The sequence below is a fragment of the Intestinimonas timonensis genome, assembly GCF_900626145.1.
Lineage (GTDB): Bacteria > Bacillota > Clostridia > Oscillospirales > Oscillospiraceae > Intestinimonas > Intestinimonas aquisgranensis.
Map to the genome: position 1 here is coordinate 882475 of NZ_LR130816.1, position 55659 is coordinate 938133.

Below are 55659 nucleotides of genomic sequence, written 5' to 3' on the forward strand. Positions count from 1 at the left end.
CCTGCTCGGTGACCTCCGACCGCAGGTGGGGCCGGTCGGGGTCGAAGGGGGCGAGGTCGGCATAGCCCACCCTGGGCCGCCGGAGGAGGTCGGCCAGCCTTGCCCCGTCCCGGGCGGGGGACTCCCCCCGCTGGGTGAGTATATCGTTGAGCATGGGGGAGGGGGCCACCCCCGTGCTCATGAGCCGCTTGACCTCCTTGTCCACGGCGGCGTACTTCTCCAGCACCCGCCGGTAGCGCTCGTCGGAGACCAGGCCGATCTCGTGACCCACCGGGCACAGCCGCCGGTCGGCGTTGTCCTGGCGGCAGAGGAGCCGGTACTCCGTCCGGGAGGTCATCATACGGTAGGGCTCGTTGGTGCCCTTGGTCACCAGGTCGTCGATGAGCACGCCGATATAGCCCTGGTCCCGGGTGAGCACCATGGGGGGGCGGCCCAGCAGCTTCAATGCGGCGTTCACCCCCGCCACGAAGCCCTGGACGGCGGCCTCCTCATACCCCGAGGAGCCATTGAACTGCCCCGCCCCGTAGAGCCCCGGCACCTTGATGTGCTCCAGGGTGGGGTAGAGCTCGGTGGGGTCGCAGCAGTCGTACTCGATGGCGTAGGCGCACCGGGTCATCTCGGCCTCCTCCAGGCCGGGGATGGTGTGGAGCATCTCCACCTGGACCTCCTCGGGGAGGGAGGAGGAGAAGCCCTGGATGTAAAGCTCCTCCGTGTCCAGCCCCATGGGCTCGATGAAGAGCTGGTGCCGGGGCTTGTCGGCGAACCGGACCACCTTGTCCTCGATGGAGGGGCAGTACCGGGGTCCCACCCCCTCGATGACCCCGGAGAAGAGGGGGGAGCGGTCCAGATTCCGGCGGATGACGTCGTGGGTGGCCTCATTGGTATAGGTGAGGTAGCACACTGCCCGGTTTTCCGGCGGGGTCTGGGTCTCAAAGGAGAAGGGGACCACCGTCTCGTCGCCGGGCTGGAGCTCCATTTTGGAAAAGTCCACGCTGCGGCGGTTCACCCGGGGGGGCGTCCCCGTCTTGAACCGGCGCAGGCTCACCCCCAGGCTTTGGAGGCTCTGGGTGAGGGGGAGGGCGGCGGAGAGGCCGTCGGGGCCGGAGTCCCGGGTGACCTCCCCCACGATGGTACGGCCTCCCAGGTAGGTGCCGGTACACACCACGGCTGCCCGCACAGTATAGACGGCGCCGGTGGCCGTTTTGACGCCGGAGACAGCGCCTTTTTCATCGGTGATGACCTCCACCACCTCGGCCTGCTTCACCCACAGGTTCTCCTGAAGCTCCAGGGTGTGCTTCATGATCTTCTGGTACTCCCGGCGGTCGGCCTGGGCCCGGAGGGACCACACGGCGGGACCCTTTCCCTTGTTGAGGACCCGGTACTGGATGCAGGCCTTGTCGGCCGCCCGGGCCATCTCGCCGCCCAGGGCGTCCAGCTCCCGGACCAGGTGGCCCTTGCCGGTGCCGCCGATGGCCGGATTGCAGGGCATGTTGCCCACCGCGTCCAGGTTCACCGTGAAGCACAGGGTCCTCAGCCCCAGCCGGGCGGCGGCCAGAGCCGCCTCGATGCCCGCGTGGCCGGCGCCGATGACCGCAATGTCATATTCTCCCGCGAAATAGTCCATGGATGGGTCGGAGCTCCTTTTTGTGGGGATTGGGGGGTGGACCCGGTCGGTCTCTTCTAATGGATACCCCTCTGGGGTAGCGGTGTGTAGGGGCGGCCTTTGGTCGCCCGCTCTGCCTGGTTCCACTACGGCGGGCGGCCACAGACCGCCCCTACGGAAAACGGCGCAAAAGGGACGCAGCGTCCTCAGTCGTGCTCGATATAGTAGGGCTTCATGAGGCTGGGCTGCTCGGTGGAGTCCTTCACCGCCCCGCTCTTCATGGGCATCATGGGCCGTCCGCCCCGGGGTCCGTGGCCCCGGTCATGGCGGCGCTTGGACTGGGCTTTCGGCGCGGGGGCCGCCTTGGGCGGCTGGGCCTCCCGGACCTTCCGCTCCGCCTGGCTCTGGGGAGCGGCGTGCTCCCCACCCTTCTTTTTCTTCTTCCGGCGGCGGGAGCGGCTCTGGCCCTCCTCCGCCTTCACCGGCTCCGGCTTCACCGGAGCCTTGCAGGGGGCCAGCAGCCGGGCGGTGGCGTCCATGATGTGGTCGGAGGACAGGGGGTCGGGCCGGTAGAAGTCGTGGTACTCCTCCCGCTCGGGACCGGCGCTCCGCTCGGGCAGCACCGTGTCCAGCACGCCGGGGCCCTCCGCCTTCTTCCAGCGGGGCTCCCGCTTCTTCTTGGGGGCGGGGGTAGGCGCAGGGGCGGGCGCGGCGGTCTTGGCCGCCTGAGCGGCCGCCTTCTGCCGCTTCTTCTCCTCGGCCGCCGCCTTGTTGGCGGCGTCCCGGGCACGGCGGCGCTCCTTGGCGGCGGCACGGGCCTCGGCGTCTTCGGCGTTCACCGTGCGGCCCTTGGCGTCCTTGGCCACCTCAAAGACCTGCATGGGCCAGGGGTGGCCCCCCAGCACCGGGATGGAGCGGCCAATGAGCTTTTCAATGCCCTTTAAATACTCCTTCTCGGCGAAATCGCAGAAGGAGACGGCGGTGCCGCCGTGGCCCGCCCGGCCGGTACGGCCAATGCGGTGGACGTAGGTCTCGGGCACCTCCGGCAGGTTGTAGTTAAAGACATGGGAGAGCTCCTCGATGTCGATGCCCCGGGCGGCGATGTCGGTGGCCACCAGGCACTTCACCCGCCCGGCCTTGAAGTCGGAGAGGGCCTGCTGCCGGGCGGTCTGGGACTTGTTGCCGTGGATGGCGGCGGCGGAGATGCCCGCCTTGTTGAGGTCGGCGGCCACCTTGTTGGCGCCGTGCTTGGTGCGGGTAAAGACCAGGGCGTTTTTCACTCCCAGCTCCTCCACCAGGTAGGCCAGGAGCTTGGACTTGTTGCCCTTGTCCACGAAGCACACCTTCTGGTCGATGACCTCCACCGGGGAGGACGCCGGGTCCACCTCCACCTTGGCGGGGTCGTGGAGGAGGGCGTCCACCAACTCCATGACCTCGGGGGGCATGGTGGCCGAGAAGAAGAGGGTCTGTTTCTTCTCAGGGAGCAGCTTCAGGACCCGGCGCACGTCGTGGATGAAGCCCATGTCCAGCATGCGGTCGGCCTCGTCCAGGACGAAGATCTCCACCCGGCTCAGGTCCAGCAGGCCCTGGCCCTGGAGGTCCAGCAGGCGGCCGGGGGTGGCCACCAGGATATCCACGCCCTTTTTCAGCTTCTCCACCTGGGGCTTCTGCCCCACGCCGCCGAAGATGACGGCGGAGCGCAGGGGCAGGTTGCGGCCATAGGCGGCAAAGGACTCCTGGATCTGGAGGGCCAGCTCCCGGGTGGGGGTGAGGATGAGAGAGCGGATATACCGGGGCCCCACCACCACGTCGGCGTTGAGCCGCTGGAGGATGGGGGTGGCGAAGGCGCAGGTCTTGCCCGTGCCGGTCTGGGCGCAGCCCAGCACGTCCCGGCCCTTCAGGGCGGGGGGGATGGCCTGGCGCTGGATGGGGGTGGGCTGGTCGTAGCCCTGGGCGGCAAGGGCCTTCAGAATGGGGGAGATGAGCCCTAATTCCTTAAAATCCATATGGTTGTCGTTCCTTCTCTTCGATTTTTGTTCCAAAATGCGGGGAAAGGCGCCCTTATTTGAGGGCGTGCAGCACCTGCTCCACCGTCTCCTCCAGGGTCTGCCGGTCCACCGCCACGGTGAGGTCGGCGTACTTCTGGTAAAGAGGAGAGCGGTAGTCATAGATGTGGGCCAGGGTCTCACCCGGCGCCATGGCGATGCCCCGGGTGCTGATGTTGTGGAGCCTGCGCTCCAGCTCCTCAAGCGGCAGCTGCAAATAGACGATACGGCCCAGGTCCTTCAGGTGCTCCATGGCCCCGTCCCGGCACACCACGCTCCCCCCCGTGGCGATCACCGTACGGTCACAGTCCACCGAGCCGATGGCGGCGGCCTCCCGGTCCAGGAAGGCCTCCACCCCCAGCTCGTCCACCAGGTCCTGGAGGAGACGCCCCTCCCGCTCCTGGATGACCAGGTCCGTATCCAAAAACGCGTAGCCCAGGGTCTTGGCCAGGAGCACGCCCACGGTGCTCTTGCCCGCCCCGGGCATGCCGATGAGTATGATATTGTTCATGTCCTACCTCTCTAGTCTCTCAGAAAAGTCAAAACCATATCAGGCTATTATAGCAAAAAAATGCCGCCGTGGCAACCATCGTCCACGGCGGCAGGGGGTCTTTTTCCGTTTTATGTTCAGTTCTTGGCGATCTCAATGGCCACGGGAGGGGTCTTTTCGTTGTCTAGGGTGCCGGTGTACACCACGGTCACATTGTCGCCCTCGGCGATGCCGTCCACATTCAGATCCTTGGCGAAGTCGAATATGTGGTACTCGTCGTCCACCAGCAGGGTGAGGAAGTCCCCGATCTTGTTGACCACACCGGAGATCACGTGCTCCTCCTCGTTGGTGGCGGCGGTCTCGGCGGGAGCGGTCTCGTCCACGGGGGCAGTCTCATCCATGGGGGTGGTGTCGGTCACAGGGGTGGTGGTCTCCACCGGAGCGGTGGTGGCGGGGGCGGGGCTCTCCTTGGCGGTCTTACCTCAGGCGGCCAGGCTCAGCGCCATGACACCCACCAACAGAACAGCAGCAGTACGTTTCATAATTTTGTTTCCTCATTAGATCGGTCCGTTGGTTGGAACGGGAGAGGGGGGCTCTCCCGTGTGAAGGAAACGATACCACAACTTTTTTAAGAAAAAAGTAGCCGAATTCTTACGTTCTTCTTGCGTCTCCTGGTACTTTCCAGGGTTGGAAAATTTTTTGGAGGAACCTGAATGGATGGGCCTGTCCCCGTCGTATTAGAGTCAGAAGGGCAAAGCGCCCACCCGGAAAAGGAGGTCTTTGATATGAAAAAGGCATTGGCAGGACTGTTGATTTTTGGTATGGTAGGTGCAGCGATGGTGGTGCCCGCCGCGGCGGCGGGCCATCACGGCGGCGGCCACGGCGGCTGTCACCGGACGTGGACGGCCACCCAGACCGCCGTCTGCCCCTGGTCAGGGGAGGACTGCCCCTGGGGCGGCGACTGTGACGGCTGGTGCGTCAACGGCGGCGTCTGCGACGGCACCGGCTGGGCCCGGCACCACGGCTGACATTGAGGGCAATGGGGTGAGGAGATGCGAAGCGAGGAGGAGGTGGTCCGGGCCATGGACACCTACGCCGACCTGGTGCGGCGGCTGTGCCTGGTCCGGCTGAAGAGCCGGGAGGACACCGAGGACATCTTCCAGACCGTCTTTCTCAAATACCTTCAGCATACCAAGCCCTTCGCAAATGCCGAGCACGAGAAGGCCTGGTTCATCCAGGTCACCCTGAACGCCTGCCGGGACCTGCTGCGGTTCTGGGCCAGACGGCCTACCGTCCCCCTGGAGGCGCTCGCCGCCCAGGCCGCGCCGGAGCCGGAGGACCGGTCGGTGCTGGAGGCGGTGCTCTCCCTGCCGGAGAAGTACCGGGACGCGGTGTACCTCCACTACTACGAGGGCTACTCCGCCCCCGAGATCGGGGATCTGCTGGGCAAGAACACCAATACCGTCTACACCCTCCTCACCAGGGCCCGTGCCCTGCTGCGGGAGAAGCTGGGAGGTGAGGAGGATGGATGAGCGCATCCGGCGGGCCTTTGACGCCGTCCGGGCCGACGAGGACCTGAAGCAAAAGACCCTGGACGCCCTGGAGCGGCGGCAGACCCGGTCCACCCCCCGGCGGCGGCCTCTGGCCGTGGCCTTTGCCGCCCTGGCCCTGGTGGTGCTCACCACTGCCGGGGGACTGGCCTATACCACCCCCGCCGCCGCCGTCAGCGTGGACGCCGACGCCTCGGTGGAGCTGGCCGTCAACGCCTTCGGTCGGGTGGTGGGGGTGCGGTGCTATGACGACGACGCCCAGGCCGTGGTGGACGCCACCCCCGTCCTCCACCACGCCTGGACCCAGGCCGCCGCCGCCCTCTCCGATGCCCTCTCCGGCACCGACGGGGCCACCGTCACCGTCTCCGCCGACAGCGGCCACTGTGAGCGGCTCCTCTCCGACGGCGGGGCGGCCGGGCTCACCTGCTACGCCCTGGACCCGGAGACCGCCCAGGCCGCCCGGGATGCCGGGCTCTCCCTGGGCAAGTACCGGGCTTACCTGGCCCTCTCCGCCCTGGACCCCACCGTCACCCAGGATGAGGCCGGGGAGATGACCATGGGGGAGATCCAGCAGTGCATCGACGCCTGTGAGGGCCACGGCTCCGGCCAGGGCCAGCAGGGGAGCGGTCAGGGCAATGGACAGGGCAGCGGCCAGACCCAGACCGCCGGGGAGACCACCTCCGCCGGTCAGGGCGAGGGCGGCCACCACGGCCAGGGCCATGGCCACGGCTACGGACACGAGTAGGGCGTAACCAGCGCCCCAGTATCACTTGATTTTGTGGGGCGCGACGACCCCGGCGCGCCCCACAACAATGAACATCCTGACGGAGGCGCAAACCACACTTTAAGTCCCCCCTCATCCGGCGGCTAACGCCGCCACCTTCCCCCAGGGGAAGGCTTTCGGGCGGATGCTATCCGCCCCTACCCTAATCCCAGCGGCGTAGTTTGGTGCGCCCCACAATAAAAGGACAAAAACCGCCCCGCGTGCTGCCTGACGGCAGGGCGCGGGGCGGTCTGCTGTTTATTGCTTTTTGTAAGGGTTCTGGCTGAGCTCGGCGGCCCGGGCGCTGAGGAGCCGGGGGAACCGCCAGAAGAAGAGACTGCCGGTGACGATGGCCGCCAGGATGTCGGCGGAGGGCTCGGCCAGGAAAACGGCCAGCACCTTGTTCTCCAGGAAGTGGGGCAGGATGAAGATGAGGGGGATGAGCAGGATGATCTTCCGCAGCAGGGCCAGGAAGAGGGAGATCTTGGCCTGACCCAGGGCCACGAAGGTCTGCTGGCAGGAATTCTGGATGCCCAGCATGAACATGCCGGCGGCGTACACCCGCAGGGTCCACACGGCGATCTCCACCAGCTCCGGCTTGTCGTTGAACATGGCCACGAACATGCCGGGGAAGAGTTCGATGGCCAGACAGGAGAGGGTACTGAAGGTGAGGGCGCAGATGAAGAGGAGGCGGAATGCCTTCTTCACCCGGTCCAGGTTGCCGGCGCCGTAGTTATAGCCCACGATGGGCTGGGCGCCCTGGGAGAGGCCCTGGAAGAGGAGGTAGAACACCTGCATGATGGAGGAGCAGATGGTCATGGCTCCCACCGCCGGGTCGCCGCCGTAGGCCTTCAGGGAGGAGTTGAAGGCGATGTTCACCAGGCTCTCGGTGGACTGCATGATGAAGGGGGAGACGCCCAGGGCCAGCACCGGGGTCAAGACCTTCCAGTCCAGCCGGGCGAAGCGGCGCTGGAGCCGCAGCTTGGTGCGCTTGCCCAGCAGGAAGCACACCACCCACACCGCGGACACTGCCTGGGCGGTGATGGTGGCCAGGGCAGCGCCGCTCACCCCCATGCCGAAGCCGAATATGAACACCGGGTCCAGCACGATGTTGATGACGGCGCCGATAAGCACCGTGGCCATGCCCACGGTGGAGAAGCCCTGGGCGGTGATGAAGAAGTTGAGGCCCAGAGAGAGCTCCACGAAGATGGTGCCCCAGAGGTAGATGGTGAGGTAGTCCAGGGCGTAGCCGATGGTGTTCTCCGTGGCGCCGAAGAGGAGGAGCATGGGCTCCTTCACCATCTGGAGCACCACGGTGAAGACCACCGACAGGATGACCAGCAATGTGGCGCAGCTGCCCAGGATGCGGTTTGCCCCCTCCGGGTCGCCGGAACCCATCCGCACCACCGCCCGGGAGCCGCCTCCCATACCCACCAGGGCCGAGAGGGCGGAGACGAACATGATGACCGGGAAGCAGACGCCCAGGCCGGTGAGGGCCAGGTCGCCTACCCCCTCGATGTGGCCGATGTACATCCGGTCCACAATGTTGTAGAGGGCGTTGACCAGCTGGGCCGTCACCGTGGGCACTGCCAGCCGCAGCAGCAGCTTCCCTACCGGGTCCCGGCCCAGATCATTTTCCCGTTTTTCCTTGCGCACCGCGCAGCAGCTCCTTTCCGTGTCTCCCGGCCCCGCCGGGTCAGTTGGGTTCCTCGTTCTCCAAAAAGTAGGTGGCCTCCATGTCGGCCACGCTCAGGGCGAAGGCCAGAGGGTACTGCTGAAACGCCTGGCCCACCAGGCGCTTGTCCTCCTCCCCGGAAAAGCCCATGTGCCACCGGATGGCCATGGCCTCCTCCCGCCTGAGCTTCATGAAGCCGGAGATGATGTACACCGACTTCTCCCCGTGGCCGTAGGGCAGCTTATCCTCATAATAAAAGGTGGGCACCGACTGCCACTTGCCGTCGGGCCCCTTCACGTTCCGGGTGCCCTGGCGGTAACAGCCGATCTTGCACAGGTCGTGGAGCAGCGCCGCCACCGCCACGCTCTCGGCGGGCACCTCCACCCCGTAGAGCTCCTGCACCCGCTCCCGGGCCAGGTACTCCGTGAGACAGTGGTAGACGTTGACGCTGTGGTCGCACAGTCCCCCCTCATAGGCCCCGTGGTACCGGGCCGAGGCGGGGGAGGTGAAGAAGTCCGACTTGTTTTCCAGATAGTCCAGCAGGGCGTCGGCCCCCTCCCGGTGGATGTTGGCGGTATAGATCTCAATAAATTCTTCCTTGGCGGACATAAAATACCTCCTGAAAGCCTTAAACCAGGCCTGAAATCGTCTGGGCAGCCACGGCAAAGAGGGGCAGGGTGATGACCGAGAGCAGGGTGGTGAGGGTGACCAGCTGGGCGGCGGTGGCGGTGTCCCGGCCGAAGCGCTGGGCGAACATGCCGGTGGCTCCGGCGGTGGGCACCGCGCACAAAATGACGCAGGCGCAGTAGGACATGGCGGGCAGGTGGAGGGGCATGAGCAGCACCAGGGGGATGAGGGGGGCGATGAGCAGCCGCACCGCTGCCGCGCTGTAGAGCTTCCGGCTGGTGAAGCTCACCTTCAGGTCGGCGCCCGCCATCTGGGCGCCGATGACCACCATGGCCAGGGGGGTGTTCAGGTCGGCCATGAAGCTCACGGCGTTGTTCACCATGGAGGGGAGCCGCAGCCCGGAGAAGAAGAGGAAGCCGCCGATGACGGCGCCCACGGTGGCGGGATTCACCAGGATGGCCCGGGGACCCACCTTGCCCCCCATGGTCTTGGCCCCCTGGGTCCACAGCAGGAAGTTGAAGGACACGGCGGAGACCACCCCGAAGAGCATGGCGTCCTGGCCCAGGATGGCGTGGACTAGGGGGATGCCCATGAAGCCGTTGTTACCATAGGTCATGCCGAAGCGGAGGGGGGCCTTCCGGTCGGGCCCCTCGTTTCGGAAGCACATCTGGGCCACCGCCATCCCCAGAAGGGTGGAGGCGGCGTACACCACAAAAAAGACCCCCAGGGTCTCCACCATGCCGGGCACACGGTCCACCTCAAAGGCGTTGATCATCAGGCAGGGGGTGACCACGTAGAGCACCAGGGTGGACATCTGGGAGACGCCGTCGGTGTGGAGCTTGCCCAGCTGGGCCATGACGAAGCCCACGCCCATAAGTAAAAACAGGGTGACCACCTGACTGGCCACCACGAAAAAATTCCCAATAAACTCCATTTCTTCCGGTCCCCCGCCCTCGTTTTCATACAGAGTTTATTATAACCGACCCATTCCCCCCTGTAAAGGGCGGTGAGGTTGACAAAATCCCAAAAACGGGCATATACTGATTCTTACCTTTAATGGAAACCACACGAGAGAGGACGGCATATATGACCCCTGAACAGATGCGGCGCAGCGGCTACCTGCGCATCTTCACCTCCTACTACAGGCCACACCTGGCCATCTTCCTCCTGGACATGGCCTGCGCCCTGGGCATCTGCCTGGTGGACCTGATGTTCCCCACCGTCACCCGCCAGGTGCTGGAGACCACCCTCCCCCAGGGCCTCTACCGCACCTTCTTCCTGGTGATGGCCGCCCTGGTGGCGGCCTACCTCCTCAAGGCCCTCTTCACCTATATCGTCACCTACTGGGGACACCTGCTGGGTGTGCGCATCGAGGCCGACATCCGCTCCGACCTCTTTTCCCACATGCAGGACCTGTCCTTCTCCTTCTACGACAAGAACCGCACCGGCCAGCTCATGAGCCGGGTCACCGGCGACCTCTTCGAGATCACGGAGCTGGCCCACCACGGCCCCGAGGACCTCTTCATCTCCACCGTCACCCTGCTGGGCGCCTTCTGCATCATGCTCACCATCCGCTGGGAGCTGGCCCTCATCGTCTTTGCCGTGGTGCCCCTCTTCCTCATCTTCACCATCTTCCAGCGCCGGCGCATGAGCCAGGCCTCCCTGGAGGTGAAGAAGAAGCTGGCCGGCATCAACGGCGAGCTGGAGTCATCCCTCTCCGGCATGCGCACCGCCAAGGCCTTCGCCAACGAAAACGCCGAGATCACCAAGTTTGAAAGCTCCAACGACCAGTTCCGCAGCGCCAAGCGGGGCTACTACCAGGCCATGGCCACCTACCACTCCGGCATGGAGCTGGCCATGGGCATCATGCCCGTGCTGGTCATCGCCGCCGGCGGCTACTTCCTCATGAAGGGGAGCATGGATTACATCGACATCCTCACCTTCTCTCTCTACGTCACCACCTTCATTACCCCCATCCGCAAGCTCTCCGCCTTCGTGGAGCAGTTCATGCAGGGCATGGCCGGCTTCAAGCGCTTCGTGGAGCTCATGCGCCTGGAGCCGGAGATCACCGACGCCCCCGACGCCCAGAGCGTGGAGCACGTCGACGGCGACATCCAGGTGGACGACGTCACCTTCCGCTACGAGAGCGATGGCGAGGACGTCCTCTCCCACGTCTCCCTCCACGTCAAACCCGGGGAGACGGTGGCGGTGGTGGGCCCCTCCGGCGGCGGCAAGTCCACCCTCTGCCAGCTCATCCCCCGGTTCTACGACGTGACGGAGGGGCGCATCACCATCGACGGCCAGGACGTCCGGGACCTGAAGCAGCACGACCTGCGCTCTCACATCGGCATCGTGCAGCAGGACGTCTTCCTCTTCGCCGGCACCATCTACGACAACATCGCCTACGGCCGCCCCGGCGCCACCGCCGAGGAGGTGGCGGAGGCCGCCAAAAAGGCGGAGATCTACGACGACATCATGGAGATGCCCGACGGCTTCCAGACCTACGTGGGGGAGCGGGGCGTCATGCTCTCCGGTGGCCAGAAACAGCGGGTGAGCATCGCCCGCATCTTCCTCAAGGACCCGGCCATCCTCATTCTGGACGAGGCCACCTCCGCCCTGGACTCCGTCACCGAGCACAAGATCCAGTCCGCCTTCGACGAGCTGGCCAAGGGCCGCACCACCCTCATCATCGCCCACCGGCTCTCCACCATCCGCTCCGCCGGGCGCATCATCGTCATCGACGACAACCACATTGCCGAGGAGGGCACCCACCAGGAGCTCATGGACAAAAACGGCGAGTACGCCTCCCTCTGGCGGGCACAGCAGTCGGTTTCGTCGTAACGTCAAACCTTCCCCCTTGCAGGGGGAAGGTGCTCCAGTGCGCACACTGGGGCGGATGAGGGTGGGCCGGTAAAACGGATTTCCCCTTCGTTCTATCTAACGTCCCCTCATCCGTCTGGCCTTCGGCCATCCACCTTCCCCCCTGAGGGGGGAAGGTTTTGGGGTGCACCGCTTTTGCGTGGGGCGCGACGACTCGGCGCGCCCCAGTACCGCCTTTCAAGTTCATCATTCTGAGGCGAAGCGGTCGAATCTGTCTCCCCCGTCTCCAGACGCCCCCAGTTCTATACTCAATGTTATTTCCAATCAAAATATTACCTTTTTGACAGCAAAGGAGCATCCTCATGGCAGAAGAAAAGACCAACGTCATGCGCGTTTTGGATCAGAAGAAGATCCCCTACACCACCCACAGCTACCCCCACAACGAGGGGGAGGCGGTGGACGGGGCCACAGTGGCCTCCATCCTGGGCCGGGACCCCGGTGAGGTCTACAAGACCCTGGTGACCCGGGGCGCCTCCAAGGCCAACTACGTCTTTGTGGTGCCCGTCCTCTCCGAGCTGGACCTCAAGAAAGCGGCCAAGACCGTGGGGGAGAAGTCCATCGAGATGATCCACGTCAAGGAGCTCACCCCCCTTACCGGCTATGTCCGGGGCGGCTGTTCCCCCATCGGCATGAAGAAGCGGCTCAAAACCGTCATCGACGCCTCCGCCCAGGACCACGCCGCCATTCTGGTGAGCGCCGGCAAAATCGGCTATCAGGTGGAACTCTCTCCCGACGCCCTGGTGGGGCTCATCGGCGGCCGCTATGCCGACGTGGTGAAGGCCGATGAATAAGACGGAGCTCCTCACCAAGCTCGCCGCCGACGCCGACGAACGGCTGGTGCTGGCCCGGGTGATGGACAAGCTGGAGTTCACCCAAAACCGCTCCGTCCCCGCCCACACCTTCTTCCTCACCCTGGCCCAGCAGGAGGCGGCGGAGCGGCTCATCGCCGCCTGCGGCCACCCGGCCCACCTCTTCTGGGGCGGCTGGGAGAAGGCCGAGCGGAAGCTGGTGGCCTTCCTGCCCGACTGGATGGAGCCGGAGGACTTCACGGATTCCGAGGACGCACCCATCACCGCCCTCACCCTCACCCCCTCCGGGGAGGAAAAACTGACCCATCGGGACTACCTGGGGGCCATTCTGGGCCTGGGCCTCACCCGGGAGAAGATCGGCGACCTGCTGGTGGGGGAGGGGGTCTGTCAGGTCCTCCTCCTGCGGGAGGTGGAGCACGTGCTCCTCACCCAATTAGACCAGGTGGGACGGGCCAGGGTGAAGGTGACGGCCTGCCCCCTCTCGGAGCTTCAGCCCCCGGAGCAGAAGACCAAAATCATCCGGGACACGGTGGCCGCTCTGCGGCTGGACGCCGTGGCCTCCACCGGCTTCTCCCTCTCCCGGAGCAAGATGGCCAGCCTCATCTCCTCCAAAAAGCTCACCCTCAACGGCCGGGAGTGCGACAAGCCCGACCGGCTGGTGGAGGAGGGGGACGTGCTCACCTGCCGTGGCCTGGGCAAGTGTGTGCTCACGGAGGTGTCCGGCACCTCCAAAAAGGGCCGCATTATGATCGTCATGGAACGCTATTTATAAAAGGAGGACTGCCCCATGGAGCAGCACAAGATCGACCGCATCAACGAGCTGGCCCGGAAGGCCAAGGCCGACGGACTCACTCTGGAGGAGGAGGCCGAGCGGGAGGGCCTGCGGGCCGAGTTCCGGGCCGCCATCCGGGAGAGCCTTACCGCCCACCTAGACAACACCTATATCATGGACGAGAAGGGCAACAAGACCAAGCTGAAGAAGAAGTCCTAAGTTCTTTTTCTTGAAAGAAAAAGAACCAAAAAGAACTTTAATCTTTAATCCTTTGGGCGCTGTGGGGGAATGCCGGACTATGGTCTGCTCTCTCACGTGAAAGGAGTGCTTTGGGATGAAAGTCACCGCGCTGATCGAGAATACCACCCCCGACGACGCCCTGCGCTGTGAGCACGGTCTCGCCCTTTTCATCGAATACGACGGCTGGCGCTGCCTGCTGGACGCCGGGGCCTCCGCCGCTGGGCTGGAAAACGCCCCCGATCTGGGGGTGGACCTGTCTAGGGTCGACGCCGCCGTCCTCTCCCATGGCCACTACGACCACTCCGGCGGCTTCCCCGCCTTTTTCGTTCAGAATACCACCGCCCCCCTCTACCTGCGGCCCCAGGCCGCTGAGGAGAGCTGGCAGATCCGCAAGGACGGGGAGCGGAAGTACCTGGGGGTGCCCCCGGAGCTGCTGCGGTGGAAAACCCGGCTGCGCTCCGTCACCGGGCCCGGGGAGATCCACCCCGGGGTATGGCTCCTGCCCCACACCACCCCCGGCCTGGAAAAGCGGGGGGAGAAGGTGGCCATGTACCGCCAGGGCCCCGATGGCCTTGCCCCCGACGATTTCGCCCATGAACAGACTATGGTGGTGGTCCACGGGGAGGAGCTGGCCGTGTTCAGCAGCTGCTCCCACGCCGGGGCGGACACCGTGGTGGAGGAGGTGAAGGCCGCCTTCCCCGGGAAATCGGTCCGGGCCTTCTTCGGAGGCTTCCACCTTATGGGGGTCGGCGGCGCCACCACCCTGGGCGTGCGGCCCGAAAAGGCCCAGGCCCTGGGGGAGCGGCTGCTGGCCCTGGGCGTCCGGGAGATCTGGACCGGCCACTGCACCGGCCGTCCCGCCTTCGACCTCCTGGTCCCCATACTGGGGGACCGCCTCCACTATCTCGCCACCGGCACCGTGGTCACCCTCTGGGAGGACTGAACACACAAAATCCGGTGATCGACACTTTTTCTACAAACTGAAAGGAGCCGCCCCTGCATGGCAGGGGCGGCTCCTTTTTACGTTTTTTGATCGCGAGCTTTCCGGCGGACGGAACACTTCACAACAGGAGGAACACCAGGCAGCGCCGCCACGTTCCGACGCCCACCCGCGCAGGCGGCGAAAAAATGTGGGATAGAACCACGGCTTTTCCCTGTTCGCCGGCGGAGTCTCCTGTGGACGGTGCTGGTGCTGGGCGGGGGGCGTAAAGACGGGCCGCCGGATTCCTATTTGGAGCCACTCAACCCGCTTGGGACCCCCTTTTTCTTTGGATTCCAAAACCCATTTCTTTTTCCAGCAGGGAAAAAGAAATGGGTTTTGAAAGCGTCTCTCCCATCCTTGCACGTAACAGAAAGGCAAAGAAACGAGACGTAAAACCACGCTGTAAGGCTCCCCCTCATCCGTCTGGCCTTCGGCCAGCCACCACGGGCTGAGGAAGAAGTGATTTCTTCTGACTGTCCACCGGACAGTCAGACCCCCAGGGGAAAGCTTAGAGGTGCTTTACTCCAGCTCGGCGCCGCCGGTATAGAGCTGGTAATACCGGCCCTTCTGGGCGATGAGGTCATCGTGGTCGCCCCGCTCGATGATGTGCCCACCCTCCAGCACCATGATGGCGTTGGAGTTGCGCACCGTGCTCAGCCGGTGGGCGATGACGAACACCGTCCGGCCCTCCATGAGGGCGTCCATGCCCTTCTGGATGATGCGCTCGGTGCGGGTGTCGATGGAGGAGGTGGCCTCGTCCAGGATCATCACCGGCGGGTCGGCCACCGCCGCCCGGGCGATGCCCAGCAGCTGCCGCTGGCCCTGGGACAGGTTGGCGCCGTCCCCGGTGACCATGGTCTGGTAGCCCTGGGGCAGCCGCCGGATGAAGGAGTCGGCGCCGGCGATTCTGGCAGCCTCGATGCAGTCGTCGTCGCTGGCCTCCAGGCGGCCGTAGCGGATGTTGTCCATGACGGTGCCGGTGAAGAGGTGGGTGTCCTGGAGCACCGCGCCCAGAGAGCGGCGCAGGTCGTCCTTCTTGATGGCCTTCACGTCGATGCCGCCGTAGGTGATGACGCCGTCCTGGATCTCGTAGAACCGGTTGACCAGGTTGGTGATGGTGGTCTTGCCTGCGCCGGTGGAGCCCACAAAGGCGATCTTCTGGCCGGGGTTGGCGAACACCGTCACATCGTGGAGGATCTGCTTGTCGGGGACATAGGAGAAGTCCACATGGCTCAGCCGCACCGCGCCGGTAAGCTGGGTGAGGGTGTAGCCCTCCTCCCGCTGGACGTCGCCCCGGATGCGGTGGAGACCGTAGGCCGGGTCGCCCTCGTTGGGGTACTTCCACGCCCACAGGGCGCCCTCGGTGCCCTCGGGGCACTCCACCAGCTCGTCGTTCTCGTCCTTCACCGCACGGGTGAGGACAAAGCGGTTGTTGTCGGGCACCTTCCAGGCCCAGTCGTGGACGTGGGCGCCCTGGGCGGCGGGGACCATGCGGCCCTGCTCATCCCGGACCACGGGCACCAGGGTGACAAAGCCCTCGTCCACCTCGCTCTTCTCGTCCATGCACTCGAAGATGCGCTCGGCACCGGCCAGGGCGGAGAGGATGGTGGTGATCTGCTGGGAGATCTGGTTCATGGGCTGGCCCACCTGGCGGCAGTAGTTGAGGTAGAGGGTGAAGGAGCCCAAGGGCAGCCCCATGACGATGGACAGCACACCGCCGAAGGCGGCGGTGAGGGCGTAGCCCACGTTCATGATGTTCATGGCGATGGGCATGATGGCGGTGGAGTAGAAGTTGGCCGCCGTGGCGGAGGCGCGGTAGCTCTCGTTGAGGCCGGCAAAGAGGTCCTTGGCCGCCTCCTCATGGGTGAAGGCCTTGACCACCTTCAGACCCTCGATGGTCTCCTGGATGTTGCCGTTCACCGCGCCCAGGTCGGCCTGCTGCTTCTGGTAGTAGCGCCGGGACCGGCCGCCGAAGACCTTGAACACCAGGAAGGTGGCGCCCAGGGTGAACACCGACACCAGGAAGAGGAGGGGGCTCACCGTAAGCATGACCACCACGATGCCCACGAACATGAGCACGCTGGAGAAGAGGGAGACCACGCTCTGCTCCAGAGCCAGCTGGACGTTATCGGCGTCGTTGGTGAAGCGGCTCATGAGCTCGCCGTGGGGGTGCTTGTCGAAATAGGAGAGGGGCAGGGTCTGCATGTGGTCGAAAAGCTCCTTGCGCAGGCGGTTGGTGCCCCGCTGGGCCAGCTGGACCATGATGCCCGACTGGCCGTAGGTGCACACCCAGCCCACGGCGTAGATGCCCAGGAGCTTGAGGACGTCGGAGAGGAGGTCGGCGGGGGAGGTGTAGACGCCCCCGGCGATGTTGTTGATGATGACCAGGTTGATGAAGCTGGAACCGGCGATGTTGGTAAAGACCGATCCCAGGAGACAGACCAGGACGATGAGGAGGGGCCACTTCTTCTGGGCCAGGTAGCCCATGAGCCGGACGATGGTCTTGCCCAGGTTCTTGGGCTTCTGGAAGCCGCCCCGGGCGCCCCGGCCGCCGGGACCGCCGGGGCCGCCCGGTCCAGGCATGTTGTGCTGATTCTGCTGGGCCATTATTCCTGCACCCCTTCCTGCTGAGACTGGTAGATCTCCTGATAGATGCCGCACCGGGCCATGAGCTCGTCATGGGTGCCGATGTCGGCGATCTTTCCGTCGTCCAGCACCAGGATACGGTCGGCGGACATGACGGAGGAGATCCGCTGGGCGATGATGATGACGGTGGTGCCCGCCAGGTTCTCCTTGAAGGACTGACGGATCTTGGCGTCGGTGGCGGTGTCCACGGCGGAGGTGGAGTCGTCCAGGATGAGGACCGCCGGGTGGCGGAGCATGGCCCGGGCGATACACAGCCGCTGCTTCTGGCCGCCGGAGACGTTGGTGCCGCCCTGGGTCATCTGGGTATCGAAGCCGTCGGGGAAGGCCATGACGAAGTCGTAGGCCTGGGCGTTCTTGGCCGCCTGGATCATCTCCTCCTCGGTGGCGTCGGCCCGGCCCCACAGGAGGTTCTCCCGGATGGTGCCGGTGAAAAGGACGTTGTTCTGGAGCACCATGCCGATGCGCTTGCGCAGCTCCTCCAGGGGGTAGTCCCGCACGTCCACCCCGTCCAGCAGCACCGCGCCGCCGGACACGTCGTAGAAACGGGGGATCAGGTTCACCAGGGAGGACTTGCCGGTGCCGGTGCCGCCCACCACGGCGATGAACTCGCCGGGCTTGATGGTGAGGTCGATGCCGCTGAGCACGTTCTCACCGGTGCCGCCGGCGTCGTACTTGAAGTCCACGTTCTGGAACTCCACCTGGCCCTTGGCCTCGGGGAGCTCAGCGGGGGTGAGGGGACCGTCCTCGATGGAGGGCTCCGTCTCCAGCACCTCGTTGATCCGGCGGGCGCAGGCGATGGACCGGGAGAGCTGGAGGAAGCTCATGCCCAGCATCATGACGCTCATGAGGATCTGGAAGATATAGGTGATGAAGGAGGAGAGGTCGCCGATGAGCATCTCCCCGCCGATGACCTGGCCGCCGCCCAGGTAGAGCACCGCGGCGGTGGCGCCGTTCATGGCCATCATCATGATGGGGATCATGGCGATGACCCGCATATCCACGTTGATGGTGGCCTTGGTGAGGGCGTCGTTGGAGGCTTTGAACTTGGTCTTCTCATAGCCCTCCCGGACGAAGGCCTTCACCACACGGATGGCCACCAGGTTCTCCTGAATGGTGCCGTTGAGGGCGTCGATGCGCTTCTGGAGGACCTGGAAGAGCCGGTTGCACATGCACATCAGGACGCCGATGGCGATGACCAGCAGGGGGATGGTCACCAGCATGACCACCGCCAGCTCGGCGTTGATGCTGATGGCCACCGCCAGAGCCGCCACCAGCATCACCGGGGCGCGGACCAGCATCCGCAGGGCCATGGTCACCATCATCTGAATGGCGTTGACGTCGTTGGTGATACGGGTGATGAGGGAGGCCGAGGAGAACCGGTCGATGTCGGCGAAGGAGAAGTCCTGCACCTTGTTGTAGATGCCCCGGCGCAGGTTGGCGCCGAAGCCCTGACCCACGATGGCGGCGAACTTGGCGCCCAGCATACCGCAGGTCATACTGCACAGGGCCAGCACCAGCATGATGCCGCCCATCTTCAGAATATAATTGAGGTCGCCCTGGACGATGCCCACATCCACGATGCCCGCCATAAACCGGGGCAGGGCCAGCTCGCAGGCCACCTCCAGGACCATGAGCAGGGGGGTGATGAGCGCCAGACGCTTATACCCCCCCATATAGGGAAAGAGTTTTTTCAGCATGAACAGTCCATCCTTTCCGCAGGCAGAGAATTTCGTAGGTTGCGGAGCATCCGCAGCTGGAAGGCCCGGACCTGCTCCATCTCCTCCGGGGTGAAGCCGTCCAGCATCCGCCGGTCCACGCCCTGAAAGATGGAAAAGCAGGTCTCCAGAGCGGCCCGGCCCTTGTCGGTGAGCCGCACCGCCTTCCGCCGCTGGTCCTTCTCATCGGACAGCTTTTCCACATAGCCGCCCCGCTCCAGCGATTTGAGGGACACCGCCACCGACGCCGGTGAGATCCGCATGGCGTCGGAGAGCTCCTTCTGGGAGGATACCTGCCCCTCCCGTTCCTTCAGCAGAAACAGCAGCACCGGGTTGCCCAGATCCCCCAGGCCACGCCCCGCCAGCTCCGTCAGCATGAGCTGCTTCCGGGCCCGGGCCACCGCCTGGAAGGTGATGCCCGGCAGATCGCTGTCCGCTCTACTCTGGCACACATCCCCACCTCCAAATTAGTTAGCTGGTTTATCATTAGCATGCTTAGATAGCATAGACCCTTACAGTTGCATTGTCAATGAATTTTCTGTGAACGCTGCCTACCAAATATTTTAGAACGCTTGTTTGACTTTTTGTGGACCCTGTGATAAGATAATTTTGCATTTATGTCTACAAGGAGGGGCCGCCTATGAAGGGTCTGACGGAGAAGCAGCGACAGATCTATCAGTTCATCGTCTCCTTTCAGCAGGACCACGGCTATCCCCCCTCTGTGCGTGAGATCGGGGAGTATGTGGGCTTAAAATCCCCCTCCACCGTCCACTTCCACCTCAAGGGTCTGGAGGAGGCCGGCATCATCACCAAGGCCGAGGGCAAGACCCGCGCCATCACCGTGGCGGGGGGCTTTCCCGCCCCGGAGCGCCGCCGCAAGCCCGAGCCCCCCAAGAACCAGGTCCCCGTGGTGGGCGATGTGGCCGCCGGCGCCCCCATCCTGGCCCAGGAGAACATCGAGGACTACCTCACCTTCGACACCGGCCGCCTCTCCGGGGAGCACTTCGCCCTCCGGGTCCGGGGCGAGTCCATGCTCTACGCCGGCATCCTGCCCGGGGACTATGTGGTGGTCCACCAGCAGGAGTCCTTCCGCAACGGCGACATTGTTGTTGCCCTCTTCGAGGACGAGGCCACCGTCAAGACCCTCCGCCGGAAGGACGGCCACGTCTGGCTCATGCCCGAAAACCCGGAGTACGAGCCCATCGACGGCGACGGCGCCCAGCTGCTGGGCAAGGTGGTGGCCGTGGTGCGGCGGTACGACTGATGGCTTGGCTCCGCTTTGAGACCCCCTTCGGCCCCATGGCCCTGGAGGGGGAGACCGCCCTCACCCGGCTCTGGCTGCCGGGGACCCTGCCCGACCTGTGCGGGAAAGGGGAGGAGACCCCCTTGCTCCGGGCGGCCCGGGAAGCACTGATGGCCTATTTCGCCGGAGAACGGCGGGACTTTGACCTGCCGCTGGACCCGGCAGGGACGGACTTTCAGCGCGCGGTTTGGGAGGCCCTGAGGGCCATCCCCTACGGCGGGACCCGGACCTACGGGGAGATCGCCGCCGCCGTAGGCCGGCCCAAGGCCGTTCGGGCCGTGGGGCAGGCCAACCATGTGAACCCTCTGCCCATCTTCATTCCCTGCCACCGGGTGGTAGGGAAGGGCGGCGCCCTCACCGGCTACGCCGGAGGGCTGGACCTCAAACGCGCCCTGCTGGCGCTGGAATCGGGAAAGGAGTGTCTCTGATGGTGAAAAAGTGGATCGCCGCCGGCCGACTCATGGTCCGGGAGCTGGACCTGGAGGATGTGGCCGCATTGAAGCTGTGTCTCCTGTCCCTGGGGACCCTGCTGGGCCTGGCCGTCCCCCGGAAGAAGAAGCCCGCCTTTGCCCTCTTCTCCACCCTGATCTTTATCGGCACCTACTTCCCCCTCATGGTGAAATTTCTGGGCGCCCTCTTCCGCACCGACCGGGCGGAGGACTGAACACACAAAAAAGACCTACCCCATTGGGAAGGTCTTTGAGCCTGTCGACAAAGTCGACAGGCTCTCTCAAAAATGCAGGCATTTTTTCGAAAAGATGCAGGCCGCTGCATCGCACTCGCTTCGCTCGCACGTTTGCGGCCTGAGCAGTGTTTTTTCCGAGGCACATGTCCCCGGAAAAAACAGACTGTACTTGATTCCGTCGTCTGCGGACGACGGAACTCTGCGAGGCTCTTGCACAAAATCTGACGTATATGCCCTTTTTCGACAACCTGAAAGACCTTCCCCATTGGGAAGGTCTTTTTTTGTTTCCGGGCGGATGAGATCCACCCCTACCCAATCCCCGGAGCGTGGTTTGGCGCGCCGAGGTCGTCGCGCCCCACGATAGAGGGAATACCAGGCGGCGGCGCCACGTCCCGACACCCACCCACGCAGGCGGCGAAAAAATGTGGGATAGGACCACAGCTTTTCCCTGTTCCACCGGCGGAGTCACCTGTGGACGGTGCCGGTCCACAACGGGGGCGTAAAGACGGGCCGCCGGATTCCTATTTGGAGCCACTCAACCCGCCTAGAAGCCCCTTTTTCTTTGGATTCCAAAAACCGTTCTTTTTCCAGCAGGGAAAAAGAAACGGTCTTTGAACCGTCTCTCCCGTCCTTTCACATAACAGAATGGTTCATGGTTCGGGGCGTGGTTTGGCGCGTCTGGGAAGCCGCGCCCCGCGCAAAAGTGGTGGCGCCCCACACAAAAACAATTTCAAAACCGTTCCGCAGAAAACAGCGCGGCCGCCGGGATCTCTCCCGGCGGCCGCGCCGTCGTTTCTGTCAAAAGATCATCAATAGAACCAGGGGCTCAGATCGCCGAAGGGCCAGAAGTAGCTGCCGGAGTTGGAGTTGGAGCTCTGCTCACTCTGCTGCTCCTGCTGCTCCTGGGCCTCCTCCTGGGCGGCCCGGCGCTCGGGGTTGTCCTCGTCGAAGGTGAGGGTGAGCTCCAGCTTCTCGCCGTTGCGCTCCACCTCCAGGGTCACGGTGTCCCCGGCCTTGTAGTTCTTCTTGGCCTCCACCAGCTCGGCGGAGGAGATCACCGTCTTGCCGTCCATGGCGGTGATGATGTCGCCCTTTTCCAGGCCGGCCTTGGCGGCGCAGGAGCTCTCATCTACGCTCTCCACCAGGGCGCCCTGGCTCATGCCGTACCGCTCGGAGATGCTCTCGGGCACCGTACTCACGGTGATGCCCATATAGGGCTTGCCGGTCACATAGCCGTTCTCCATGATGTCGGTGACCATGTCCTTGATGTCGTTGATGGGGATGGCGAAGCCCAGTCCCTCAATGGTGGCCTTGCTGCTGCTGGAGCCGGACAGCTTGGCCGAGGTGATGCCGATGACCTGACCGTACATGTCAAAGAGGGGACCGCCGGAGTTACCGTTGTTGATGGCGGTATCGGTCTGAATCATGTTCATGACGTTGCCGTTCTCCATGGTGATGCTGCGGTCCTTGGCGGACACGATGCCGGAGGTCATGGAGAAGGTCAGCTCGCCCAGGGGGTTGCCGATGGCCACTACCTGCTCGCCCACCTTCACGTTGTCGGAGTCGCCGATGATGACGGGGGTGAGGCCGGTGGCGTCGATCTTCAGCACGGCGATGTCGTTCTCCGACTCGCCGCCCACCAGGGTGGCGTCATAGGTGGTGCCGTCCACAAAGGCCACCTGGATGCTGTCGGCGTCCTCAATGACGTGGTAGTTGGTCAGAATGTAGCCGTCGCTGGTGATGACGAAGCCGGAACCGGCCGCAGCCTGGGACACCGGCTGGCCCCACACGTTTGTGGTGGTGATCTCAGTGGTGATACCGACGGTGGAACCCACATAGGTGGCGTAGATCTCCGGGGCGGTGAGGAGGTCCTTGCCCGTCACGTTGGAGACGTTGACCACCGTGGGGGTACGGGTGCCCTCGTAGATGGTGGTCTTGTCCTGGGCGAAGGCTCCGGTGGCCGCTCCCACGCCGGCCCCGCCGGCGATGCCGCCGATGATGGCGCACACCAGGCACAGGGCTACCAGCTTGCCGCCCTTCTTCTTCCTGGGCTTGGGCTGCTCGGGCTCCTCATGCACGGGACGGCCCGTGGTCTCAATGGGATCGCTCCAGGGGTCCTGGGGCCGGTTTTCGTTGTTATACTCGTACATAAAACGTCGCTCCTTTAAAAGCATTCCGCTTTTCTCTCTGTTCGCGTTTTATTCTATCGGGAAATTGTGACCATTTCATGAAGATTCCCGAAATGATTTTTGAACGGTCCGCGAAACATTTTTGAACGAAGGTTCACTCCCGCCGGAGTAGGGCGGCGGTGTCCCGGGCGGCCAGGGCCAGATCGGCGGTCAGGCCGTCGAAGATACCGGTACGGGCCACATTGATGGCCACCAGGCACAGCACCGGCCCCAGGATCATCCCCAGCACGCCCCCCACGCGCATACCCACATACATGCTGATGAGGGAGAGGATGGGGGAGAGGCCGGTCTGGCTGCCCACCGCCTTGGGCTCGGCCACCCGGCGAAAGACACAGATGATGCCCCACACCACCATAAGTCCCACAGCGTGGACCCAGTTGCCGGTGAGGAGGTCGATGAAGGCCCAGGGTACCATGACGGTGCCGGAGCCGATGATGGGGATGAAGTCCAGAACCGCCAGCAGCAGGGCCAGCAGCACCGCGTAGGGCTGGCCGATGAGCAGGAAGCCCACCAGCAGAATGGCAAAGACTCCCGCCGAGATGATGATCTCCGCCCGGACATACCCGGCGAAGGCGCCCAGCGCTGTGTGCTTGACATGGGAGACAAAGGTCCTGACCTCCGGAGGCAGGCGGTCGGTCATGAGGAAGCGGTAGTGGGGGTAGTCGGCGGTGATGAAGTAGGCCGCCATGATAAAGACGATGAGGGCCACCACGAAGGAGGGCACACCCATGGCGAAATTGCCCGCCCAGGTGCCCACCAGGGGCACCACCGAGCTGACCCAGCCGCTGAAAGCGGACCACAGCTGGTCCAGGTTGGCGTTGACGAAGGTCTCCACCTCTCCGGGCAGATAGGCCAGCAGCTTGTCCAGCCATGCGCCCACGGCGTCCACCCCGGTCTGGAGGGCGTTCCAGGAGCCCTCCCAGTTGTCGATGAGGGTACTCACCTCGCTGAACAGGCTGTATCCCAGGCCAAAGAGGATGCCCCCGGCGGCGGCAAAGGCCAGTAAGATCAAAAAGAGGGACAGCAGCCCCCGGGACAGTCCCAATCTCCGCTGGAGGGCTTTTACCATGGGGTTGAGCAGCCAGGCCGTGATCAGGGCCAGCACGAAGGGCATCAGCAGGCTCAGCAGGGGAGGGACCAGATAACGCAGCACCAACACGATCCCCACCGCCAGCAGCAGGCGGACCCCCAGACGCACCCACAGTCTGCCCCGCTCCCGCCAGGTCAATTCTCCCCGTTCCACACCGGCTCATCCTTTCTCTGTTTTCCGCACCTCACGGCGGCGCTCTATCGAAGGGACATTATAACAGGTCTCCGCCGCAACTTATCACGAATTTGTAAATCTTTCCGGTTACATTTTTTTTGCTCGATGTACTTCGAACAAAAGTTTGCACAATTTCCACAGGGTTTTCCACAGGTAATATCTGGATGTGCACAATGTGGAAAGAGGGATGAGGCCGTTGTTTGTGGGACAAACCGTGGTAGCATCCTTATGTAAGGAATTTTGCCTCCGGCGGGCCCCTTTCTGAATGACCAGAAAGGGGCGAAAGAGTCAGTCAAGGAGGGGGATTTCGATTTCCCCCTCCTTGACAATCTTCCCCTTGAAACGACCAAACATAGGGGGACCGCGGCCCCCCTATTGGATGTACCCCCCAGGCTCTCCTACTGTTACATAACTTGCACCGTCGGCTTACTTCGTAACGCCGCCGGTGCCCAATACGTAGAGGAGGCTACCTGCTAAACCACCCCACGTTGCATCATAGGTAACACCAGGCAGCGCCACCACGCCGCGATACCCACCCGCGCAGACGGCGAAAAAAGTGGGGATAGGACCACCGCTTACCCCTGTTCCAACCAGGTAGTCTACCGTAGACGGGGCTGGTCCACAATGGGGGCGTAAAGCCGGGCCACCGGATTCCTATTTGGGACCACCTAACCCGCTTAATAGCCCCTTTTTCTTTGGATTCCAAAAACCGTTCTTTTTCCAGCAGGGAAAAAGAAACGGGTTTTGAGCGCGTCTCCTCTGTCCTTTCACGTAACAGAAAGACAAAGAAACGGGACGCAAAACCACGCCGTAAGGCTCCCCCTCATCCGCCCCTACCCATATCACACAGCGTCGTGACACAAAAAGGCCGCGCCCGGAAAAAAACCGGGTGCGGCCCCATACCTTATTTTATTCCTTCACGAAATAGGCGATGCCGGTACACCCCGGCCCGGCATGGGTACCAACTACGGAACCGATGGAGCTCTCCAAAACCTCAGCGCCGGGGACGCTGGCCGCCAGAGCGGCCTCACACTCAGCCATAATATCGGGGCTGTCGGCGTTGCCGAAGGAGACGGGCAGGGAAAGGTCCACCGGCTCCTCCTGGAGCTTCTTCTCCATCCACTGGAAAGCGCCCTTCCGGCCCCGGGACTTGGCCGCCGCCTCCACCACGCCGTCCCGGATGTTCAGGATGGGGGTGATGCCCAGCATGCCGCCTACCACGGCGGCGGTGCCGGAGATGCGGCCGCCCATCTTCAGGTACTTCAGGGTGCTCACCAGCGCGTAGAACCGCAGACGCTTGGCCAGCGCCTCCAACTTTTGGGCAATGGTACGGGCGTCCAGGCCCTGGTCCCGCAGCCGGGCCGCCATCTCCACCAGCAGACCCAGACCAAAGGTCACCGTAGTGGAATCCAACACAAAGATGTTGTCCTCGTCCACCATGTCCCGGGCAATCATGGCCGACTGGCAGGTGCCCGAGAGCTGGGAGGCGATGAACAGTCCCACCACCTGGTCCCCGGCGTCCACATGGGCCCGGAACCGCCGGGCAAACTCCTCCGGATTCACCTGGGCCGTGGTGGGCAGGGTCTCCGCCGTCCGCAGCCGGGCGTAAAATTCCTCGTTGCTCAGGTCGATGCCGTCCAGGAAGGACTCCTCCCCAAAGTGGACGGAAAGAGGGACCACCTCCACGCCCAGAGCCTTCTGCCGCTCCGGGGAGAGATCACAGGTGCTGTCAGTGACGATGCGTACCATACTTCTTACCTCACTTTATGCTTCGTTGGCGCCGGTCTCCGGCGCGAAAAACTGGGCCAGCTTCCCCAGGGCGTTCACCAGGGCGTCGCACTCCTCCGGCGTCAGCCCCTCCAGGACCTGCTCCACCATCTGCCGGTGGAATTCCCGGTGGGCCGCCTCCGCCTCCCGGGCCAGCGGCGTGGGCAGGATGCGCACCGCACGCCGGTCCTTCTCGTCCCGCTGACGCTCCACGTAGCCCTTCCGCTCCAGCAGGTTCACCGCCGTGGTCAGCGTCCCCGCCGTCACCCCCTGGGCCGCCGCGATGGCTGTGGCACGGTTGTCCCCGCCGTGGTCCGCCGCCCGGCACACCGCGTCGATCAGGTGGATCTCCCGCAGGGACAGCTTGGGATACCGCGCCGTCAGGACCTCCTCCTCCCGGCGCAGGATCTGGTCAAAGACCTCCACCAGAAACTGATTGATCTTGGCGCCCCGCACCTCCATGCCGCCGCCTCCTTTTCTTTGAAGTTCAAAACATTGGCATTGTATCCGCTCCCGCGCCCCTTGTCAAGCATTTTAGTTTGAATTTCAAATAAAATTTTGGTTTTCTCCATTTTTCCCAAAAATTGGACCAAAAGGGCAGCAAAAAACCGCCTGCGGATGCAGGCGGTTTTCAGGCAATGTGCATTGCGCTTCAGGCCAGCTTGTTCAGCTTGATGGTCATGGCGCTCTTCTTGTTGGCCGCGTTGTTCTTGTGCAGCAGACCCTTAGCGGCGGCCTTGTCGATGGCCTTCACCGTGGCCTTGTAGACAACATCGGCCTCGCTGCGGTTGCCTTCGGCCACCACGGCGTCAAACTTCTTGATCTGGGTCTTCAGCGCAGACTTGGCCGCCTTGTTCCGGGCCGCCTTGGTCTCGTTGACCAGCACGCGCTTCTTGGCAGACTTGATATTCGGCAAACCAAACACCTCCTCCGATGGTATAGTTCTATCCACGGGACCTGCCCGTGCAGGTATCCATTTTAACAGAACCCTTGGAAAAATGCAACCTTTTTTTTGCATTTTTTTGTGCTTTGGATAAAAAAATTGTATTTCGCAAAAAATAGGGGTCAAATGGCGCTGCAGACACTATATCTTGCGGAAGGGAGCGTGGTGATCCATGCTGACGCGGCGGACGGATCTGGCGGTGGAGGCGGAGGCCCTGGCCAAAACGGGGCGGGACGCCCCCGCGCCGGAGGGCGTGCGGGTGCAAGAGGAGAGCCGTGAGGGCTGCCCGGTGACCCGGGTGGAGATCCTGGACGGCAGGGGAGAGGAGGCCCTGGGCAAGCCCGTTGGCACCTATGTGACGGTGGACCTCACCGGGCTGGTGAGACGGGAGGAGGAGGCCTTCCCCCGGTCCTGCCGGGCCCTGGCTGGGGAGCTCTCCCTCCTGCTCCGGCGCTGCCGGGTGCCGGAAAAGGCGCCCGTGCTGGTGGTGGGCCTGGGCAACCGCTCCATCACCCCCGACGCCGTGGGACCCGGCGCCGCCGACCACACCCTGGTGACCCGTCACCTCATCGACCAGGCCCCGGAGCACTTTGGGGACTTTCGGCCGGTGGCCGCCCTGGCGGCGGGGGTGCTGGGCACCACCGGCGTGGAGAGCGGGGAGCTGGCCCAGGCGGTGGCGGGGAAGGTGAAGCCGGGCTGCGTCATCGCCGTGGACGCCCTGGCCGCCCGGAGCCTGGATCGAATCTGCGCCACAGTGCAGCTCTCCGACACGGGTATCGTCCCCGGCTCCGGGGTGGGCAACCACCGCTTCGCCCTCAACGCGGAGACGCTGGGAGTGCCCGTCATCGCCGTGGGGGTGCCCACGGTGGTGGACGGCGCCACCCTGGCTCTCGACATTTTAGAGGAGGTTGGCCGGGACGACCTGGACCCCGCCGCCCTCCGTGGGGTGGGGGGGAGCCTCATGGTCACTCCCAGGGACATTGACCAGCGGGTCAAGGACATGGCCAAGGTCATCGGCTTCGGCATCGACCTGGCCCTCCACCCCCGTCTCTCCGTGGAGGACGTGGAGCTGTTTTTGTCCTGATGGGGGAGCGGGCGGATGCTATCCGCCGGCAAAACCTTCCCCCTTCCAGGGGGAAGGTGGATGGCCGAAGGCCAGACGGATGAGGGTGCGTCCGTGGACCCCACAGACTGTTTTTCTATCCAACACCCCCTCATCCGGCCCTCCGGGCCACCTTCCCCCCCTGTGGGGGGAAGGTTTTGCGCTCGGCCAAAGGCCGCCCTTGCGCCGGCCAAACAGTGCCCAAAACCGTGCTTTCTTTCCGCTCCAGCCCTTGACGGCGGGGAGAAAGGGTGATAAAATGGCTCCACATTGGAAAAGGCAGTGACCGGGAGGAGTACGCGAGGACCCGGACCGCAGAGAGGAGCCGCTTCGGTGCAAGGCTCCCGACGGTCCCGCGGAAGGCGCCCGTGAGCCGCGGAGCGGAAATGCTCTGCCGTCTCGTCCCCGTTAAGGACCCAAGAGTGTGCGCCCCAAGGGGCGCAAATTCAGGTGGTACCACGGACCGTCAGCGTTCGCCCTGAGCCTTTGGCTCAGGGCGTTTTCTTTTGCTTACCTTTATTTTTATCATAAGGAGTGTCTCCCCATGAAAAACACCGAAAAGACCATGGAACAGATCGTGGCCCTGTGCAAAGGCCGTGGCTTCATCTTCGCCGGCAGCGAGATCTACGGCGGCCTGGCCAACACCTGGGACTACGGCCCTCTGGGCGTGGAGCTCAAGAACAACGTCAAAAAGGCCTGGTGGAAGAAATTCGTCCAGGAGAACCCCTACAACGTGGGTCTGGACGCCGCCATCCTCATGAACCCCCAGGTGTGGGTGGCCTCCGGCCACGTGGGCGGCTTCTCCGACCCCCTCATGGACTGCAAGGAGTGCAAGGAGCGCTTCCGCGCCGACAAGGTCATTGAGGACTGGTGCCAGGAGAACAACTTCGACCTGGGCCACAGCGTGGACGCCATGAGCCAGACCCAGATGAAGGAGTTCATCGAGGAGCACCAGATCGCCTGCCCCACCTGCGGCAAGCACAACTGGACCGACATCCGCCAGTTCAACCTGATGTTCAAGACCTTCCAGGGCGTCACCGAGGACGCCAAGAACACCGTCTACCTCCGCCCCGAGACCGCCCAGGGCATCTTCGTCAACTTCCAGAACGTGCAGCGGACCACCCGCAGAAAGCTGCCCTTCGGCGTGTGCCAGGTGGGCAAGAGCTTCCGCAACGAGATCACCCCCGGCAACTTCACCTTCCGCACCCGTGAGTTCGAGCAGATGGAGCTGGAGTTCTTCTGCCAGCCCGGCACCGAGCTAGATTGGTTCAAGTACTGGAAGGACTTCTGCCACCAGTGGCTGCTCTCCCTGGGCATGAAGGACGAGAACCTGCGGCTCCGTGACCACGATCCCGAGGAGCTCTCCCACTACTCCAACGCCACCACCGACTTCGAGTTCGTCTTCCCCTTCGGCTGGGGCGAGCTGTGGGGCGTGGCCTCCCGCACCAACTTCGACCTGAACGCCCACCAGACCACCTCCGGCAAGGACATGACCTACTTCGACCAGGAGAAGAACGAGCACTATATCCCCTACGTCATCGAGCCCTCCCTGGGCGCCGACCGCGTCACCCTGGCCTTCCTGGTGGACGCCTACGACGAGGAGGTGGTGGACGCCGAGAAGAACGACGTCCGCACCGTCCTGCGCCTGCACCCCGCTCTGGCCCCCTTCAAGTGCGCCGTGCTGCCCCTCTCCAAGAAGCTGGGCGACAAGGCCCGGGAGATCCAGGCCGAGCTCTCCAAGTACTTCATGGTGGATTACGACGACGCCGGCTCCATCGGCAAGCGCTACCGCCGCGAGGACGAGATCGGCACCCCCTACTGCATCACCGTGGACTTCCAGACCGTGGGCGACGACAAGACCCCCGCCGACAACTGCGTCACCGTCCGTGACCGCGACACCATGGAGCAGGTGCGTATTCCTATTGATCAGCTGAAGGATTATATTGCTGAGAAGGTGGCATTTTAAGTAAATGCCTCCGGCGGGCCCCTTTCTGAATGACCAGAAAGGGGCGAAAGAGTCAGTCAAGGAGGGGGATTATCGTCGACCCAAAGTCCGCTCCCCTCTCTTTCCGCCTAAGGGCGAAAAGTCGGTCCGCTCCCTTGTGTCTCCTCCTCCCAACACGACCCACTTCGTTGGGCTCGTGTTGGGTACCCTTCTCCTTGACAATCTTCCCCTTGAAACGACCAAGCATAGGGAAAATAGGGTCCCAAATGGAGCCCAGCGAAGCGGGTCCATTTGGGAGAGGAGGGGCAAGGGAGCGGAGCGAGACCTGGCCGTCAGGCCGGGGTGAGCGGTGCGGACTTTGCCCCGACGATGGTCCCCCTATTGGATGTACCCCCCGGGGCCTTCGATTGCTGCGCCCTACAATAGAAGTAACATCAGGCAGCGCCACCACGCCCCGACGCCCACCCACGCAGGCGGCGAAAAAATGTCGGATAGGACCACAAGTTTTCCCCGTTCCACCGGCGGAGTCTCCTGTGGACGGTGCTGGTCCTCAACGGGGCGTAAAGACAGGCCGCCGGATAACTATTTGGAATCACCTAACCCGCTCGGGAGCCCCTTTTTCTTTGGATTCCAAAAACCGTTCTTTTTCCAGCAGGGAAAAAGAAACGGGTTTTGAACGTTCCTTGAGCGACCACGCAGCCCACCCTCATCCGCTCCTTCGGGCCACCTTCCCCCCGGGGGAAGGCTCTGTTTGTTCCCCCTCCCACAGATGAAAAAGGAATCTATCATGAAAAAAATCCCCCTCTTCCAGCGCCATACCGTCCAGTCCTGGCCGGTATGGAAAACGGCCCTCTTTTGGGTCTGGAACCTCTTCTGGGGCCTGTGTGCCGCTCTGGGCATCGGCCTTGTGAGCCTGGTCTTCGCTGCCGTCATCGACCAGAAGGCCATGCTTTTGAGCTACTTCCAAAACCCCCTCATCGCCTTTCTGAACCTGGCCCCGGTGGTGCTTCTCTACTTCCTGCTCTACTTTATCCTGGGTCGGACCGCTCTGGCCTACGGCCTCACCGCCGCCATTACCCTGGGCTTCACCATGGGCAGCTGGTTCAAGCTCCAGTTCCGCAACGACCCCCTCATGTTCGAGGACCTGCTCCTTCTGAAGGAGGCCGGCAACATGGCGGGGAAGTACCAGCTCTTCCTCACCAAAACCATGATTTTGGCCCTGGTGGTCCTCATCCTGGGCTGGCTCTTCCTCCACTTCTGCGTCCGGGGCCGCCCCGGCGCCCGGCTGCGGCTGCTGGGCTTTGCCCTGGCCGTCCTCTGCGCCCTCCCCGTGTGGAACATGACCCAGAGCGACGACATCTACAACAACCGCACCGCCAACAACAGCCTCATCAACCAGTGGTCGGCCACCCAGGTCTACGTCTCCAAGGGCTTCGTCTACCCCTTCCTCCACAGCGTGAAGTCGGCCTCCGACGCCCCGCCGGAGGGCTATGACGCCGACCGGGCCGAGACCATCCTGTCCGCCTACACCGATGCCGACATCCCCGAGGACAAGAAGGTGTCGGTCATCTCCATCATGCTGGAGTCCTACGACGACTTCTCCAAGTACGGCACCCCCACCCTGGACCCCAAGGTGTACGCCGACTACCACGCCCTGGAGGAGGAGAGCATCACCGGCGACCTCATCACCAACATCTTCGCCGGCGGCACCGTGGACTCGGAGCGGTGCTTCCTCACCGGCTTTGCCGATCTGGGCTCCTTCCGGTCCGCCACCAACTCCTACCCCTGGTACTTCCGCAGCCAGGGCTACACCGTCACCGGCGCCCACCCCTGCTACGCCTGGTTCTACAACCGGGAGAACATCAACGTGAACCTGGGCTTTGAGGACTACCGCTTCGTGGAGAACTACTTCTCTCTCATGACCGACGGCGGCGTGGGCTACGATGACCTCTTCTTCCCGGAGCTCATCAAGCTCTGGGAGCAGGACAAGGCCCTGGGCCAGCCCGTGTTCCAGTACAATCTCACCTACCAGGGCCACGGCCCCTACAACGACGACGTGACCTGGTGGGGCGACGACTACGTGGTCAACGACAAGGACTACACCCAGGCCGAGCTCAACATCCTCAACAACTACTTCGGCTCCGTCTACGACACCAACCAGAACCTGGTGGAGTTCTTCGACTACTTCCGGGAAGAGGAGGAGCCGGTGGTCATCGTGGTCTTCGGCGACCACAACCCCTGGCTGGGCGACGGCAACTCGGTGTATGAGGCCATCGGCCTGGACCTGGACTTCTCCACCCCCGAGGGTTTTTACAACTACTACTCCACCCGCTACCTCATCTGGGCCAACGACGCCGCCAAGGAGGCTTTGGGCAACGACTTTGTGGGGGAGGGCCCCACGGTGAGCCCCACCTTCCTCATGAATGTGGTCTTTGACGCCTGCGGCTGGACCGGTTCGGCCTACATGCAGGCCACCCAGTCCGTCATGGAGCAGGTGCCCGTCATGAACACCCCCACCGGCCTCTACATGGAGGACGGCGCCGTCACCGGCACCCTCACCCCCGAGGGCCAGGCCCTAGTGACCGACTTCGACATGCTCCAGTACTACTACCGCAAGAACTTCATCTACGACGACCTGCACTGATGGCAGGAGAGTGCCACGCCCCGCTGGTCCCGGCGGGGCGTGGGCTTTTTTCCGCGCAGTGTCTTGTCTGCTCCCAAGGAGGTCCTGCCTATGTCTCCATCTGCCCCCGCTCTTCCGCCGGAGGAAGGGATCGCCCTGCTGCGCCGGGCGGCGGAGGAGGAGGAAACTCTGTCCGGCCTCACTCTGGAGGGGCTTGTCCTCACCGGGGTGGACCTCTCCGGCCTGGAGCTCCGGGACGTGATCCTCCATCACTGCCGGTTTCCCGGCTGCAGCTGGACAGGCGTCTCCTTCACCGATGTGGTTTTCCACACATGCGACCTATCCGGTGGATGTTTTGACGCCGCCTTTTTTCTCCGCGCCGCTCTCACCGACTGTCGCGCCTCCGGTATTCGGCTCCAGCGTTGTCGCATGCGCCAGGTCAAACTGAACGATTGCCGCCTTTCCGAGGCCGATTTTACCGGCTGCAAGCTCCAAAACACCGACTTTTCCCGCTGTAAGCTGGAGCATGTCCGTTTTCCACAAAGTCAGTTTTCCCGGGTCACCCTTGACCACTGTGACCTCACGGGGGCAAATTTTGTCCACACCATGTTGAAGGATATCGACCTCACCACCTGCGGTATTGACACCATCACCCTCTCAGAGAGCTGCGCTGAGCTCCGCGGGGCAGTGGTGGATCTGTGGCAGGCGGCAGGGCTGGCCCGCCGCCTGGGCCTCATTATCAAAGAACCGGAGGAGATTCCCCATGGATAATCTCGTTTTCTGTCTCAACGCCACGGTACCCGTCTTTCTCATGATGCTGCTGGGCTTCATCTTTCGGCGGGTGGGCTTTGTAGACAAGGCCTTTGCCGACAAGATCAACGGCTTTGTCTTTAAGGCCGCCCTGCCCGTCCTCCTCTTTCAGGACATGTCCGGGGCCGACTTCTTCGCCCAGTGGGACGGCGGCTTCGTGGGTCTGTGCTTCGGCGTGACGGCGGTGAGCATCCTAGCCATGATCCTCCTCTCCCACGTGCTCAGCCGGGAGCTCCGGGGCGAGTTCGTCCAGGCCTCCTACCGCAGCAGCGTGGCCCTGCTGGGGGTGGCTTTCATCCAGAACATCTACGGCACCGCCGGCGCCGCCCCTCTCATGATCATCGGCGCCGTGCCCCTCTACAACATCGCCGCCGTCCTCATCCTGGCCCTCATGCACCCCGACCAGGGCGGCCTGAGCCGGGACCGGCTCCTGCGCACCTTTAAAAAGGTGGTCACCAACCCCATCCTCATCGGCATTGTGGTGGGTATGGTCTGGTCCCTGCTGCGTATCCCACAGCCCGTCATTCTTCAGAAGTCGGTGGACAGCTTCGCTGGTGTAGCCACCCCCATGGGTCTCATCGGCCTGGGCGCCTCGGTGGACCCGGAGCAGGCCCTGGCCAAGCTCAAGCCCTCCCTCCTGGCTGTCTTCTGCAAGCTCTTCCTCTTCGCCGCCGTCTTTCTGCCCCTGGCGGTGTGGCTGGGTTACCGCACCGACAAGCTGGTCACCGTCCTCATCATGCTGGCCTCCTCCACCACCTCCAGCTCCTACGTCATGGCCAGAGGTCAGGGCTACGACGGCGCCCTCACCGCTAACACCATCCTGCTCACCACCTTTTTGAGCGCCTTTACCCTCACCGGCTGGCTCTACATCCTCCGGTCCATGGGACTCATTTAAGTACATACAAAAGGACCGCCGACGGGTGTATTAAACCCGTCGGCGGTCTTTTTGTGTCTGATTTGAGGCGACACGACCCTTTTTCGTGGGGCGCGACGACCCGGCGCGCCCTATAAAACCTTCCCCCTGTAAGGGGGAAGGTGGATGGCCGAAGGCCAGACGGATGAGGGTGCGTCGGAAAAAAGAAAAGGCAGATTTTCTATCCCACGCCCCCTCATCCGCTCCAGTGTGCGTACTGGAGCACCTTCCCCCCTGAGGGGGGAAGGTTTTTTACTTAAACTTTTTGCTCTCCAGCACCGCCAGTTCGTCGCAGCGGTTGTTGTAGGGATTTTCGGCATGGCCTGCGTCGTCGCAAAGTCCGCACCGCTCAAAATGCCCTGACGGGCATTTCTCGCTCCGCTCCCTTGCTCCTCCTTTCCCAAACAAACCCGCTTCGCTGGGCTTTGTTTGGGTACCCGTATTTTGGGTCAAAGGCCCTCATCCCTTAAACTTCTTGCTCTCCAGCACCGCCAGCTCATCACAGCGGTTGTTGTACGGGTTTTCGGCATGGCCTGCGTCGTCGCAAAGTCCGCACCGCTCAAAATGCCCTGACGGGCATTTCTCGCTCCGCTCCCTTGCTCCTCCTTTCCCAAACAAACCCGCTTCGCTGGGCTTTGTTTGGGTACCCGTATTTTGGGTCAAAGGCCCTCATCCCTTAAACTTCTTGCTCTCCAGCACCGCCAGCTCATCACAGCGGTTGTTGTACGGGTTTTCGGCATGGCCTTTGACCCAGTGGAGGTTGACGGTGTGGTAATCGCACAGGGTGAGGAGCTTCTCCCACAGATCCGGGTTTAGGGCGGGCTTCTTGTCCCCCTTCACCCAGCCCCGGGCCTTCCAGCCTCTGGCCCAGCCCTTCTCCAGAGCGTCGATGACATACTTGGAGTCGGAGTAGAGCTCCACGATACAGGGTTCCTTCAGCGCCTCCAGGGCGGTGATGACCCCGGTGAGCTCCATGCGGTTGTTGGTGGTGTGCCCCTCGCCGCCGGAGAGCTCCTTTTTGAACTTGCCGTACATCAGGATGGCGCCCCAGCCCCCAGGCCCCGGGTTCCCGGAACAGGCGCCGTCGGTATAGATGGTGACTGTCTTCATGCTTCTCCTTCCAGACCTTCCCCCCTGAGGGGGGAAGGTGTCCCCGCAGGGGCCGGATGAGGGGGCGCTGCGCTCTGCCTCCTGCCGAATCAGAGCGCACACCCCCTCAAATCGTTGTGTAATGTCCAGATTACTGAACCGGAGCAGCTGCAGATGATGGACCTGCTCCAAATACAGGTCCCGCCGTCGGTCCGCGGCCTGCCCCTGGTCCTCATAGTGCTGAGAGCCATCCAACTCGATGGCCAGTCTGGCGGCGGCACAGTAAAAATCCACAATATAGGGCCCGAACACCACCTGGCGGCGGAAGGGGAGGGGGAAGGTACGGAGAAACTGATACCACAGCTTCTGCTCCTCTTTTGTGGCATTTTTTCGGAGCTGTCGGGCATTTTCCCGCATCCGTGGGCGCATATTCCAACACCCCCTCATCCGGCCCTTCGGGCCACCTTCCCCCCTGTGGGGGGAAGGTTTTTCTTTTCTCCTCCGCTGAATCTTACAGCTCCTCCAGGATCTCCTTGCGCTTTTGCTCGTACTCCTCCTGGGTGATGAGGCGCTGGTCGTAGAGGGCGCGCAGCTCGGTGAGGCGGGCCTGGGTATCGCCGGGGGCGGCGGCATCCTGAGCATGCTCAGTGCCGCCCTCCTCCTCGATGTGGATCTCAGGGCCGATATAGCCCTTGCCGAAGGCCTGGTAGAAGTTGGTCCCGGCAATGACGCCGGCGATGATGGTCCAAAGGACGCCAAAGATGGCGCCAAAGCCGCCGGTCATGGAAAATGAGGGGATGACCACAAAGAGGCCGATGAGCACAAAGATGACGCCCACCACGCCCCCCATGACGGAGCCACTCTTACTGGGGCGGTAAGTCACACGTTTTCTCATTCTGTCACTGCTCCTTTCCGTCCTCGGCGATCCCCTTTTCACGCCGGGCCTTCAGGCCCCGCAGGACATAGAAGAGGGAGAGCCCGGTGGCCAGTACAAACCACAACAGGGCCAGGGCGCCGGCCAGCTCCCACCGGTCGGCCACCGCCAGCACCACAAGGGCCACGCCAAATCCGTACATCAGAAGACGAAGGGGGGAGATGCGCTCCTTCCGGGTGCTCACAGCTCCTCACCGCCCTCCTCGGCTTCCTCCTCCTCGTGGTCGGTGCGGGCGAAGGAGATGACCTTCACGCCCTCCTCCAGATTCATGATCTTCACGCCCTGGGCGGTGCGGCCGTAGGTGGAAATGCCGGACACCGCCATGCGGATGATGACGCCAGCGTCGTTGATGACCAGCACGTCGTCGGCGTCGCTGACCACCTTGACCCCCACCACGGGTCCGGTCTTTTCGGTGACATTGTAGCCCTTCAGGCCGTAGCCGCCCCGCTTCTGGGGACCGTCGGCCCGGATATACTCGTCCATATCGGTGCGCTTGCCGTAGCCGTTCTCGGTGATCATCAGCACCTGGTGGTCCCGCTTGGCCCGGGCGGCGCCCACCACGTAGTCGCCCTCCCGGAGATTGATGCCCCGGACACCGGCGGCGTCACGGCCCATGCACCGCACGTCCGTCTCCTTGAAGCAGATGGCCATGCCGTCGTGGGTGACGATCAAAATGGCCTGGTCGCCGTCGGTCTCCCGGACGCAGATGAGCTCGTCCCCCTCGTCCAGGGTGATGCAGCGGATGCCCGCCTTCCGGGCGGTATGGATGGAGGAGAGCTGAATGCGCTTCACCGTGCCGTTCCGGGTCACCATGGTCAGATAACGGTCCTCCGGGAACTCCCGCAGGTGGATCATGGCGGTGACCTTCTCGTCCGACTCGATGGGCAGCACGTTCACCAGGTTGGTGCCCTTGGCGGTGCGGCCCGACTCGGGGATCTGGTAGCCCTTCTTCCGGTGGACCCGGCCCTTATCGGTGAAGAAGAGGATGAAGTCGTGGGTGGAGGCGGTGAACACCGTGTCCACGTAGTCCTCCTCCTTGGTGGCCATGGCAGTGATGCCCTTGCCGCCCCGGCGCTGGGTGCGGTAGGTGGACACCGGGGTCCGCTTGATGTAGCCGCCGGCGGTGAGGGTGAAGACGCACTCCTCCTCCTCGATGAGGTCCTCGATGTCCAGCTCGTCCTCCACGTCCTGGATCTCGGTCTTGCGGTCGTCGCCGTACTTGTCCCGGATGGCGATGAGCTCGTCCTTGAGCACGCCCCGGAGCATGGCCTCGTCGGAGAGGAGCTTCTGGAAGTAGGCGATGCGCTCCTCCAGCTCCTTGTACTCGTTCTCCAGCTTCTCCCGGTCCAGACCCTGGAGGGCCTTCAGACGCATATCCAAAATGGCCTGGGCCTGGACGTCGTCCAGGCTGAAGCGGGCGCACAGGCGCTCCTTGGCGTCGTCGTAGCTCTCCCGGATGATTTTGATGACTTCGTCGATATTATCCTGGGCGATGAGCAGACCTTCCAGCAGGTGAGCACGCTCCTGGGCCTTTTTCAGGTCGTACTTGGTGCGCCGGATGATGATCTCCTCCTGGAAGGCGATGTACTCGTCCAGGATGTGGCGCAGGGAGAGGATCTTGGGCTGGGACTGGTTGTTCACCAGGGCCAGCATGTTGATGGCGAAGGTGGTCTGGAGCTGGGTCTGGGCAAAGAGCCGGTTGAGCACCACCTGGGGATTGGCGTCCTTCTTCAGCTCGATGACGATGCGCATGCCGTTGCGGTCGGTCTCATCCCGGATGTCGGAGATGCCCTCCAGCCGCTTGTCCTCCACCTGGTCGGCCATGTTCTTGATGAGCATGCGCTTGTTGACCTGGTAGGGGATCTCGGTGACGATGATGCGGGTGCGGTCCTTGCCGAACTCCTCGAACTCGGTGCGGGCCCGGACCATGATCCGGCCGCGGCCGGTGGCGTAGGCCGCCCGGATGCCGCTGCGGCCCATGATGATGCCCTTGGTGGGGAAGTCAGGGCCTTTGACGTACTCCATCAAATCGGCCAGGGTGGCGTTGGGGTCCTCCAGCACGCAGATGGTGGCGTCGATGACCTCCCGCAGGTTGTGGGGCGGAATATTGGTGGCCATGCCCACGGCGATGCCCGCCGACCCATTCACCAGCAGGTTGGGGAAGCGGCTGGGCAGCACCCGGGGCTCTTTGCGGGACTCGTCGAAGTTGGGGTCCCAGTCCACGGTGTCCTTCTCGATGTCCCGGAGCATCTCCTCAGAGATCTTGCTCAGACGGGCCTCGGTGTAACGGTAGGCGGCCGGGGGATCGCCGTCCACGGAGCCGAAGTTGCCGTGGCCCTCCACCAGCATGTACCGCATGGAGAAGTCCTGGGCCAGACGGACCAGGGCGTCGTAGACCGACTGGTCGCCGTGGGGATGGTACCGGCCCAGCACGTCGCCCACGCAGGTGGCCGACTTCTTGAAGGGCTTGTCATGGGTCAGGTTGTCCTCGTACATGGCGTAGAGGATGCGGCGGTGGACCGGCTTCAGGCCGTCCCGCACGTCGGGCAGAGCCCGGCCCACGATGACGCTCATGGCGTACTCGATGTAGGATTTCTCCATCTCCGGCACCAGGGGAGAGGTGACGATGGTCTGATTGGGGTATCGGATCTCCTCCGGGTCGTATTGGGGTTTCTTGCTCATCTATTGTTTTCCTCCTTGGGTAGAGGTTGGGTTGGTTGGAATGACGCCCGCTGACCTTCCCCCTGGAAGGGGGAAGGTGGCATTTGCAGAGCAAATGACGGATGAGGGCCGCAGCGTGAAGAAAATGTGCCGGTGGCACATTTTTAGCGTAGGCCCGGCCAGCTATGCTGGACGGGTTTCGCCGGATAGAAAAAATAAGATTCATCTTACCGGCTCCCCCTCATCCGGCCCTCCGGGCCACCTTCCCCCCTGTGGGGGGAAGGTCGAAAAAAATCTCTTAATAGTCCAGATTCACCGCGTATTTGGCGTTTTTCTCGATGAATTCCTTTCGGGGCTCCACCTTTTCGCCCATGAGGACGGTGAAGGTCTGGTCGGCCAGGACGGCGTCGTCCAGCTCGATGCGCTTGAGGGTGCGCTTCTCCGGGTCCATGGTGGTCTCCCACAGCTCGTGGGGGTCCATCTCGCCCAGGCCCTTATAGCGGCTGATGTCCACCTTGGCGTTGGGGTTGTCGCCTCGGAGCTCGGCGGAGACCATGTCCCGCTCCTCGTCGGAGAAGGCCACACGGGTGGTCTTGCCCCGAGTCAGCTTGTAGAGGGGGGGAACGGCGGCGTACACATAGCCCTGCTCAATGAGGGGGCGCATGAAGCGGAAGAAGAAGGTAAGCAGGAGCGTCCGGATGTGGGCGCCGTCCACATCGGCATCGGCCATGATGATGACCTTGTGATAGCGCAGCTTGGCGGGGTCGAACTCGTCGCCGATGCCGGCGCCCAGGGCGGTGATGACGGGCTGGAGCTTGTCGTTGCCGTAGACCTTGTCGGCCCGGGCCTTCTCCACGTTGAGCATCTTGCCCCACAGGGGGAGGATGGCCTGGAAGCGGGAGTCCCGGCCCTGGGTGGCCGAGCCGCCGGCGGAATCGCCCTCGACGATGTAGAGCTCAGTGAGCTCGGGGTTATTCTCATTGCAGTCCCGGAGCTTATCCGGCATGGCGGCGCCGCCCAGGGCGGTCTTGCGCCGGATGGACTCCCGGGCCTTCCGGGCTGCCTCACGGGCACGGGAGGCGGTGAGGGCCTTATCCAGGATGGCCTTGCCCACCGCCGGGTTTTCCTCCAGGAATTCGGCCAGCTTTTCCGACACGATGGCGCTCACCAGGGTGCGGATCTCGCTGTTGCCCAGCTTGGCCTTGGTCTGGCCCTCGAACTGGGCGTCGGTGAGCTTCACCGAGATGACGCAGGTAAGGCCCTCCCGGTAGTCCTCGCCCTTGATCTCGTCGCCGTCCTTGAGAAGGTTCATCTTCCGGCCGTAGGCGTTGAGGGTGGTGGTAAGGGCCTGCTTGAAGCCGGTCTCGTGCATGCCGCCCTCGGGGGTGTGGACGTTGTTGGCGAAGGACAGGATGGTCTCGGAGTAGCTGTCGGTATACTGGAAGGCCAGCTCGGCGATGGAGTCCCCCTTCTGGCCGGCCATGTAGATGACCCCGTTGTGGATGGGGGTCTTGGACCGGTTGAGCCAGGTGACGAATTCCCGGATACCGCCCTCATAGCACATGTCGTCGTGCTGCTCCTTGCCGGGGCGCTGGTCGATGGTATGGATGCGCAGTCCGGCATTGAGGAAGGCCTCCTCCCGCATGCGGGTGTGGAGGATCTCATAGTCATAGACGGTGGTTTCGGTGAACATCTCCGGGTCGGGCTTGAAGGTGACCACGGTGCCGTGCTTGTCGGTTTCGCCCACCACGGTCATGGACTGGGTCACCTTGCCCCGGGCGAACTTCATCTCGTAGATCTTGCCGTCCTTGTGGACCTGGACCTCCAGCCACTCGGAGAGGGCGTTGACGACAGACGCGCCCACGCCGTGGAGGCCGCCGGACACCTTGTAGCCGCCGCCGCCGAACTTGCCGCCGGCGTGGAGGATGGTAAAGACCACCTCCAGGGCGGGCAGCCCCGTCTGGGGCTGGACGTCCACGGGGATGCCGCGGCCGTTGTCGGTGACGGTGATGACGTCGCCCTCCTTGATGATGACGTTGATCTCGTCGCAGTAGCCGGCCAGGGCCTCATCGATGGAGTTGTCCACGATCTCATAGACCAGATGGTGGAGTCCGGAGGAGGAGGTGGAGCCGATGTACATACCGGGGCGCTTGCGCACCGCCTCCAGGCCCTCCAGGACCTGGATCTCGGAGCCGCCGTACTCGTGCTCGACCTGCTCGGGCCGTTCCAGATCGTTTACTTCCAGTTCTTCAGACATTCTAAAACCTCCTGGGTGTGTTGGCGGAGCGGATAAATCCGCTCCCTACCCCACGGGGCGGGTAAGGGACGTATTTATACGTTCCGCCGTGGTTCGTTCCATTCAAAAGTCCCGCTCTCCACCCGGCCGCGGAGGGTGGCGGCGGAGAGCTGGGAGAGGTAGGTGAGGGTGCCCAGCTCCGACCGGCAGAGCACCAGGGATTTGGGCAGGTCCATGGACACGTCCACCAGCTCGCCCTCCCGCTCGGCCCTCTTCAAAAATTCCCGGGTGATTCGGGAGTCGGTGGTGGTGTCCAGGTCAAAGATGCCGATGACGTCCCGAAAGGGGACCACCACCGACTGTCCCAGATGCAAATACATGGCGGACCTCCTTTCGTTGGGGTGGGGAGAGCTCTGTTGCAGGGCCGTTCCATCCGTGGGGCGCGGCTTCCCAGACGCGCCTGTGGCACCACCTGATTTTGTGGGGCGCGACGACTCGGCGCGCCTATAAAACCTTCCCCCTTCCAGGGGGAAGGTGCTCCAGTGCGCACACTGGAGCGGATGAGGGTGGGCTGGTACGTTCCATTTGGCTTTTTGTTCTATCCGGCGCCCCCTCATCCGGCCCTTCGGGCCACCTTCCCCCCTGTGGGGGGAAGGTTTTCAGACCAATTCCCCGCCGTTGATATGGAAGACGGCGCCGTGGTCCAGTCCCTCCAGCCCGTCGTCCTCGCAGCAGGTGATAAAGACCTGTCCGCCAGTGATGCGGTGGAGGACGAACTCCTGCCGCCGCCGGTCCAGCTCGCTGAGCACGTCGTCCAGCAGCAGCACCGGCCACTCCCCGGTGTCGTGGTAGAAGATCTCCCGGCAGCCCAGCTTCAAGGAGAGGGCCGCCGTCCGGGTCTGTCCCTGGGAGGCGTAGGTTTTGGCCTCCAGGTCATTGATGCGGACCACCAGATCGTCCTTGTGGGGACCGGTGAGGCACTGCCGGACCTCCAGCTCGGCCTGGCGGTGGGCGCGCTGGTGCTCAAGCACCGCCTCAAAGAGGTCACGGGTGGGGGCCATGGGGTCGGCCACGGTGCTCACCGTGGCATAGCCCAGGTCCAGATGCTCACGCCCGCCGGAGAAGTCGGCGTGGACGGCGGCTGCCGTCTCCCGGAGCCGCTTTAAAAAGTGGGCCCGGTAGTGGATGAGCACCGCCCCCGCCTGGGCCATCTGGAAGCTGAAGTCGTCCAGGGTGTCCAGCAGGGCGGGCTTTTCCTCCCAGTCCCGGAGGATGCGGGTCTTGTGCTCATAGAGCCGCTTATATTGGGATAAGGCGGCGGCGTACCGGGGCCGGAGCTGGCAGATGCACTCGTCCAGGAACCGCCGCCGCTCGGCGGCCCCCGCCCGGATGAGGGAGAGGTCCTCGGGGCAGAAAAGGACGGTTTGCAGCACCCCGGAGAGCTCCCCGGCGGTCTTGAGGCGTACCCCGTTGGAGAAGAGCTGCCGCCGCTGGCCCCGGCGGAGCCGGGCCTCCAGCTTGAAGGCCCGCTCCCGGGCCTCCACCGTGGCCTTCACCATGGCGGCGGGCGCCTCCAATCGGATGAGCTCCCGGTCGTACCGGGCCCGGTGGGAGGAGGCGGTGGACAGATAGGCCACAGCCTCCAGCAGATTGGTCTTGCCCTGGGCGTTCTCGCCGTAGATCACGTTGACCCCGGGTGAGAAGGCCGCCTCCAGGCGGCGGTAGTTGCGAAAGTCCTCCAGAGTAAGGGCGTCCACCCTCATTGGACGGTGAGCTCCACGCCCTCCAGCGCCACCACGTCACCGGGCCGCAGCTTCTTGCCCCGCATGGTGCACACCTCGCCGTTCACCTTCACCTCACCGGCCTGGATGGCCTCCTTGGCCTCGCCGCCGGTTTCGGTGACCCCGGCAAACTTCAAAAGGGCGTCCAGCTTGATGAATTCCGTCTGGATCTTCACAGTCTCTTTCTGCATGGCTTCCTCCCGTCACGACTCGGCGTGCTCCTGCAGGAGCCGCGTAAAGAGTTCGTATACCTCCGGCAGCACCCGCTTCAGGGCCACCGGTTTGTTTTTCTTCCGGTCATAGAAGAAGTGGCCGGAGGTGCCCTCCGCCCGGAGGACCCCGGTCTGGGCGTCCACCATCCGGTAGGCCACCTCCATCTTGGCGGGGGAGAGTTTTGTTACTGTCATATGGATGGCCACCGTCTCCCCGAACCGGGTCATGGACCGGTATTTGCAGGAGATGTCGGTGAGGGCAAAGTCGATGCCCGCCTCCACCGCCTTCTCGTAGCCCCAGCCGATCTGGTCCATGAAGTCGGTGCGGGCCTCCTCCATCCAATGGATATAATTCCCATGATAGACCACGCCCATGCCGTCTGTCTCGTAAAACTGGGCCTTTCTCAGGTAGGGACGCAGCTCCATGTCACTCGCCTGCCTTCAGCCGCACGGGCAGCACCATATAGAGGAAGTTCTCCTCCCCCTCGGCGGGGAGGATGACGCAGGGGGCCACACCGGAGCTGAGCTCCAGCCGCACCCGGTCGGTGGGAGCGGCCTTCAGGGCGTCCATGAGGTAGCGGTTGTTGAAGCCGATCTCCAGATTCTGGCCGTCGCCGGAGATGGGGCACTGGTCGGCGGCGTCGCCGATGCCGGTCTTGGTGGTGATGCTCAGCACGTTGTCCCCGAACACGCAGCGCAGGGGGGACTTGAGCTTGTCGGAGATGATGAGGGAGACGCGGTCGATGGAGGTGAGGAGGGTGCGGGTGTCGCCCTCCACCTTGATGGCGTTGTTGCGGGGGATGGCCTGGCGGTAGGCCAAAAACTCACCCTCCAGCCGGCGGGACACCAGCATGGTGTCCCCTACGCGGAACATGACGTGGCGGTCGCCCTCGATGACCAACGCCTCGTCCTGGCTGTCGCCGCAGATCTTTTCCACCTCGCTGAGGGCGGCACCGGGCACCACGAAGGAGAAGGAGAGGGCGCCGTCCTTTTCCAGGATGGGCTCGTGGCGGAGGGCCAGCCGGTAGCCGTCCACGCTGACCATGGTGAGGCCGTCGGCGCTCACCTCGAAGAGGGAGCCGGTGTGGATGGGCCGGGACTCGTTGTCACTGACGGCGAAGATGGTCTGCCGGATCATGGAGCCCAGCTTGTCCCGGGAAATGGAGAAGCTGTTCTGGTCCTCCACGGCGGGCAGGTCGGGGAAGTCCTCGGGGTCGGTGGCCAGGATGTTGAACTTGCTCATGCCGCAGGTGATGTTCACCATATAGCCGTCGGCGGAGAAGGAGACCACGTCGTCGGGCAGCTTGCGGATGATCTCGCCGAAGAGCCGGGCGGAGAGGACCAGGCTGCCCTCCCGGTCGATCTGGGCGGGGACCACGGTGCGGATGCCGGTCTCCAGGTTGTAGCCGGTGAGGCGGAGCTGGTCTCCGGCCTCCACCAGGATGCCCTCCAGGGCTGGGATGGAGCTCTTCGGGGAGACGGCCCGGGCCGTGGTGGCAATGGCCGACTGAAGGAGTGCTTTTTCACAGGAAAACTTCATGGGGGTGGGTTCCCTTCCTTTCGTGCTCCGCTCGTTTTTGAGGAGAGGAGAGGATAAAAGATAGAAATAGTACTCGTAGTATAAAATATTGTGGAAAAGCGTCGGAAAGCCTTGGGAGAGAGGACGCGGGGCATCCACAGGGGTGGTGGACAAATTTCGAGGGTTTCCACAGGAGGGAAAAAGGGAGAAAAATTGTCCACAGGGGATTGTCCACATTTCCACAAAAACCGGTGGATTTCGACCCTGGGGGTTTTCCAGCGGTGAATGGGTATTTATACAGGAAATGCATAGAGTTGCATATCGAATATGCAGGGGGATGCAGGATTTCTGTCATTTGCAGGAGGACCGTTTTTCGCCTTCCCTGAAAGGTCGTTTGCCTTGTCGTAGGGGCGGATATCATCCGCCTGCCGCATCGACACGGGACCACTTCAATTTGTGGGGCGCGACGACTCGGCGCGCCAAACCACGCTCCGAACCAGGAACTGTTCTGTTACGTGCAAGGACGGGAGAGACGGTCAAAACCCGTTTCTTTTTCCCTGCTGGAAAAAGAACGGTTTTTGGAATCCAAAGAAAAAGGGGCTTCCAAAGGGGTTGAGTGGTCCCAAATAGGAATCCGGCGGCCCGGCTTTACGCCCCCATAGAGGACCAGCCCCGTCTACGGTAGACTACCTCGGTGGAACAGAGGCAAGCTGTGGTCCTATCCAAACTTTTTTCGCCGCCTGCGCGGGTGGGGACTGCGGCGTGGTGCCGCTGCCTGGGATTACCTCTGCTGTGGGGCGCGACGACCTCGGCGCGCCAAACCACACCCCGGGGTTGGGGTAGGGGCGGATAGCATCCGCCCGAAAAGGGGGAGAGGTTTTTACTCGTACCGGACAAGGACCTCATTCGTATCTGGCATTGATATTGGCCCGGATGTCCTTGATGACCTCGGAGATCTCGGGGGTGGTCTTTTTGAGCTTTTCGATGCGCTCGATGGAGTGGAGGACGGTGGTGTGGTCCCGGTTCTCGAATTCCCGGCCGATCTCCTTCAGGGACATGTTGGTCATCTCACGGATGAGGTACATGGCCACCTGACGGGCCAGGGCGGTGTCCTTGGTGCGGCCCTGCCCACGGAGGGCGCTGTTTTCGATGTTATAGAAGTTGCAAACCTCCTCGATGATGACGTCGGAGGTGGGCATGATGTCGGAGGGGTCCTTGAACATGTCCCGGACGGCCCGGGTGACGGTGGCGGCGTCGATGCTGCTCCCCTCCAGGTCCCGGAGGGCCATGATCTTGTTGACGGTGCCCTCGATCTGCCGCACGTTGGCGGTGATGTTCTCGGCCACGTACTGCAGCACGGCCTCGGGCAGCTCCACCCCCATGCGGATGGCCTTGTTCTTGATGATGGCCATGCGGGTCTCGTAGTCAGGGGGCTGGATGTCGGCGATAAGGCCCCACTCGAACCGGGTTTTCAGACGGTCCTCCAGCTTGAGCATCTCCTTGGGGGGACGGTCGGCGGTGAAGACGATTTGTTTCCGGGTCTCATAGAGGGTATTGAAGGTGTGGAACATCTCCTCCATGGTGGAGTCCTTGCCGGCGATGAACTGGACGTCGTCCATGAGGAAGACGTCGGCGGAGCGGAACTTTTCCCGGAACTCCTGGTTGCGGCCCTCCCGGATGGCCTGGATGAGCTCATTGGTGAAGGCGTCGCCCTTGATGTAGACGATGCGGTAGTCGGGGTGGTCGTCGTGGATCTTGTGGGCGATGGCGTAGAGGAGGTGGGTCTTGCCCAGTCCGGACTCGCCGTAGATGAAGAGGGGATTGTAGTTCATGGCGGGGTGGTCGGCCACCGCCCGGGCGGCGGCGTGGGCAAATTTGTTGGACGAGCCCACCACGAACCGCTCAAAGGTATACTCCTCCGTGCCGGGGAGGAAGCTGTCGTCCTTGGGGCTGGCGCTGCGCTGCCGGCGCTCCAGATCGCCGTCTCCCAGCACCTCCACCTGAAAGTCGGCGGAGAAGAGCTCATGGAGGGCCTTCTGAATGGGGGGCAGATAGCGGGAGACGATGATGTCCCGCTTGAAGTCGGACGGGGTGTGGAGGATGAACTTGTCGCCCTCCATGGACACGGCCACCGTGTCGTCGAACCAGGTGTGGATGGTGGTGGCGGTCATGTCCGCCTCCATGAGGGCGAGGACGCGGGACCAGATGTCGGCGGCGGAGTTCATGGCCATGGCTGAGACCTCCCTTTGTTCCAAAAATCCTTTCTCTCTCCCGTTCCAAGACAGCAAAGCATCACCCTTAAAGGCGGACCTTCAAGGATGACGTCGGTGCCCCGCGAAAGGGAGCTTCTCTATCTATGGCGCGCAAGGGCGGAAAGTTGTACGTTCGCGTACACATTATAACAAAAATAAGTGTAGTAAGCAATAAGTTTTCCACAGGGGTATCCACTTTTCCACAGGGAAAAAAGTGGGGGAGGGGCGGGTTTACCACAACATATTGTGTGTAAGGAAAAGTCCTTGACATATGTGGAAATTCCAGCAAAAATATAGTTGACAGTGGAGGAAAGCTTAGGCTATAATAATTACCGCGTCCCGAAAACAAGGGGGGCGTCTACCCAAATGACAACCTCGGCCGGTTCCGCCGGCCGTTGTGGTGGACGGGCTTGCCCGTCTCAAGGAACCGTTACAGGAGGTGTTCAGACATGAAGCGTACCTATCAGCCCAAGAAGCTCCAGCGTTCCAAGGTCCACGGCTTCCGGAAGCGGATGGCCGACCGGAATGGCCGGAAGGTCCTCTCCCGCCGCCGCGCGAAGGGCCGCGCCCGCCTGTCCTACTAAGGAATGCGGCATTTACCGAATAGAGCGTCATGAAGGGGCGGGGGAGCAAATTCCCACCGCCCCTGCAGTGCATACGGAGGTTTTTCCGGAGCCGTCACACAGGAGGGCCGCGCCTTGAAGTTCACCGTCACCATGAAACGAAATCATGAGTTCCAGCGCCTTTACCACAAGGGGAAAAGCGCCGCCAGCCCCTACCTGGCCCTCTACTGCCGGAAGAGCCGGCGGGGTCAGAACCGGCTGGGCTTCACGGTGGGGAAGAAGGTGGGCTGCGCTGTGAAGCGCAACCGGGTCCGCCGCCGCCTGCGGGAGATCTACCGTCTCCACGAACACGAGCTCACCACGGGCTATGACATCGTTGTGGTGGCCCGGGTCAAGGCCGTCTATGCCAAATACGCCCAGCTGGACAAGTCCTTCCTCTCATTGGCGGACAAGCTGGGCCTGAGAAAGAAGGCGGAGGGGTGAAAGCCCTGCTCCTGGCGCTCATCCGGTTCTACCGCGTCCACATCTCGCCCGCCCGACCTCCCTGCTGCCGCTTCATCCCCACCTGCTCGGCCTACGCCCTGGAGGCGGTGGAGAAATACGGCGCCTGGAAGGGCGGCTGGCTGGCCCTGCGCCGCATCCTCAAGTGTCAGCCGTTCCACAGGCAAAAGAGCATCGAATACGACCCGGTGCCTTAGGGCCTGAATCTTCTGTGGAGGCAAGCAAATGGATTTTGCATACTATATTCTTACGCCGTTTTCCTGGCTGCTCCAGCTCTTCTATGACCTGACCGGCAGCTACGGCTTCGCCCTCATCCTCTTCGCCGTGGTGGTGAAGCTCATCCTCTTCCCCTTCTCCCTGAAGGGCAAAAAGAGCATGATCCAGATGAACATGCTCCAGGGCAAGATGCAGCAGATCCAGAGAAAGTACGCCAACGACAAGCAGAGACAGAATCTGGAGATCCAAAAGCTCTACGAGAAGGAGAAGGTCAACCCCATGGGCGGCTGCCTGTGGTCCCTGCTCCCCATCTTCATCCTGCTGCCCCTGTACGCCATCATCCGCCAGCCCATGAAGTATATGATGGGCCTGGACGAGACCCAGATCACCACCCTCATCGACGTACTCAACCAGTACGCCACCACCGCCATCGACCCCTCCAAGAACGTCTACTACCAGCTCATTGCCTCCAACGTGCTCTTTGAGAACTTTGACGCCGTGGTGGCCAACCCCGCCGTTGCCGCCTTTGCCGACAACCTCAAGCAGCTGGACTTCTCCTTCCTGGGACTGGCCCTGTCCACCGTCCCCACCTGGAAGATCTGGGCGGGTCCCTTCAACTGGAACACCATCGGCACCTTCCTCATCCCCATCGTCTCCGCCTGCACCGGTCTGCTGTTCTCCATCATCTCCATGCGGACCAACCAGCTCAACAAGAACCAGCCCGAGAGCGAGCAGGCCAAGAGCACCAGCCGGACCATGATGATCATGTCCCCGGTGATCTCTCTGTGGGTAGGCTACTCCATGCCCGCCGCCATGAGTATCTACTGGGTGTCCAACAACGTCCTCTCCCTGGGCCAGGAGCTGCTGGCCGGTAAGATCCTGAAGAAGGACTACGAGGCCGCCGCCGCCGCCCGCGCCGAGCAGGAGCGGCTGGAGAAGGAAGAGGAGAAGCAGCGCCGCCGTGAGGCCGCCGAGCGTAAGGCTCAGGCCATTGCCGAGGCCAAGGCCAACAAGGGCAAGAAGAAGGCCAAGCCCGCCGAGGAGAAGAAGAAGAGCGACGCCTCCGTCATCGATGTGAGCCGCGTGGGCATCCGCTCCTACGCCCGGGGCCGTGCCTACGACCCCTACCGGTACAGCCACGACGGCCCCACCCCCTACAAGGACCCCGGCACCCCGGTGGATGAGACCGCCGTGGAGAAGGCTCTGGAGAAGAAGTCCGACCATCTCCAGGCCGTGGCCGCCGAGGGTGTGGCCGACGAGCTCATCGTGAATGAGATCCTGGAGGATAACGCCCCCGCCGAGACCGCTGAAGAGACCACGGAGACCGTGGAGAGCGCCGCTGCCGATGCCGCCGACGTCCAGGACCCCTGGGCCGGCATCGACGCCGAGGTGGAGGCCATCAACGCCGAGACCGAAGACAAGGACAAGGAATAATCGCACAACATAAGGAGACGATCAGACCTATGTTGCAGTATATCGAGACCACGGGTAAAAACGAGGAGGAGGCCATCAACGCCGCCCTCCGGAAGCTGGGCCTGGACCGGGACGAGGTCTCCGTGGAGGTGTTGGAGCGGGCCAAGAGCGGCTTTCTGGGCATCGGCGGCAGCCCCGCCAAGGTGAAGGTGACCTACGAGGTCCCTGACGAGCCCGCCCCCAAGGCCACCGAGCCCAAGGTGGAGGAGCCCAAGGCCGAGACCATCCAGGCTGAGGCCCCAAAGGCCCAGCCGGTGAAGGAGGAGGCCCCCGCCGCCCCTGTTTCCCAGCCCAAGACCGAGCCTGACACCCAGGCCGCCGAGTCCGCCCCCGCCGGGGACCGGGCCGAGGCCATCACCACCTTCCTCACCGGACTCATGGCCCACATGGGCGTGTCCGCCGCCCCCCGCATTGCCATGGGGGAGGACGGCAGCTACAAGGTGACCCTGGAGGGTGAGAACCTGGGCGCCCTCATCGGCCGCCGGGGCGAGACCCTGGACGCCATCCAGCAGCTCACCAGCTACTCCGTCAACCGGGGCCAGTCCAAGCGGGTCCGCATCCATGTGGACGCCGAGGGCTACCGTGCCAAGCGGGAGGAGTCCCTGGAGCGCCTGGCCCGGAAGGTGGCCGGAAAGGTGGTCAAGTACCGCCGGAACGTGACCCTGGAGCCCATGAATGCCTACGAGCGCCATGTGATCCACACCGCCCTTCAGGACTACCCCGACGTGACCACCTACTCCACCGGTACCGAGCCCAACCGCCGCACCATCGTGGCCTACTCCAAGGGCGAGCACCGGAACTGAGATTTACCTACCAAAACCCCCGTCCGTCAGGACGGGGGTTTTCGTTTTGGAGATAGTCGTTTGACGGCGTACTATAGAAACCATACCATCTGGTTCCCTCTGTGATGGAGGAACGGCCTCCGGCGGGCCCCTTTCTGAATGACCAGAAAGGGGCAAAAGAGTCAGTCAAGGAGGGGGATTTCGATTTCCCCCTCCTTGACAATCCACCCCTTGAAACGACCAAGCACAGGGGGGCCGTGGCCCCCCTATTGGATGTACCCCCCGGGGCTCTTCTAATGTTATGTCACTTGCACCGTCGGCTTACTTCGTAACGCCGCCGGTGCCCGGAGCGTAACGGCATGCGCTACGATACCCACCTACGCAGGCGGCGAAAAAATTAGGGATAGAACCACCAGCTTTCCCTGTTCCACCGGCGGAGTCTCCTGTGGACGGGGCTGGTCCACAATGGGGGCGTAAAGACGGGCCGCCGGATTCCTATTTGGAGCCACTCAACCCGCACGGGAGCCCCTTTTTCTTTGGATTCAAAAAACCGTTTCTTTTTCCGGCAGGGAAAAAGAAATGGGTTTTGAACCGTCTCTCCCGTCCTTGCACGTAACAGAAAGCAATGGGCTAAGACGTGGTTTGGCGCGCCGAGGTCGTCGCGCCCCACAAACAACGCCCCACAGACAGCGCAATCCCCCTCCGGGCCCCCCATCCCCTTTCGAGCGAAGAAAAAACTTCTTTCCTATTTGAAGCAAATGGGGTATAATGAAATAGAATAGCCTGAAGTGATTTTTATCTGCCCCGGAAGGGGCTCTGTCTGCATCAAGGAGGGATTGTCATGAAACTGATCCTTGCCATCATCAACTTTGACGACGCCAACGCCGTCACCCATGCCCTGACCAAGAAGGGCTTCTCCTCCACCAAGCTGGCCACCACCGGCGGCTTCCTCATGGCCGGCAACGTCACCATCCTGGTGGGCGTGGACGAGGAGAAGGTCCAGACCGTCATCGACATCATCAAGGAGCACTCCCACTCCCGCAAGCAGATGATCCCCACCACCACTGAGATGAGCTACGGCTACTATCCCTCCATGCCCGTGGAGGTCACCGTGGGCGGCGCCACCATCTTCGTGGTGGACATCGAGCGCTTCGAGCGGGCCTGATGCGGGGACTGGAGGTCCTGGCGGGCAACCCCCAGGCAAAACACCGGCTCTCTGCCGGACGGGGGCTCTCCCACGCCTACATCCTCTCCGGCCCCGCCGGCAGCGGCAAACACACCCTGGCCGGGCTCCTGGCCCGTGCCCTGGTGTGCTCCGGGAAGGGGGAGGCCCCCTGCGGCGCCTGCCCCGACTGCCGGAAGGCCGCCGCGGGCATCCACCCCGACGTCATCACCATCGGGGAGGATGGGAAGGACATCAATGTGGCCATGGTCCGCGCCCTGCGGTCGGATGCCTACATCCGGCCCAATGAGGCCCCGCGGAAGGTGTATCTGCTCCCCAATGCCCACACCATGAACCAGAGCGCCCAGAATGCCCTCCTCAAGCTGCTGGAGGAGGGCCCGCCCTATGCCGTCTTCCTGCTGCTGGCCGAGAACGCCGGGGCCATCCTGCCCACGGTGCGCTCCCGGTGCGAGACCCTGACCCTGGCCCCCGTCACCGAGGCCGAGGCCCGGGCGGTGCTCTCTGCCCGCTTTCCCGACCGCCCCGCCGAGGAGATCGCCGACGCCGCCCGCCGGTGTGAGGGTCTTATTGGCCGGGGCATCACCCTGCTGGAGGGCTCCGGCGGCCGCACCCGTGAGGTCCAGGAGGCAGCCGGGCAGTTGGTAAAGCTGCTGCTGGACGGCCCGGAGCGGGCCGCCCTGGAGTTCTGCGTGGGCCTGGAAAAGTGGGAGCGGGACGACCTGTGCGCCCTTCTGGAGGAGGGTGTGGAGGTGCTGCGGGCCGGCATGGGCCGGTACCGGGACACCCGGCGTGCCATGGCCCTGGTCGGCCGCCTGGAGGAGATCCGCCGGAGCCTGGACTTCCATGTGGGTGCCGGCCACGTGGCCGGCTGGCTGTGCGCCGGCTCTTTTTAAATCAGAGATACGAGGTATCCCCATGACTGAGATCATCGGCGTCCGCTTTAAAAGCGGCGGAAAACAATACTATTTCGACCCCCAGGGCGTCCAGGTGGAGCCCGGACAGGGGGTCATCATCGAGACCGCCCGGGGGGTGGAGTACGGCGAGTGCGTCCAGGGCAACACCATGGTGCCCGACGAGTCCGTGGTGCCCCCCCTGCGCCCCATGATCCGGGTGGCCACGGCCGAGGACGAGAAGATCGTGGCCAAGAACCGGGAGAAGGAGGCCAAGGCCTTCCGCATCTGCCAGGAGAAGATCGCCCAGCACGGCCTGGAGATGAAGCTGGTGGAGGTGGAGTACAACTTCGAGGGGAACAAGATCCTTTTCTTCTTCACTGCCGAGGGCCGGGTGGACTTCCGTGCCCTGGTCAAGGACCTGGCCGGTGTATTCCACACCCGCATCGAGCTGCGGCAGATCGGTGTCCGGGACGAGGCCAAGATGCTGGGCGGCCTAGGCATCTGCGGCCGGCCCTTCTGCTGCTCCGGCTTCCTGGACGAGTTCCAGCCCGTGTCCATCAAGATGGCCAAGACCCAGAACCTGTCCCTCAACCCCACCAAGATCTCCGGCACCTGCGGGCGGCTCATGTGCTGCCTGAAGTACGAGCAGGAGGCCTATGAGGACGCGGTAAAGCGGATGCCCAAGCAGGAGTCCTTCGTGGAGACCCCCGATGGGGTGGGCACCGTGTGCCAGGTGAACCTGCTGAAGGAGCAGGTGAAGGTACGGCTGGACGATTCCCCGGAGACCCCCAAGTGCTACCGAAACTGCGAGATCTGCGTGGTCCGCAACGGCAAGGGCAAGCGGCCCGAGGACTATGTGGCGCCGCCCCCGGAGGAGCTGGCTAAGCTGCGCTATGTGGCCCCCCGTGAGGAGGGCGTGTGGGAGCGTCCCGCCCCCGAGCGCACCGCCCTCACCGAGGCCCTGGAGCGGGTATTCCAGGCGGCGGAGGAGAGCGCCCAGCCCACCCGGGAGAAGAAAATGGCCCCCACAGAGCGTGGGAGCCGCAGCCGGGGTGGGTCCCGTCGGCATCGGAGCGGCGGCGAGGGCAAGCCTGCCCAGGAGGCCGCGCCCGAGAAGAAGAAGGAGCAGGCGCCCCGTGGGGACAAGCCCCAGGGTGAGGGCCGCTCCAATCGGCCAGGCAAGGGCAGGGGAGACAAGCCTCAGCAGACCGCTCCCCAGCAGCAGCCCCAGAACCAGCCCCCCAAGGAGGGCGGTGAGGGCGGCGAGAAGAAGGCCTCCGGCAGCCGCAATCGGAACCGTCGGCGCCGTCGTCCCTCCGGCGGCGGGCAGCAGCCCAAGCCCCCTGCGGTAGAATAAAAGGTATGACAGAGCGCCCGTCCGGCATCGCCGGACGGGCGTTTTTTGTGGTCTGTATCGCGGTTGTGGAGTGCATCTTTCAAAACCTTCCCCCTTGCAGGGGGAAGGTGGCGGCGTAGCCGCCGGATGAGGGTGCGCTAAGTTTCCCTCAAGGAACGTTCAAAGACCGTTTCTTTTTCCCTGCTGGAAAAAGAACGGTTTTTGGAATCCAAAGAAAAAGGGGCTCCCGTGCGGGTTAGGTGGTCCCAAATAGGAATCCGGCGGTCCGGCTTTACGCCCCCGTTGAGGACCAGCACCGTCCACAGGAGACTCCGCCGGTGGAACAGGGGTAAGCTGTGGTCCTATCCCCACTTTTTTCGCTGTCTGCGCGGGTGGGCGTCGCGGCGTGGTGGCGCTGCCTGGTATTACCTATGTTGCGACGTGGGGTGGTGTAGTGTCCGCCCGCAAAACGGGAAAACCCCCGTCCGTGAGGACGGGGGTTTTGTTCCATTTTAGTGCTCCCCGCAAGAGTGACCGTGGCCGCCGCAGTGGTGGTCGTGGTGACCGCCGCAGTCGTGGTCGTGGTGCTCGTCGTGGTGGTGGCACTCCGCCGCCGGGTCATAGGCCAGCTTCCCGGCCAGCAGGTCGGCCACCGCCTGGTCGGCGTCGCCGGACACGCCGCCGTAGAGCTGGATGCCCGCCTGGGCCAGGGCCATCCGGGCGCCGCCGCCGATGCCGCCGCAGATGAGGGTGTCCACGCCGCTGCTTGCCAGCAGCCCCGCTAGGGCGCCGTGGCCGCTGCCGTTGGCGCTGAGGATGGCCGCCGACTGCACGGCCCCGTCCTCCACCGTATATACCTTGAACTTCTCCGTGTGGCCGAAGTGCTGGAACACCTGGCCGTTCTCATAGGTCACCGCGATCTTTTTCATGGCTGTTTCCTCCTTCATGACAATGCCTGTGGCAGCGTGGGCAGCCCTGCTTTCCGCCGGGGCAAAGGGAAAAGGCCCCGCCGCCAATGGTCAGCTCCCCGCCCCGGACCAGGAATTGGGCCACCTTGGCCCGGGCGGCGCCGTAGATGGCCTGGACCGTGGCCCGGGAGACCTCCATCTGCCGGGCGCACTCCGCCTGGCTGAGCCCCTCCAGGTCCATGAGCCGGATGGTCTCGAACTCGTCCACCGTCAGGCGGATGGGACTTTGGCCCGGTCCGCCCTCTGCCGAGCGGAAGCACTGCCGCTCCGGCAGGGCGCACACCCGCCGCCGTTTACAGGGTCTGGGCATCCCCACACCTCCTCTCAGGTTTTTGGTATATGCCAGTAACTAGAGTATACTTCGTTTTCGGCATATGTCAAGAACAAAGTGCAACTTATCCACATGTGTGGATAAGTTGTGGAAAATGTGGATAACTCGGTGCATAGGGTGGAGGAGCGGCCCACCAGCGGAGCCCCGCAATAGGGGAGAGGAAACAAAAAACCACCCCGGCGAATTGGTCGCCGGGGTGGTCTTGGTTATTGATCGTTCTGGTCTGTGGGGGCCTGGGGCTGATCCGCCGGGGGATCGGTCTGGGGCTGGCCGTCGGAGGTGTCCTCCTGGCCGCCCTGGTCCTGGCCCTCCTGGGGCTTGCTGCCGTCGAAGAGGGTGATCTTCTTGGCGGGGCGCTCCACGTCGCCGTCCAGGGCGGGGGAAGCGG

General features: G+C 63.4%; 54 protein-coding genes, 1 pseudogene and 1 other annotated feature (2 of these 56 cut by a window edge). Of the genes and pseudogenes, 25 read left to right on the forward strand and 30 right to left on the reverse strand.

Annotation, left to right across the window (positions count from 1 at the left end):
* The 4 genes from mnmG to E0E29_RS04415 form a co-directional block, all read right to left on the reverse strand.
* Window positions 1-1624: the 5' portion of a tRNA uridine-5-carboxymethylaminomethyl(34) synthesis enzyme MnmG gene (gene mnmG / locus E0E29_RS04400; RefSeq protein WP_130848804.1), read on the reverse strand. It extends 251 nt beyond the left edge of the window; the window shows 1624 of its 1875 coding nt (coding positions 1-1624); its start codon is at window positions 1622-1624; its stop codon lies off the left edge, out of view.
* A 185-nt stretch (window positions 1625-1809) separates the two neighbouring features.
* Entirely contained in the window at window positions 1810-3609 is a 1800-nt protein-coding gene (locus tag E0E29_RS04405) for a DEAD/DEAH box helicase (RefSeq protein WP_130848805.1), read from the reverse strand.
* A 55-nt stretch (window positions 3610-3664) separates the two neighbouring features.
* Entirely contained in the window at window positions 3665-4159 is a 495-nt protein-coding gene (locus tag E0E29_RS04410; protein ID WP_130848806.1) for a shikimate kinase, read from the reverse strand.
* Between the two features lie 116 nt (window positions 4160-4275).
* On the reverse strand, window positions 4276-4557 hold the full coding sequence (locus E0E29_RS04415) for a hypothetical protein (RefSeq protein WP_130848807.1): 282 nt from the start codon (window positions 4555-4557) through the stop codon (window positions 4276-4278).
* 366 nt (window positions 4558-4923) lie between these two features.
* Between E0E29_RS04415 and E0E29_RS04420 the strand changes: the two genes are divergently transcribed.
* From E0E29_RS04420 to E0E29_RS04430, 3 genes are read left to right on the forward strand one after another with little or no spacing between them, the layout of a single operon-like run.
* A complete protein-coding gene (locus tag E0E29_RS04420) occupies window positions 4924-5166 on the forward strand; it encodes a hypothetical protein (RefSeq protein WP_130848808.1) in 243 nt (80 codons plus the stop codon).
* A 24-nt stretch (window positions 5167-5190) separates the two neighbouring features.
* Entirely contained in the window at window positions 5191-5670 is a 480-nt protein-coding gene (locus tag E0E29_RS04425) for an RNA polymerase sigma factor (protein ID WP_130848809.1), read from the forward strand.
* Window positions 5663-6433 (forward strand): anti-sigma-I factor RsgI family protein, encoded by a 771-nt coding sequence (locus E0E29_RS04430; protein WP_130848810.1) that lies wholly within the window; start codon window positions 5663-5665, stop codon window positions 6431-6433. Before E0E29_RS04425 ends, E0E29_RS04430 begins: the two co-directional genes overlap by 8 nt.
* Before the next feature lie 276 nt (window positions 6434-6709).
* Here the strand turns inward: E0E29_RS04430 and E0E29_RS04435 are convergent, their stop codons facing one another.
* The 3 genes from E0E29_RS04435 to E0E29_RS04445 are packed head-to-tail and all read right to left on the reverse strand — an operon-like array spanning window position 6710 to window position 9687.
* Window positions 6710-8107, reverse strand: coding sequence for an MATE family efflux transporter (locus tag E0E29_RS04435; RefSeq protein WP_130848811.1), 1398 nt, complete (start codon window positions 8105-8107; stop codon window positions 6710-6712).
* Window positions 8108-8147: 40 nt separating this feature from the next.
* Complete coding sequence (locus E0E29_RS04440) at window positions 8148-8735, reverse strand: HD domain-containing protein (protein ID WP_130848812.1); 588 nt, start codon at window positions 8733-8735, stop codon at window positions 8148-8150.
* A 19-nt stretch (window positions 8736-8754) separates the two neighbouring features.
* On the reverse strand, window positions 8755-9687 hold the full coding sequence (locus E0E29_RS04445; RefSeq protein WP_130848813.1) for an AEC family transporter: 933 nt from the start codon (window positions 9685-9687) through the stop codon (window positions 8755-8757).
* A gap of 152 nt (window positions 9688-9839) precedes the next feature.
* On the opposite strand from E0E29_RS04445, the gene E0E29_RS04450 reads away from it, so the two are divergent.
* From E0E29_RS04450 to E0E29_RS04470, 5 genes are all read left to right on the forward strand, one after another.
* Entirely contained in the window at window positions 9840-11594 is a 1755-nt protein-coding gene (locus E0E29_RS04450; protein WP_130848814.1) for an ABC transporter ATP-binding protein, read from the forward strand.
* Window positions 11595-11935: 341 nt separating this feature from the next.
* Window positions 11936-12424, forward strand: coding sequence for a Cys-tRNA(Pro) deacylase (ybaK, locus tag E0E29_RS04455; RefSeq protein ID WP_130848815.1), 489 nt, complete (start codon window positions 11936-11938; stop codon window positions 12422-12424).
* Window positions 12417-13214, forward strand: coding sequence for a YlmH family RNA-binding protein (locus E0E29_RS04460; protein WP_130848816.1), 798 nt, complete (start codon window positions 12417-12419; stop codon window positions 13212-13214). Before ybaK ends, E0E29_RS04460 begins: the two co-directional genes overlap by 8 nt.
* Window positions 13215-13229: 15 nt before the next feature.
* Window positions 13230-13433, forward strand: coding sequence for a DUF896 domain-containing protein (locus E0E29_RS04465; protein WP_130848817.1), 204 nt, complete (start codon window positions 13230-13232; stop codon window positions 13431-13433).
* 115 nt (window positions 13434-13548) lie between these two features.
* Entirely contained in the window at window positions 13549-14397 is an 849-nt protein-coding gene (locus E0E29_RS04470) for an MBL fold metallo-hydrolase (RefSeq protein WP_130848818.1), read from the forward strand.
* A 558-nt stretch (window positions 14398-14955) separates the two neighbouring features.
* Here the strand turns inward: E0E29_RS04470 and E0E29_RS04475 are convergent.
* Genes E0E29_RS04475 through E0E29_RS04485 form a run of 3 tightly spaced genes read right to left on the reverse strand, consistent with a single transcriptional unit; the run spans window position 14956 to window position 19249 of the window.
* Window positions 14956-17043 (reverse strand): ABC transporter ATP-binding protein, encoded by a 2088-nt coding sequence (locus E0E29_RS04475; protein WP_242622367.1) that lies wholly within the window; start codon window positions 17041-17043, stop codon window positions 14956-14958.
* Window positions 17043-18779: an ABC transporter ATP-binding protein gene (locus E0E29_RS04480; protein ID WP_130848819.1), complete on the reverse strand. Its 1737-nt coding sequence runs from the start codon at window positions 18777-18779 to the stop codon at window positions 17043-17045. Before E0E29_RS04480 ends, E0E29_RS04475 begins: the two co-directional genes overlap by 1 nt.
* The gene (locus E0E29_RS04485) at window positions 18773-19249 is read right to left on the reverse strand and encodes a MarR family winged helix-turn-helix transcriptional regulator (protein WP_130848820.1); all 477 of its coding nucleotides are present in this window, start codon (window positions 19247-19249) and stop codon (window positions 18773-18775) included. The genes E0E29_RS04480 and E0E29_RS04485 overlap by 7 nt, the downstream gene beginning before the upstream one ends.
* A 188-nt stretch (window positions 19250-19437) precedes the next feature.
* Here E0E29_RS04485 and lexA point away from each other — a divergent pair, with 188 nt between their 5' ends.
* The 3 genes from lexA to E0E29_RS04500 are packed head-to-tail and all read left to right on the forward strand — an operon-like array spanning window position 19438 to window position 20764.
* Window positions 19438-20061, forward strand: a complete 624-nt coding sequence (lexA, locus tag E0E29_RS04490) for a transcriptional repressor LexA (RefSeq protein WP_130848821.1) — start codon at window positions 19438-19440, stop codon at window positions 20059-20061.
* Window positions 20061-20528: a methylated-DNA--[protein]-cysteine S-methyltransferase gene (locus E0E29_RS04495; RefSeq protein WP_130848822.1), complete on the forward strand. Its 468-nt coding sequence runs from the start codon at window positions 20061-20063 to the stop codon at window positions 20526-20528. Before lexA ends, E0E29_RS04495 begins: the two co-directional genes overlap by 1 nt.
* A complete protein-coding gene (locus E0E29_RS04500) occupies window positions 20528-20764 on the forward strand; it encodes a permease of phosphate ABC transporter (protein ID WP_242622368.1) in 237 nt (78 codons plus the stop codon). Before E0E29_RS04495 ends, E0E29_RS04500 begins: the two co-directional genes overlap by 1 nt.
* An 830-nt stretch (window positions 20765-21594) precedes the next feature.
* On the opposite strand, the gene E0E29_RS04505 is transcribed toward E0E29_RS04500, so the two are convergent.
* From E0E29_RS04505 to rpsT, 5 genes are all read right to left on the reverse strand, one after another.
* Window positions 21595-22935: a S1C family serine protease gene (locus E0E29_RS04505; RefSeq protein WP_130848823.1), complete on the reverse strand. Its 1341-nt coding sequence runs from the start codon at window positions 22933-22935 to the stop codon at window positions 21595-21597.
* Window positions 22936-23068: 133 nt separating this feature from the next.
* Complete coding sequence (ytvI, locus tag E0E29_RS04510; protein ID WP_130848824.1) at window positions 23069-24217, reverse strand: sporulation integral membrane protein YtvI; 1149 nt, start codon at window positions 24215-24217, stop codon at window positions 23069-23071.
* A gap of 930 nt (window positions 24218-25147) precedes the next feature.
* Window positions 25148-25987 (reverse strand): DegV family protein, encoded by an 840-nt coding sequence (locus tag E0E29_RS04515; protein WP_130848825.1) that lies wholly within the window; start codon window positions 25985-25987, stop codon window positions 25148-25150.
* Window positions 25988-26002: 15 nt separating this feature from the next.
* Window positions 26003-26467, reverse strand: coding sequence for a MarR family winged helix-turn-helix transcriptional regulator (locus E0E29_RS04520; protein ID WP_130848826.1), 465 nt, complete (start codon window positions 26465-26467; stop codon window positions 26003-26005).
* A 190-nt stretch (window positions 26468-26657) separates the two neighbouring features.
* Window positions 26658-26921: a 30S ribosomal protein S20 gene (rpsT, locus tag E0E29_RS04525; protein ID WP_130848827.1), complete on the reverse strand. Its 264-nt coding sequence runs from the start codon at window positions 26919-26921 to the stop codon at window positions 26658-26660.
* A gap of 199 nt (window positions 26922-27120) precedes the next feature.
* On the opposite strand from rpsT, the gene gpr reads away from it, so the two are divergent.
* The 6 genes from gpr to E0E29_RS18005 all read left to right on the forward strand — a co-directional run bounded on the left by gpr (window position 27121) and on the right by E0E29_RS18005 (window position 34704).
* Window positions 27121-28032, forward strand: a complete 912-nt coding sequence (gene gpr / locus E0E29_RS04530; protein WP_130848828.1) for a GPR endopeptidase — start codon at window positions 27121-27123, stop codon at window positions 28030-28032.
* A 291-nt stretch (window positions 28033-28323) separates the two neighbouring features.
* Window positions 28324-28534: a binding site (T-box leader), on the forward strand.
* A 60-nt stretch (window positions 28535-28594) separates the two neighbouring features.
* Entirely contained in the window at window positions 28595-30016 is a 1422-nt protein-coding gene (locus tag E0E29_RS04535; protein ID WP_130848829.1) for a glycine--tRNA ligase, read from the forward strand.
* Window positions 30017-30782: 766 nt separating this feature from the next.
* Complete coding sequence (locus E0E29_RS04540) at window positions 30783-32639, forward strand: LTA synthase family protein (protein ID WP_165449790.1); 1857 nt, start codon at window positions 30783-30785, stop codon at window positions 32637-32639.
* 90 nt (window positions 32640-32729) lie between these two features.
* Window positions 32730-33389 (forward strand): pentapeptide repeat-containing protein, encoded by a 660-nt coding sequence (locus tag E0E29_RS04545; protein ID WP_130848831.1) that lies wholly within the window; start codon window positions 32730-32732, stop codon window positions 33387-33389.
* Window positions 33382-34323 carry an AEC family transporter gene (locus E0E29_RS04550; protein ID WP_130848832.1) on the forward strand — a complete coding sequence of 314 codons (942 nt, stop codon included), beginning with the start codon at window positions 33382-33384 and terminating at the stop codon, window positions 34321-34323. Before E0E29_RS04545 ends, E0E29_RS04550 begins: the two co-directional genes overlap by 8 nt.
* 144 nt (window positions 34324-34467) lie before the next feature.
* Complete coding sequence (locus tag E0E29_RS18005; RefSeq protein WP_165449791.1) at window positions 34468-34704, forward strand: hypothetical protein; 237 nt, start codon at window positions 34468-34470, stop codon at window positions 34702-34704.
* 306 nt (window positions 34705-35010) lie between these two features.
* Here the strand turns inward: E0E29_RS18005 and rnhA are convergent, their stop codons facing one another.
* The 12 genes and pseudogenes from rnhA to dnaA form a co-directional block, all read right to left on the reverse strand.
* Window positions 35011-35451 (reverse strand): ribonuclease HI, encoded by a 441-nt coding sequence (gene rnhA / locus E0E29_RS18620; RefSeq protein WP_242622398.1) that lies wholly within the window; start codon window positions 35449-35451, stop codon window positions 35011-35013.
* Window positions 35452-35541: 90 nt separating this feature from the next.
* A pseudogene (locus E0E29_RS18625) lies at window positions 35542-35877 on the reverse strand (endonuclease domain-containing protein); the annotation flags it as partial.
* Window positions 35878-35941: 64 nt separating this feature from the next.
* Window positions 35942-36325: an SHOCT domain-containing protein gene (locus E0E29_RS04570; RefSeq protein ID WP_130848834.1), complete on the reverse strand. Its 384-nt coding sequence runs from the start codon at window positions 36323-36325 to the stop codon at window positions 35942-35944.
* A 4-nt stretch (window positions 36326-36329) separates the two neighbouring features.
* Window positions 36330-36548 carry a hypothetical protein gene (locus E0E29_RS04575; protein ID WP_130848835.1) on the reverse strand — a complete coding sequence of 73 codons (219 nt, stop codon included), beginning with the start codon at window positions 36546-36548 and terminating at the stop codon, window positions 36330-36332.
* Window positions 36545-39046 (reverse strand): DNA gyrase subunit A, encoded by a 2502-nt coding sequence (gene gyrA, locus E0E29_RS04580; protein WP_130848836.1) that lies wholly within the window; start codon window positions 39044-39046, stop codon window positions 36545-36547. Before gyrA ends, E0E29_RS04575 begins: the two co-directional genes overlap by 4 nt.
* Window positions 39047-39323: 277 nt before the next feature.
* Window positions 39324-41282, reverse strand: coding sequence for a DNA topoisomerase (ATP-hydrolyzing) subunit B (gene gyrB / locus E0E29_RS04585; protein ID WP_130848837.1), 1959 nt, complete (start codon window positions 41280-41282; stop codon window positions 39324-39326).
* A gap of 74 nt (window positions 41283-41356) precedes the next feature.
* Window positions 41357-41641, reverse strand: coding sequence for an extracellular matrix regulator RemB (gene remB / locus E0E29_RS04590; protein WP_130848838.1), 285 nt, complete (start codon window positions 41639-41641; stop codon window positions 41357-41359).
* 279 nt (window positions 41642-41920) lie between these two features.
* A complete protein-coding gene (recF, locus tag E0E29_RS04595) occupies window positions 41921-43024 on the reverse strand; it encodes a DNA replication/repair protein RecF (protein WP_130848839.1) in 1104 nt (367 codons plus the stop codon).
* Entirely contained in the window at window positions 43021-43233 is a 213-nt protein-coding gene (locus E0E29_RS04600; protein WP_130848840.1) for an RNA-binding S4 domain-containing protein, read from the reverse strand. Before E0E29_RS04600 ends, recF begins: the two co-directional genes overlap by 4 nt.
* A gap of 12 nt (window positions 43234-43245) precedes the next feature.
* Window positions 43246-43680, reverse strand: a complete 435-nt coding sequence (locus E0E29_RS04605) for an acyl-CoA thioesterase (protein ID WP_130848841.1) — start codon at window positions 43678-43680, stop codon at window positions 43246-43248.
* Window position 43681: 1 nt separating this feature from the next.
* Window positions 43682-44794 (reverse strand): DNA polymerase III subunit beta, encoded by a 1113-nt coding sequence (dnaN, locus tag E0E29_RS04610; RefSeq protein WP_130848842.1) that lies wholly within the window; start codon window positions 44792-44794, stop codon window positions 43682-43684.
* A gap of 881 nt (window positions 44795-45675) precedes the next feature.
* Entirely contained in the window at window positions 45676-47004 is a 1329-nt protein-coding gene (dnaA, locus tag E0E29_RS04615) for a chromosomal replication initiator protein DnaA (RefSeq protein WP_341273096.1), read from the reverse strand.
* A 470-nt stretch (window positions 47005-47474) separates the two neighbouring features.
* Between dnaA and rpmH the strand changes: the two genes are divergently transcribed.
* From rpmH to E0E29_RS19390, 8 genes are all read left to right on the forward strand, one after another.
* Window positions 47475-47609, forward strand: a complete 135-nt coding sequence (gene rpmH / locus E0E29_RS04620) for a 50S ribosomal protein L34 (RefSeq protein WP_130848843.1) — start codon at window positions 47475-47477, stop codon at window positions 47607-47609.
* Window positions 47610-47723: 114 nt separating this feature from the next.
* A complete protein-coding gene (gene rnpA, locus E0E29_RS04625) occupies window positions 47724-48071 on the forward strand; it encodes a ribonuclease P protein component (RefSeq protein WP_130848844.1) in 348 nt (115 codons plus the stop codon).
* Window positions 48068-48286, forward strand: coding sequence for a membrane protein insertion efficiency factor YidD (gene yidD / locus E0E29_RS04630; RefSeq protein ID WP_130848845.1), 219 nt, complete (start codon window positions 48068-48070; stop codon window positions 48284-48286). The genes rnpA and yidD overlap by 4 nt, the downstream gene beginning before the upstream one ends.
* A 28-nt stretch (window positions 48287-48314) precedes the next feature.
* Window positions 48315-49739: a YidC/Oxa1 family membrane protein insertase gene (locus E0E29_RS04635; protein ID WP_130848846.1), complete on the forward strand. Its 1425-nt coding sequence runs from the start codon at window positions 48315-48317 to the stop codon at window positions 49737-49739.
* A 29-nt stretch (window positions 49740-49768) separates the two neighbouring features.
* Window positions 49769-50581, forward strand: a complete 813-nt coding sequence (jag, locus tag E0E29_RS04640) for an RNA-binding cell elongation regulator Jag/EloR (protein WP_130848847.1) — start codon at window positions 49769-49771, stop codon at window positions 50579-50581.
* A gap of 820 nt (window positions 50582-51401) precedes the next feature.
* Complete coding sequence (locus tag E0E29_RS04645; RefSeq protein ID WP_130848848.1) at window positions 51402-51725, forward strand: cyclic-di-AMP receptor; 324 nt, start codon at window positions 51402-51404, stop codon at window positions 51723-51725.
* Entirely contained in the window at window positions 51725-52636 is a 912-nt protein-coding gene (locus tag E0E29_RS04650; RefSeq protein ID WP_130848849.1) for a DNA polymerase III subunit, read from the forward strand. Before E0E29_RS04645 ends, E0E29_RS04650 begins: the two co-directional genes overlap by 1 nt.
* Window positions 52637-52658: 22 nt before the next feature.
* Entirely contained in the window at window positions 52659-53993 is a 1335-nt protein-coding gene (locus E0E29_RS19390) for a PSP1 domain-containing protein (protein ID WP_130848850.1), read from the forward strand.
* Between the two features lie 491 nt (window positions 53994-54484).
* On the opposite strand, the gene E0E29_RS04660 is transcribed toward E0E29_RS19390, so the two are convergent.
* From E0E29_RS04660 to ftsH, 3 genes are all read right to left on the reverse strand, one after another.
* The gene (locus tag E0E29_RS04660) at window positions 54485-54901 is read right to left on the reverse strand and encodes a NifB/NifX family molybdenum-iron cluster-binding protein (RefSeq protein ID WP_130848851.1); all 417 of its coding nucleotides are present in this window, start codon (window positions 54899-54901) and stop codon (window positions 54485-54487) included.
* Window positions 54876-55250: a DUF134 domain-containing protein gene (locus E0E29_RS04665; protein WP_130848852.1), complete on the reverse strand. Its 375-nt coding sequence runs from the start codon at window positions 55248-55250 to the stop codon at window positions 54876-54878. Before E0E29_RS04665 ends, E0E29_RS04660 begins: the two co-directional genes overlap by 26 nt.
* Window positions 55251-55477: 227 nt before the next feature.
* On the reverse strand, window positions 55478-55659 hold the final stretch of the coding sequence (gene ftsH / locus E0E29_RS04670; RefSeq protein ID WP_423202430.1) for an ATP-dependent zinc metalloprotease FtsH. 2095 nt of this gene lie beyond the right edge of the window; only the last 182 of its 2277 coding nucleotides appear in the window; its start codon lies off the right edge, out of view; the stop codon is at window positions 55478-55480.

Excerpts from the sequence above, each read along its gene's own strand:
- E0E29_RS04450 (WP_130848814.1), top strand. The coding sequence starts at position 9,840 with ATGACCCCTGAACAGATGCGGCGCAGCGGCTACCTGCGCATCTTCACC.
- gpr (WP_130848828.1), top strand. The coding sequence starts at position 27,121 with ATGCTGACGCGGCGGACGGATCTGGCGGTGGAGGCGGAGGCCCTGGCC.
- E0E29_RS04465 (WP_130848817.1), top strand. The coding sequence starts at position 13,230 with ATGGAGCAGCACAAGATCGACCGCATCAACGAGCTGGCCCGGAAGGCC.
- rnhA (WP_242622398.1), bottom strand. The coding sequence starts at position 35,451 with ATGAAGACAGTCACCATCTATACCGACGGCGCCTGTTCCGGGAACCCG.
- E0E29_RS04520 (WP_130848826.1), bottom strand. The coding sequence starts at position 26,467 with ATGGAGGTGCGGGGCGCCAAGATCAATCAGTTTCTGGTGGAGGTCTTT.
- E0E29_RS04545 (WP_130848831.1), top strand. The coding sequence starts at position 32,730 with ATGTCTCCATCTGCCCCCGCTCTTCCGCCGGAGGAAGGGATCGCCCTG.
- rpmH (WP_130848843.1), top strand. The coding sequence starts at position 47,475 with ATGAAGCGTACCTATCAGCCCAAGAAGCTCCAGCGTTCCAAGGTCCAC.
- E0E29_RS04600 (WP_130848840.1), bottom strand. The coding sequence starts at position 43,233 with ATGCAGAAAGAGACTGTGAAGATCCAGACGGAATTCATCAAGCTGGAC.
- gyrB (WP_130848837.1), bottom strand. The coding sequence starts at position 41,282 with ATGTCTGAAGAACTGGAAGTAAACGATCTGGAACGGCCCGAGCAGGTC.
- E0E29_RS18005 (WP_165449791.1), top strand. The coding sequence starts at position 34,468 with ATGGCCGAAGGCCAGACGGATGAGGGTGCGTCGGAAAAAAGAAAAGGC.
- E0E29_RS04440 (WP_130848812.1), bottom strand. The coding sequence starts at position 8,735 with ATGTCCGCCAAGGAAGAATTTATTGAGATCTATACCGCCAACATCCAC.
- E0E29_RS04405 (WP_130848805.1), bottom strand. The coding sequence starts at position 3,609 with ATGGATTTTAAGGAATTAGGGCTCATCTCCCCCATTCTGAAGGCCCTT.
- E0E29_RS19390 (WP_130848850.1), top strand. The coding sequence starts at position 52,659 with ATGACTGAGATCATCGGCGTCCGCTTTAAAAGCGGCGGAAAACAATAC.
- E0E29_RS04515 (WP_130848825.1), bottom strand. The coding sequence starts at position 25,987 with ATGGTACGCATCGTCACTGACAGCACCTGTGATCTCTCCCCGGAGCGG.
- remB (WP_130848838.1), bottom strand. The coding sequence starts at position 41,641 with ATGTATTTGCATCTGGGACAGTCGGTGGTGGTCCCCTTTCGGGACGTC.
- E0E29_RS04635 (WP_130848846.1), top strand. The coding sequence starts at position 48,315 with ATGGATTTTGCATACTATATTCTTACGCCGTTTTCCTGGCTGCTCCAG.
- E0E29_RS04645 (WP_130848848.1), top strand. The coding sequence starts at position 51,402 with ATGAAACTGATCCTTGCCATCATCAACTTTGACGACGCCAACGCCGTC.
- E0E29_RS04570 (WP_130848834.1), bottom strand. The coding sequence starts at position 36,325 with ATGAGAAAACGTGTGACTTACCGCCCCAGTAAGAGTGGCTCCGTCATG.
- E0E29_RS04495 (WP_130848822.1), top strand. The coding sequence starts at position 20,061 with ATGGCTTGGCTCCGCTTTGAGACCCCCTTCGGCCCCATGGCCCTGGAG.
- E0E29_RS04550 (WP_130848832.1), top strand. The coding sequence starts at position 33,382 with ATGGATAATCTCGTTTTCTGTCTCAACGCCACGGTACCCGTCTTTCTC.
- lexA (WP_130848821.1), top strand. The coding sequence starts at position 19,438 with ATGAAGGGTCTGACGGAGAAGCAGCGACAGATCTATCAGTTCATCGTC.
- dnaA (WP_341273096.1), bottom strand. The coding sequence starts at position 47,004 with ATGGCCATGAACTCCGCCGCCGACATCTGGTCCCGCGTCCTCGCCCTC.
- E0E29_RS04425 (WP_130848809.1), top strand. The coding sequence starts at position 5,191 with ATGCGAAGCGAGGAGGAGGTGGTCCGGGCCATGGACACCTACGCCGAC.
- jag (WP_130848847.1), top strand. The coding sequence starts at position 49,769 with ATGTTGCAGTATATCGAGACCACGGGTAAAAACGAGGAGGAGGCCATC.
- E0E29_RS04605 (WP_130848841.1), bottom strand. The coding sequence starts at position 43,680 with ATGGAGCTGCGTCCCTACCTGAGAAAGGCCCAGTTTTACGAGACAGAC.
- E0E29_RS04535 (WP_130848829.1), top strand. The coding sequence starts at position 28,595 with ATGAAAAACACCGAAAAGACCATGGAACAGATCGTGGCCCTGTGCAAA.
- E0E29_RS04660 (WP_130848851.1), bottom strand. The coding sequence starts at position 54,901 with ATGAAAAAGATCGCGGTGACCTATGAGAACGGCCAGGTGTTCCAGCAC.
- E0E29_RS04470 (WP_130848818.1), top strand. The coding sequence starts at position 13,549 with ATGAAAGTCACCGCGCTGATCGAGAATACCACCCCCGACGACGCCCTG.
- E0E29_RS04410 (WP_130848806.1), bottom strand. The coding sequence starts at position 4,159 with ATGAACAATATCATACTCATCGGCATGCCCGGGGCGGGCAAGAGCACC.
- gyrA (WP_130848836.1), bottom strand. The coding sequence starts at position 39,046 with ATGAGCAAGAAACCCCAATACGACCCGGAGGAGATCCGATACCCCAAT.
- E0E29_RS04665 (WP_130848852.1), bottom strand. The coding sequence starts at position 55,250 with ATGCCCAGACCCTGTAAACGGCGGCGGGTGTGCGCCCTGCCGGAGCGG.
- E0E29_RS04420 (WP_130848808.1), top strand. The coding sequence starts at position 4,924 with ATGAAAAAGGCATTGGCAGGACTGTTGATTTTTGGTATGGTAGGTGCA.
- ybaK (WP_130848815.1), top strand. The coding sequence starts at position 11,936 with ATGGCAGAAGAAAAGACCAACGTCATGCGCGTTTTGGATCAGAAGAAG.
- E0E29_RS04445 (WP_130848813.1), bottom strand. The coding sequence starts at position 9,687 with ATGGAGTTTATTGGGAATTTTTTCGTGGTGGCCAGTCAGGTGGTCACC.
- E0E29_RS04540 (WP_165449790.1), top strand. The coding sequence starts at position 30,783 with ATGAAAAAAATCCCCCTCTTCCAGCGCCATACCGTCCAGTCCTGGCCG.
- E0E29_RS04430 (WP_130848810.1), top strand. The coding sequence starts at position 5,663 with ATGGATGAGCGCATCCGGCGGGCCTTTGACGCCGTCCGGGCCGACGAG.
- E0E29_RS04480 (WP_130848819.1), bottom strand. The coding sequence starts at position 18,779 with ATGCTGAAAAAACTCTTTCCCTATATGGGGGGGTATAAGCGTCTGGCG.
- dnaN (WP_130848842.1), bottom strand. The coding sequence starts at position 44,794 with ATGAAGTTTTCCTGTGAAAAAGCACTCCTTCAGTCGGCCATTGCCACC.
- E0E29_RS04505 (WP_130848823.1), bottom strand. The coding sequence starts at position 22,935 with ATGTACGAGTATAACAACGAAAACCGGCCCCAGGACCCCTGGAGCGAT.
- E0E29_RS04650 (WP_130848849.1), top strand. The coding sequence starts at position 51,725 with ATGCGGGGACTGGAGGTCCTGGCGGGCAACCCCCAGGCAAAACACCGG.
- E0E29_RS04475 (WP_242622367.1), bottom strand. The coding sequence starts at position 17,043 with ATGGCCCAGCAGAATCAGCACAACATGCCTGGACCGGGCGGCCCCGGC.
- E0E29_RS04460 (WP_130848816.1), top strand. The coding sequence starts at position 12,417 with ATGAATAAGACGGAGCTCCTCACCAAGCTCGCCGCCGACGCCGACGAA.
- E0E29_RS04500 (WP_242622368.1), top strand. The coding sequence starts at position 20,528 with ATGGTGAAAAAGTGGATCGCCGCCGGCCGACTCATGGTCCGGGAGCTG.
- recF (WP_130848839.1), bottom strand. The coding sequence starts at position 43,024 with ATGAGGGTGGACGCCCTTACTCTGGAGGACTTTCGCAACTACCGCCGC.